The organism is Nocardioides aromaticivorans (genome assembly GCF_013408525.1).
Classification (GTDB): domain Bacteria; phylum Actinomycetota; class Actinomycetes; order Propionibacteriales; family Nocardioidaceae; genus Nocardioides; species Nocardioides aromaticivorans.
The window spans coordinates 4,810,458-4,866,978 of sequence record NZ_JACBZM010000001.1; the positions used below are offsets into that span (position 1 = coordinate 4,810,458).

A 56,521-nucleotide genomic window follows, 5' to 3' on the forward strand; every position below is an offset into this window, starting at 1 on the left:
CGAGCTCGCCGGGAAGAGCCTCTCGACCGGCTACGTCTCCCGCATCGAGAGCGGTGGCCGACGCCCCACGATGAAGGTGCTGATCGAGCTCGCCGGTCGGCTCGGCACCACCACGGACCAGCTCCTCCACGGCATCGAGAGCTCGGCCTACGACGAGATCCGCCTCGGCCTCGACTACGCCGAGATCGCCCTCGAGAGCGGCGACGCAGGCGAAGCCGAGTCACACGCCCGGCAAGCCCTCGCCGCCGCCGAGGCGAGCCACCTCGCGTCCTTCGTCGAGCGCGGCGCCTACCTCCTCGGACGCGCCCTGGAGGCCCGCGGCGCCTACGACGAGGCCATCACCCGCTTCGAGCAGGTCGTCGCCACCAGCACCGGACTGCCCCGGCTCGAGGCCGGCATCGCGCTCAGCCGCTGCCTGCGTGACTCGGGCGACCTCAGCCTCGCGATCGAGGCCGGCGAGCAGGTGGAGGCGGCGTTCTCGGACACCCCGCTGGCCACCACCGACGAGGCGGTTCAGCTGTCGGTCACCATCGCGTCCGCCTACGCCGAGCGCGGCGACCTGTCCCGTGCCACCCGCCGCTGCACCGCCGCGATCGCGACGGCGGAGGCGCTGTCGTCGCCACGGGCCCGCGCCGCGGCGTACTGGAACGCCAGCGTGGTCGAGTCCACCAAGGGTCGCACCACCGCCGCCGCTCCCCTGGCGGCCCGCGCCCTCGCCCTGCTGAGCGAGGGCCGCGACGAGCGCAACCTGGCGCGCCTGCGCCTCCAGGTCGGCCGGCTGCTGCTGCAGGCCGACCCGCCGGAGGTGACGACCGCGATCGACCACGCCACCCGCGCGCGCGAGGACCTCGTGCACACCAGCGCGAGCGCCGTCGACCTGGCGTTCTGCGACGTGACGCTCGCCCAGGCACACCTCCTGACCGGCGACCACGTGTCGGCACGCGAGCTCGCCGAGCGCTGCCTCGAGACCGCGCCGGCCGAGGCGCCACTCCCGCGCGTCGAGGCGACGATCGTGCTCGGCCAGGTCGCGGCGAGCCAAGGGGACGTCGACGCTGCGCGCTCGAGCTACCAGTCGGCCGCGCAGCTGTTGTCGGCCGTCGGCGCGGACCGCTCCGCCGCCCAGGTCTGGTACGAGCTCGCGGAGCTCCTCGAGGAGGTCCACGACTACGACGGCGCCCGGACCGCGTTCAGGAGCGCCGCAGCGGCCACCGGTCTGGCTGCTCGCCGTCAGCGCGTCACGACGGCGGTGCTCAGCCGCTGACGCAGGCGGTCAGCAGCACCAGACGTTCTTCGCTGACACGGCGCTCTGCCCACCGGCGTGGGCGGGAGCGGCTGCTCCGACGAGCCCGAGGGTGGCGACGGCGAACCCGGCGAGAACGAGCTTGAACTTCCGCATGACGACCTCCGAGGTAGCGGCGGACGGCTTGGGGCGAGCCGTCTCACTCGGCAAGATCATGTCACAGGCAGTCACATTTGCAAGGCAAACGCGTGTACGCTGCAGGCACCTCGATGGCAGCAGCTCCACGAGCCCTGGCGCGTGACCCAATCCCCCAGAGGTCATGGGTCAGGGAGGCCGCAGCCGTCGAGGCCCGGGCAACTTCCGGGGCCCGGAGCACAGATGGCCCTCCCGCAGTCGGCGCTGCTGGAGGGCCATCGGCATGTCACGGGCCGGAGAGGTCCGCTCAGGCGTCGGTGGTCCGGTACCTGCCCTTGAAGAAGAGCAACGGCTCGCTCGTCCCGCCGTCCGGGCCGCGGGTCTCGAGGTGCTCGACCCTGCCGACCACGATGAAGTGGTCCCCGCCCTCGTAGACGGCGTGGATGGTGCAGTCGAGATGGGCCAGCGTGCCGGTGATGACCGGCGAGCCGGTCGCCGTCGCCGGCGTCCAGTCGATGCCGGCGAACTTGTCGGCGCCCTTGGTCGCCATCTGGGCGGAGACGTGCTCCTGGTCGGCCGCCAGCACGTTGACGCAGAACCGGCCGGCACGCTGGATGAGCGGCCAGGCGCGCGACGTCCGCGCCGGGATGAACGTGATCAGGGGCGGGTCGAGGGACACGCTGGAGAACGACTGGCAGGTCATCCCGACCGGCTCGTCGCCGCTCATCGTCGTGATCACGGTGATGCCCGAGGCGAACGAGCCCAGGACGTCGCGGAAGCGACGGGCGGCGGCCTGCGCCTCCGGGTCGTCGTGGACCGCGACCTCCTCGCCGGGGCGCAGCTCGAAGTCGACCTCCGCGTCACCGAGCCAGGACTGGATCAGCTCCGGGTGCGGCCAGGTCTCGCGGGCGTCCGGGCTGATGCCGTCGGGTATCGCGTCCTGGTTCTCTGCCACGGTGTCCACGCTAACGGTCCCTCAGTGCCCACCGAAGACATGGCCCCAGTACGAGACCGCGGTCGACTCACGTGCGACCCAACGGCTGTCGTCGACGGTCATGCCGTCGGTGCCGAACTCGACGTCGAAGCCGCCGGGCGACTTCACGTAGAACGAGATCATCTCGTCGTTCATGTGCCGGCCGAGCGTCGCCGACAGCGGCGCGCCGTGCTTGCGGACCCGCTCGAGCGCGCGGCCGACGTGGTCGAGCTTGTCGACCTCGAGCATGACGTGGACGCACTTGCTCGGGTTCGGCATCGGCAGGAAGGCCAGCGAGTGGTGCCGCGGGTTGACGCCGAGGAAGCGCAGCCAGACCTTGCTGCCCGGCTCCTTGCCGACGAACTCGCCGGGCATGCTCATCGAGTCGCGCAGGCGGAAGCCGAGGACCTCGGTGTAGAAGCGGAGCGCCTCGACGTCGTCGAGCACCGGCACCACGATGTGCCCGAGGCCCTGGTCGCCGGTGACGAAGGTGGCGGCGTACGGCGTGACGACGGGGCGGGCCTCGTAGGTGATGCCGTGGTAGAGCTCGAAGACGTTGTCCCACGGGTCGCGGAAGCGCACGAGCTCCTGCACGCGGCGCTCGTCGAGCTCCTCCTTCGTGCCCTCCTCGAACTCGACGCCGGACTTCTGCAGGTGCTCGCGGGCGGCCTGCAGGGCCTGGTGGTCGGCGACCTCCCAGCCGGTGCAGTCCAGCTGGTCCACGTCGGAGGGGAAGACGACGACGCGGGCCGAGACCTCGTCGATGCGCCAGTACTGGTGGTCGGGGTTCGGGCCGCGGCCCTCGGCCAGGCCGAGGACCTTGCCGGCGAACTGCTTCCAGGCGTCCAGGTCGGTGCTGGCCACCCGGATGTAGCCCATGGAGCGGATGTCGATGGTCATCGTCGCGTCCTTTCGACGTGGCGGGCCAGGAAGGCCGTGCAGATCTCGGCGAACTCGTCGGCCGCCTCGATCTGGGCCCAGTGGCCGCAGTTCGGGAACACGTGCAGCTGCGCCTTCGGGATCTGCTTGAGGGCGACGAGCGCGCCGTCGAGCGGGTTGACCCGGTCCTCGCGGCCCCACGTGAGCAAAGTGTGCTTGCGCAGGCGGTGCGCCTCGCGCCAGAGCATGCCGTCCTCGGCCCACTCGGGGTTCCAGAAGGACGCACCCATCGAGCGCATCGCCTCCAGCGAGCCGGGCGCCGTGGCGTCGGCGAAGCGCTCCTCGACGAGCTCGTCGGTCACCAGGTCCTGGTTGACCACCATCGTCGAGATGAAGGCACGCAGCGCCTCGCGGCTGGGGTTCATGCTGAAGTCCATGAGCCGCTTCACGCCCTCGGTGGGGTCCGCGTGGAACAGGTTGACCGACAGGCCGCCCGGGCCCATCAGGACCAGCCGGCCGACGCGGTCGGGGTACTCGAGGGCGAACCGGGTCGCCGTACCACCGCCGAGGGAGTTGCCCAGCAGGTGGATCCGCTCGATCTGCAGCTCGTCGAGCAGCTGGACGAGGTACGACGCCGAGTGGCGGAAGTAGTTCGCCGTCACCGGCGGCTTGTCCGACTGGCCGAAGCCGGGCTGGTCGACCAGCAGGGTCCGGAAGGTCTGCGCGAACCTCGGGAGCGCCGAGCCGAAGTTGCTCCAGGCCGAGGCGCCGGGCCCGCCGCCGTGCAGCAGCACGAACGGGAGCCCGCCGCCCACCTGCGAGCCGTCCTCGGGACCGGCCTCGTAGTAGTTCAGCGTGATGTCGCCGGCCTTGGCCGACCGGCGGGTCGCCTCCTTGGAGAAGGCAGTGCTGTCAGCGGTCACGGTCAGTACATCCCCGGGTCGACCTTGTGCCCGAACTGCTGGCCGCCGTACATCTGCAGCGCGCGCTCGGGGTCGTTGGCGGCGTGGACGCGGCCCGCGTGGGAGTCGCGCCAGGCCCGCTGGAGGTAGGTGCCCTCGGCGAGCGCCCGGCCGCCCGAGGCCTCGAACAGGGCGTCGATGGCCTCGATGGAGCGCGCGGTGCCGAGCACCTGGTCGCGGCGCACGCGCAGGCGCAGCTCGAGCGGGATCGGCTCGCCCTTCGCCACGTGGGCCTGCTCCTCGCGGATGTTGTTCATCAGCAGCGCCCAGGCAGCGTCGATCTCCGACGAGGCGCGGGCGATGCGGACCGCGGCGAACGGGTCGAGGGACGCCTTCTCACCGAGGTACGCCGCACGGACGCGCTTCTGCTGCATCTCGACGTGCTCGGCGTACGCACCCTTGGCCATGCCGATGATCGGCGTGGCGATGGTGCTGGTGAAGATCGAGTGGAAGGGCAGCTTGTAGAGGTCGCTGGTGTTGACCGCCTGGCCCGGGCCCTTGCACTGGCCGGTCTCCCCCATCGAGAGCGTGAACTCCTCGGGGATGAAGGTCTCCTCCACGACGATGTCGTTGGAGCCGGTGCCGCGCAGGCCGACGACATTCCAGACGTCGACGACCTGGTACTTCTCCCGCGGGACCATGAAGGTGCGGAAGTCGACGACCTGGCCCTCCTCGTTGAACACGAGGCCGCCCAGCAGCACCCAGGAGCAGTGGTCGCTGCCGGACGAGAAGCTCCACTTGCCGGACAGCTTGAAGCCACCCTCGGTGAGGACCGCCTTGCCGGTCGGGGCATACGACGACGAGAGGCGCACGCTCTGGTCGGCGCCCCAGACGGCCTGCTGGGCCTTGTCGTCGAAGAGCGCGACCTGCCACGGGTGGACGCCGACCACGCTGGAGACCCAGCCGGTCGAGCCGTCGGCGGAGGCGATGTCGCGGACCGCGGTGTAGAACGCCACCGGGTCGGCCTCGAGGCCGCCGTACCGCTTCGGCTGCAGCAGCCGGAAGAAGCCGGTCTCCTCGAGCTCCTTGATCGACGCGTCCGGAATGACCCGGAGGCGGTCTCCCTCCTCGGCGCGCTCACGGAACGTGGGGAGCAGGTCGCGGACGCCGTCGAGAACGGCGGTGACCTCGGGAGAGAAGTCCTGGTGCATGTGCGCTCCTAGTGGATGGATCGAATGAGCCAATACTAGAACACGTTCTTGTTTTGGTCCATGCGACGCTCCCGGTGAGTGCGACGTGGGGACACATCCAGGCGGCACGGGCGGCCGTCCCTGGTCGCTAGGGTCGGACACATGGCTGTCGTCCACTCCTCCGCGACCATCCGCCCCACCAAGCAGGAGCTGCTGGAGACCGTCCTCGACGGGCCCGTCGAGGTCGTCGGCGCCTACCGCTTCGACGACCCCGACGGCGAGGTCGGCGTCGAGGGCTTCCTCGTGCGCCGCGAGGACCTGCTGCAGCACGTGCTGTTCAGCTACCGCGGCGCGATCCTCGCCGAGGACGGGGCCCGGCTCGTGAGCACGATGGAGCACTCGGAGCTGGGTCCGCGCTGGATCTACGACGGCGCGACCGACCCCGTCGCGGTCGCATGCGTGCGCCGGGCGATCCTGGGCGAGCAGGCGCAGGCGGTGCTGGAGCTGTGGGAGGACGGACGGCTCGTCGGCACGCGCGAGCCGGCGGTGCGGTTGAGCGCGGTGGCGGGCGACGCGGCCGGAAGCACGGCCGGGGGCACGGCCGGGGACGCGGGCGATCCGGCGGGCGTCGTCCACGTGCTGCGGGAGCCGGAGGAGGCCGCGTCCGGTCCCGCGCTGCTGGCGACCTGGGACGGCGGCCGGGCCGTCATCGCGCGTCTGGACTGACCCGCAGCTGCGCGCCCAGTCTCGCGGCGAGCTCCACCGACGCCTCGATCTCCTCGCGCCGGATCGAGACGCTCTCCACGTTGAGCCCGAACGGGACGTCGAGGCGGCGGCAGAACTCGACGAGCTCGGCAGCGGTCGCCGCCGACTGCTCCAGCGAGGCCCGCAGCGGGTTGGTCGCGTGACGCAGGTCGTTCTCGATCCACCGCGGGACGTCGACGCCGAGCCAGCGCAGGAACTCGAGGGTCTTCATCGACCCGCACACCGAGAACGTGAACACGATCGGCACCGGGGCCGTCCCGCGCTCCGCGCAGGCGTAGCGGTAGTCGGACACGAGGTTCTTGGCCGCGTTGACGTCGTACACGACCTGGGTGACGAAGAACCGGCAGCCCGCCTCCTGCTTGGCGATCAGCCGCAGGTGCTCGTTCTCGCGACGACGGTGCCGCTCCGGGATCGCCACTCCCCCGAGGAGCAGGTCCGGGTTGGCCTCGGCGCGCAGCGCCTGGGCGTCGGCGAGGGACAGCGGCGGTGTCGCTCCGCTGGAGGCGGCGCCGACCATGACGGTCAACGTGCTGCGGGGGTCCTGCTCGGCGATCCACGTGCGCAGGCCCTCGGGCTGGTACTTGCCCACGGCGCGGTAGACGATGACCGGCGTCCGCCACGACCCGAAGTGCTCCGCCCGGTACGTCGACGGGTCGACCGTCGGGCTGAACGGGAACGGCCGCTCCGCCGGGTTGCGGGAGCTCTCGTCGTCGATGTCGTAGAGGATCAGGCCGTCGAGGTCGAGGTGGTCGAGCCGCTCGACGGTGGCGCGCGCGATCTCCGGCAGCCGTTCGGCCGGAGTCGACTGCCGCGGCGGCGTGAGGGCGAAGAGGACGAAGCCGCCCTGGCCGGCCGCGATGCGCGTTGCGAGGTCCACGGCGCGAGGGTAGCGAGCGGGCCGCGCGCCGCCGTACCGGTCTCAGGTCGCCGCCTTCGGGTACCCAGCCATGATGACCTCCGTCCGCGTCGGGCTCGTCGCCGATCCCGCCGAGCCCACGGTGGTCGCCCGCCGGTTCCGCGACCACGAGTCGCGCCGCGACGCGGCACAGCGCCGGGACTGGCAGGTCGAGGTGGTCAGCGAACCGTTCACACTCGCCTGCGAGGACCTCGGCACCGCGCTCGGCAGGCTCACCGACCACGCTGACGCACGCGGCTGGGACCTCGTCGTCGGCATCACCGAGCTCCCGCTGCGCGACGACGAAGGCCGCTACCTCCTGGTCGAGACCGACCACGACCACCGGGCGGCACTGCTCTCCCTGCCCGCACTGGCGGGGCTGCGGGTCCACAGCCGCAGCCGGCGCGCCCTGCAGGAGCTGATCCACGGGCTCGACGGCTCCTCCACCCAACCCCAGCGGGTGCCGCTGCCGTCGCGCAGTGGCCGCTGGCGACTCCTGCTCGGCATGGTGCTCGCCAACCGGCCCTGGCTCGTCGTGCCCGGACTGAAGTCGGCGTTGATCGCCGCCCTCACGACCGGCGCCATCGCGACGATCAACTCCACCGTCTGGCTCCTCGCCGACTCGCTGTCGTGGTGGCGGTTGGTCGTGGCCACGGCCGTCTCGCTGGCGATGGTGGTCGGCTGGCTCGTCATCGACGGCGAGCTCTGGGACCACCCGGAGGACGGCTCCGCCGAAGCGCGCGAGAGGTCGCGGCTCTACAACCTCTCCACCCTGCTGACGTTGTCGGTCGGCGCCGTCATCTGCTACCTCGCGCTCTTCGTCCTGAACCTGCTGTGGGCGCTCTTCGTGCTCGATCCCGACGTCATGGGCGGCTACCTCGAACGGGGCGTCGAGCACGGCGACCTGTTGGTCCTGTCCTGGTTCGTGGCCTCGGCGGCGACCATCGGCGGTGCGCTGGGCAGCGGCCTGGAGTCCGACGAGGCGATTCGGGCGGCGACGTACTCCAAGCGTGAGGAGGACCGGCGCAACCGGTTGGCAGGAGCGCGGGACTGACGGGGGGCGTACGGCGACCGCGGTCGGTCGCGCAGAACTCCGGTGGTCGAGGAGGTCGCGCAGCGACCGGTGGTCGAGGAGGTCGCGCAGCGACCCGGTGGTCGAGGAGGTCGCGCAGCGACCGTCACGAGACCCCTTGCTCCGGTGCACCCGCTGTGCCCTGCGGTTGGTCGGCGGTCGGGTCTTCAAGCGCAGCGACGAGGACGGCGGGCGGGTAGCTGGGTCCGGCGGTCGGGTGCGGTCCGGCGGCCTCGTCGAGTCACTCCTTGCGCCACCTGTCGTCCACAAGGCCCCGTTGCAGAGCCGTTGTGCACAGGCACTTTCCGCTCCACCTGGTTGTGTCGGCACCCCGTGATCCAATACACGTATGGCCACTCGGGACCGACACCACCAGCTCGCGGACATGTCCGCCGACGCCGTGCTGTCCTTCGCCGAGCAGCGCCACGCGGCCCGACTCGACGCCGAACGCGACATCCTCGAAGCCGCCTACCAGTGGGCAGTCCTCCACTCACCCGACGCGCTCCCGGCCACGGACAAGCGCGGTCGCGAGCGGGCGAAGCCTGCTGGTGCGGTGGGTACGCCGCGGATCACCGAGCACGCCGCCGCGACCTTCGGCGCCCGGATCCAGACCAGCCCCTACGGCGCGAAGCGACTGATCGCCGACGCGGTCGACCTCGTCCACCGCCTCCCGAAGCTCTGGGCCGGCGTGAAAGCCGGTCAGGTGCGCTCCACGCATGCTCGTCATGTCGCCGACGCCACCCGCGAACTCACTGCGGACGAGGCCGCCTGGGTCGACGCCGAGGTGGTGGAGATCGCTGACGGCAGGTTGGCCTGGTCCCGGTTCGAAGCCGTCGTCGAGGGCAAGGTCGCCGCAGCCTCTCCCGAGCTCGCGAGGGCCAAAGAGGAGGCGGCCGCGAAGGACACCTTCATCCGCCGCTCCCGCGTCGACAAGCACGGCATCATGACGATGACCATCCGCGACCACGCCGCCGTGATCCTCGGCTCCGAAGCGGGCATCGACGCCACCGCCGACGGGCTGAAGGACCAGATGCCCGACGCCACCAAGACCGAACGACGCCTGGCGGCGTTCGCACTGCTGACCAACCCCGAGGCCCACGTCGACCTGACGGTCGGGCCGGTGAAGCCGAAGGTCCTCATCCGGCTCCACTGCACCCCCGACTCGGCCATCGCCCGGATGGAAGGCCACGGCCCGCTCACCACCGCCTACGTCCGCCACCTCGTCGACCACTACGCCAGCGGCGTGAAGGTCCAACCCGTCATCAACCTCAACCAAGGCGCATCCGTCGACGCCTACGAAATCCCCCACCGGCTCCGCGAGGCCGTGCACCTCATCCACCCCGGCGACACGTTCCCGTTCGCGGCGAACCTGTCCCGCAAGGTCGATCTGGACCACCAGATCCCCTACGCCGAGGGCGGCACCACCTCGACCGACAACCTCGGCCCGTTGACGAGGACCCACCACCGCATCAAGACCCACGCCGGCTGGGAAGTCCGACAACCCTTCCCCGGGATCGTCATCTGGCGAGACCCACACGGGGCCCACTACCTGGTCGACCAGACCGGAACACGCAAGGTCACCGTCGCCTGACAACAGGACGGTGCCGTCGTGGCTGCCTGGCGGGGGTTCTGGTGTGTGTCACTCCGCGGGCGGGATGTTCTGGTTGTGCCGGAACACGTTGGTCGGGTCCCAGGCCTTCTTCAGCTCACGCAGCCGCTGGTAGGTCTCGCGGCCGTACGCCGCCTCGACGCGCAGCAGGCCCTCGTCGCCGATAAAGTTGAGGTAGGCGTGCCCGGTGCTCCACGGCTTCACCGATCCCGCGAGGCGGCGCGTGAAGGCGATGTTCGTCTCGTCCTGGGCGTGGTCGGGCGGCCACATCGACAGGTAGTGCAGGTTCCACGGGGACTGGCGGTTGCCGAAGGCGGTCGCGTCGTCGTCCACGCGGGCGATCGCGCCGCCGCCCGCGACGATGATGATCTGGCTCAACGGCGAGACGGGCGGCATCGCGTGAGCGAGGTAGGTGTCGACCGCCTCGTCCGGGAAGGAGCTTAGGAAGTCGCCGCTCCAGTAGTTGTGCATCCCCTTGACGTTCGGCGGGTCGAGCAGCTGCTGGACGGCGACGTAGGGCATCGGCTGGACCAGGTTGGCAGCGGGCGGGCCGAACTCGGTGAGCGGGGCGAGGACCTCGCGTCCCTCGTCGACGTCGCCGGCGTAGAGGAGCAGCACGCCGACGGCCGGCTGTCCGCGGGCGGGCTCGGGCACGAACTCCTCGGGCGGGGCGGTGATCAGCGCGACGCCGGAGCCGACCTCGTCGGGAGCGGTCAGCATGAAGTCCCGCCAATGGGTCAGCACCTCCCTGGCCTGGAAGCCCGGGTAGAGCAGCATGCCGCCGTACACGATCGGCCCCACCTCGTGCAGGCGGAAGGTGAACTCGGTGACGACACCGAAGTTGCCTCCGCCGCCGCGGATCGCCCAGAACAGGTCCGGGTTCTCGCTCTCCGACGCGGTCACGATGTCGCCGGAGGCGGTGACGACCTCGGCCGCGAGCAGGTTGTCGCACGTGAACCCGAGCTTGCGCTCGAGCCAGCCGCTGCCGCTGCCCAGCGAGAGCCCGCCGACGCCCGTCGTGGACACGCGGCCACCCGTCACGGCGAGGCCGTGCTCCTGCGTCGCCGCGTCGACCATCCCCCAGGTGGCGCCGCCGCCGACCCGCGCCGTCCTGGCGTCGGGATCGACCACCACGTGGGCGAGCGGCCGCAGGTCAACGCAGACACCGCCGTCGATGACGGCGGCGCCGGTGACGCCGTGGCCGCCGCCGTACACGGAGATGCCGAGTCCGTCCGCGAGCGCCTGCGTGATCGCGTCGGCGACCTCCTGCGCAGAGGCGCACTTCACGATCCGGGCCGGGGACCGGTCGATCAGCCCGTTGAAGACGGTCCGGGCCTCGTCGTAGCCGGGATCACCCGGACGCAGGACGGTGCTGGATGAGATCTCGGTCAAGGGGTGCCTCCTCGGACGGCCCGAGAAAGGTCTGACGCTCCATGCTGCGCCCGCCCGCCAGCGGTGGCAATGACCCGGACGGGTGGTTGCCACGAGCGGATCAGCGCAGTTCGACCAGTCGCACGAGGTCCTCGTCCTCGAAGTCCTGGCCGCCGCCCTCGACGTGCGCCGTCGCCACACCGATGCGCCGGCAGAAGTCGAAGACCTGGTCCTCGACGAGGTGGGTGCGGAACCAGACCAGGTCGCCGTCGAGGTCGGCGGCGTGCCGGTGCTCGTACGTCGCGACCGTCCCCATGTCGGAGCGCCGGAGTAGGCGGACAGTGGAGCGCTGCCGGAGCGGCAGGATGTAGACGCCCAGCGTCACGAAGTAGAGCGCTCCGCCCGCCGCGATCCAGCCTGCCTTCCTCCCCCGCCGGATCGGCTCGTACTCCACCTCGATCGCGAACCAGCGGCCGGCGACGTCGGCCGTCGTGACCCCGGCCGCGGGCTCGGTCACGACACTCCGTACGGACGCTCGTCGGCGACGTACCAGACGGTCCAGGCGACCGGGAAGAAGACGGCCGCCACCGCGGCGACACCGCGCCCGCTCCCCCGGCGCCGTTGCCCCTGCCAGGTCAGCGCCGCCGGCACGCCCAGCACCACGACGAGTGCGGCCAGCATCAGGATCACCAGGCCAGTGTCCCTCGACCACGTCGACCTCGCCAGGAGATCCGCGGAACGCCGATGTGGCCGTTTCCCGGTGCGGTCCACGCGCGACAGCGACACTGGGGCTCCTGAACGAGGAGGAAGCGATGAGCTCGGACGACATGCACGGGGCGGCCTCGGCACCCGAGGCCGGCCGGGGGCTCGCGGCCGCGGACCGGGTCCCGCTCTACCTGTTCGGGCTCACCCTGCTCGTGATCGTCGCCTTCGTCGCCGGGGTCGCGCAGTTCGAGGCGACCGAGTGCAGCGGGCCGGAGGACGGCGAGTGCGACATGGCGGCCTTCGGCGGCATCTTCTGGGCGCTGTGTGCCTTCACCGCCGGCGTGGTCGCGATCGTCGTCGCCGAGGTCGTCCGGGCCGTTCGGAGGCGCACCGGACGCGCCCCCGCCGGCGTCAGGTGAGGTCCGGGTTGACCTGCACCTCGCACAGCACCACCCCGTCGACCTCGAACTGCTTGACGCTGTCGAACTTCGGCCACGGGTCGCGGCGCCAGTTCATCAGTGTGTAGATGCCGAAGTCGGGCTTGCCCTCGGGGAGGACCTCCAGCTGCTTCGAGCGGTACTGCTCGAGCTGGCCGTCGACGCCCCAGCGGTTCTGGACGGTGGCCTTCTTCTTCGAGGTGTAGTCGCGCCAGTGGTCGTCGAGCCACAGCATCGCGTCGCGCGTGCAGGCGGCCCAGTAGTCGGTCTCGAACTGCGTGTGCTGCTTCTCGAAGCCGCCGGTCGCGGCGTTGAAGTACATGTACTCGTACGGGTAGATCCGGGCCACGCCGACGAGCACCTGCACCTGCGCGGCGACCGCCACGAGCACGGCGACGCCGGCCGCCCACGGCCGCCAGCGCACCGATGCGCCCTCGCGCAGCAGCCAGCCGACGCCCACGACCAGCGCGTACGCCGCCAGCAGCAGCATCGGCGGGACCACGAAGAGGAAGTGGCGCAGGGCGTTGTAGAGCGTCGGGTCGAGCGCGATCAGCGCGAGCACCGGGAAGAGGAACGCACCGAGCAGGGCGATGTCGGAGGCGGTGCCGCGGCGTCGTACCAGGTCGACGAGGGCCAGCGCCGTGCCGGCGAGGGCCAGCAGCACCGAGAGCCACGGCGATCCCTGCCACAGCCAGGTCGGGACGTAGTCGCGTGGCAGCATCATCGCCTCGACCATCTCGCCCTTGTAGAGGATCGGGTCGTCCCAGGGGTACTTCGACATCGACGCGATCGCGGTGGGCAGGCCACCGACCGGGTTCAGGAAGACATAGGGCCAGACCGCCAGGATGGTGAGGTACGACGCCAGCCCGACCACACCCGCACCGGCGGCCACCCGGCGCAGACCCGCCGCGTCACGGCCGTGGAGCAGCCACCACGCCAGGGCGAGGACCCCGACGACCGGGACCCACAGCAGCGCGATCACCCGGATCGAGACGGCCATGCCGAACACGACCCCCAGGACCGCCAGGCTGCGCCACGGCAACCGGTCGGGCTCCTCCTCCCACCGTCGCGCCAGGCGGATCGTCAGCCACAGGACGGCGAGCATCGCGACCGCGAGCGTGGTGTCCTTGGAGTTGGTGAGGATCGCGCCGGTCCAGCGGGGGTAGAGCGCGAGCGCGAGGGCGGCGGTGAGGGCGAACCACCACGCGCCCTGCTCGCTGATCCGCCGCGAGCCACGGGCGATCTCGAGGGCGCACAGCGCCATGAGAGCGACGCCGAGGACGCCGGTGAGGCCGCAGACCAGCGACCGGACCGTCCACGGGTCGGCGTCGAACAGCCGCCCCGCACCCGACTGGAACGCGGCGACGACGGTCTCGAAGAAGGGTCCGTGCTGCGGGAGCTGTGTCTTCTCGGGGTAGTCGAGGAAGCTGCGGTCGCTGCCGAGGCTGAGGTACCAGTCGAGGACGCGGTGCCCGTAGTCGTTCTGCAGCGGCTCGTCGAAGGTGCGACCGTGGACGTCCGCCTGGGTCAGGACGAAGCCGACGAGCAGCAGCAGGAGCAGGCCGAGGAGGACCTGGGGAGCACGACGCAGCACCACGCGAGGATAGGCGGCCCACCGTGACCGCACCGTCAGGCGCCCCGATGGGGCGCCCGACTGGCGCGAAGGTCACACGGTGACAGGTGCCTCCTGGGCGGCGCGGAGCTGCAGCGCGATGTCGATGAGCTGGTCCTCCTGGCCACCGATCAGCTTGCGCTTGCCGGCCTCCAGCAGGATCTGCGCGCCCGAGACGCCGTAGCGCTCGGCGGCGTTGCCCGCGTGCTTGAGGAACGAGGAGTAGACGCCGGCGTACCCCATCATCAGGGTCATCCGGTCGAGCTGGCACTCCTCCGGCATGGCCGGCTTGATGACGTCCTCGGACGCGTCGACGATCTTCAGGAAGTCGACACCGGTGGTCCACCCGAGCTTGTCGCACACGCCGACGAACGCCTCGAGGGGCGTGTTGCCGGCGCCGGCGCCGAAGCGGCGGACCGAGCCGTCGATCTGGGTGGCGCCCGCGCGGGCGGCGATGACGGTGTTGGAGACACCGAGGCCGAGGTTCTCGTGGCCGTGGAAGCCGACATCGGCCTGGCCGCCGATCTCGGCGACGACGGCCGCGACCCGGTCCGCGGTCTGCTCCATGATCAGCGCGCCGGCGGAGTCGACGACGTAGACGCACTGGCAGCCGGCGTCGACCATGATCCGCGCCTGCTTCGCCAGCACCTCGGGCGACTGCGTGTGGCTCATCATCAGGAAGCCGACGGTCTCCAGGCCGAGCTCGCGCGCGAGGCCGAAGTGCTGGATCGAGACGTCGGCCTCGGTGCAGTGCGTCGCCACCCGGCAGATCTGGCCGCCGTTGTCCTGCGCGGCGCGGATGTCGTCCTTGGTGCCGAGGCCCGGCAGCATCAGGAAGGCGATCTTGGCCCGCTTGGCCGTCTCGGCCGCGATCCTGATCAGCTCCTGCTCCGGGGTGCGGGAGAAGCCGTAGTTGAACGAGGAGCCGCCCAGCCCGTCGCCGTGGGTGACCTCGATGACCGGGACGCCTGACTCGTCGAGCGCGCGCACGATGTCCTCGACCTCCTGGCCGGTGAACTGGTGCCGCTTGTGGTGCGAGCCGTCGCGCAGGCAGGTGTCGGTCAGGCGCAGGTCGAGCTTGCCGAACGGCTCGTCGCCGTGGATCCCCGACCAGGTGCGGGCGAGTGCGTTGATGTCGGTCATGGTCAGTTGGCTCCCAGGATCGAGCGGGCGATGTTCTGGCCGACCTGGGTGGCGGCGGCCGTCATGATGTCGAGGTTGCCGGCGTACGGCGGAAGGAAGTCGCCTGCACCCTCCACCTCGACGAAGATGGAGACCCGGCGCATGCCCCGCGTGAAGTCGGACGGGCCGTCGAACTGCGGCTCCTGCAGCAGCCGGTAGCCGGGGACGTACTCCTGGACGGCCTTCTCCATCCGGTGCACGGACTCCGCGATCGCGTCGGTGTCGGCGTCCGGGTCGACCGCGCAGAAGATCGTGTCGCGCATGATCATCGGCGGCTCGGCCGGGTTGAGGATGATGATCGCCTTGCCCTTCTCGGCGCCACCGATGCTCTCGACGCCGGCCGAGGTGGTCCGGGTGAACTCGTCGATGTTGGCCCGGGTGCCCGGGCCGGCCGACGCGGAGGAGACGGAGGCGACGATCTCGGCGTACGGCACCGGGGTGACCCGCGAGACCGCGTTGACCATCGGGATCGTGGCCTGGCCGCCGCAGGTGATCATGTTGACGTTGAGCGCGCCCACGTGCTCCTCGCCGTTGACCGGCGGGATGACGGCGGGGCCGACCGCGGCCGGGGTCAGGTCGATGGCGCGGATGCCGGCCTCGGCGTACCGGGGCGCGTACTCGCGGTGGACGTAGGCCGAGGTGGCCTCGAAGAGCAGGTCCGGGAGCTCGTCCTGCTTGAGCAGCCAGTCGACGCCCTCGTGGCTGGCGACGAGGCCCTTGTCGGCGGCGAGGCGGAGGCCCTCGGACGCCGGGTCGACGCCGATCATCCACCGCGGCTCGATCACGTCGCTCCGGAGCAGCTTGTAGAGCAGGTCCGTGCCGATGTTGCCGGGGCCGACGATCGCGGCCGTCAGCTTCTTTCCACTCACGTCTTACTCCTCGAACGAGACGGTCAGGGGCGCGAACCCGCTGATGGACGCCGTGACCCGGTCACCCGGGGCGAACGGCACGAAGGGGCCGAGGGCCCCGGACAGGATCAGGTGGCCCGCCCGCAGCGGGTCACCGAACCGGGCGGCCTGGACGGCCAGCCAGCGCAGGGCCTCGAGCGGGTCACCGAGGCACGCCGCACCGTTGCCGGACGAGCGCTCCTCGCCGTTGATGGTGAGGGACATGACGACGTCACGGGGCTCGATCCCGCTCAGCGGGAGTCCGTCGCGGCCGACGACGAACAGGCCGCTGGAGGCGTTGTCGGCGACGGTGTCGGTGAAGCCGATGTCCCAGCTCTCGATGCGGGAGTCGACGATCTCGAGCGCCGGCAGGGCGACGTCGACGGCCCCGCGGACCAGCTCGAGGGTGATCTCCTCCTCCGGTACGTCGATGTCGCGGGCCAGCACGAACGCGACCTCGGCCTCGACCCGCGGCTGGACGAGCGTGCGCATCGAGATCGGCGTGCCGTCCACACCGTCGCTCACGTCCATGTCGGAGAGCAGGTAGCCGAAGTCCGGCTGGTCGACGCCGAGCTGCTTCTGCACGGCCTCGGACGTGGCACCGATCTTGCGGCCCACGACCCTCACTCCCCCGGCGATCCGGGCCTGCACGAGGCCCTGCTGGACGGCATAGGCTGCCGGGAGGTCGTCGGTGCCGATCAGGTCACGCACGGCGGCGCACGGCACGCGGGTCGCCTGGGCCGTCGCAAGGCGCTCGACGGCGGCCGAGATCGCGTCTGGTGGGGTCACACGGACATACTAGAACCTGTTACAGTTTTTCGCATGAAGGAGTCCTACGACGTCGTGGTCGTCGGCGCCGGTGGCGCCGGCATGGCCGCCGCCCTCGCCGCCTCCCGCAAGGGCCTCGACACCGTGCTGGTCGAGAAGAGCAAGTACTTCGGCGGCTCCACCGCCCGCTCCGGCGGCGGCGTCTGGATCCCCAGTAACTACGCCCTCAAGGCCGCAGGACAAGACGATCCCGGTGACCGGGACAAGGCCAAGACCTATCTCGACTCGATCGTCGGAGACGTCGTCCCGAAGGTCCGCCGCGACACCTACATCGACCGCGGCCCCGAGGTCATGGACTTCATCCGCGACAACACCCCGCTCACGTTCACCTGGGTTCCCGAGTACGCCGACTACCTGCCCGAGCAGCCCGGCGGCCGCGCGCGCGGTCGCAGCGTCGAGCCGGTGCCCATGGACGCACGCTTCCTCGGCGAGGAGCTGGAGCGCCTGCACCCGCCGTACACGAAGGCCCCGGCCAACCTGATCGTGATGCAGCGCGACTACCGCAAGATCAGCCTCGGCCTGCGCACCATCAAGGGCCCGCTCACGATGATCCGCGTGATGCTCAAGCGGGTCCTTTCGCTCCTGCTCGGCAAGAAGATGTTCGCGATGGGCAACGCGATCGCGATCGGCCTGCGCCAGGGCCTGCGGGACGCCGGTGTCCCCGTCGAGTACGAGACCTCGCTGCAGGACCTGCTCGTCGAGGACGGCCGCGTGGTCGGCGTCGTCGTGGAGCGGGACGGTGAGCGTCGCGAGATCCGCGCGAGCCGCGGCGTGATCCTCGGCTCCGGCGGCTTCGAGCACAGCCAGGAGCTGCGCGAGAAGTTCCTCCCCCAGCCCACCTCGACCGAGTGGTCGACGGGCGCCGTCTCCAACACGGGCGGCGGCCTCCTGGCCGGGACGGCGGCCGGCGCGGCCACCGACCTGCTCGACGACGCCTGGTGGGGCCCCACGATCCCGCTCCCGGGACGCGCGTGGTTCTGCCTCGCCGAGCGCAACCTGCCCGGCTCGATCATGGTCAACGCCGCCGGCAAGCGGTACATGAACGAGGCGCTGCCGTACGTCGAGGCGACCCACGAGATGTACAAGGGCGAGGCCACCGGCGTGAGCCACGTGCCGTCGTACCTCGTGTTCGACCAGACCTACCGCAACCGCTACCTCTTCGCCGGCCTCGCCGGCCGCCAGCCCTTCCCGGGGCGCTGGTACAAGGAGGGCGTGGTCACGCGCGCCGACTCGCTGGCCGAGCTCGCCGACAAGCTGGGCCTGCCCGAGGGCTCCCTCGACGTGACCGTCGAGCGGTTCAACGGCTTCGCCCGCTCCGGCGTCGACGAGGACTTCCACCGCGGCGAGAGCGCCTACGACAAGTACTACTCCGACCCGACCGTCAAGCCGAACTGCTCGCTCGCACCGATCGAGAAGGGCCCGTTCTACGCGGTCAAGATCGTCGCTGGCGACCTCGGCACGAAGGGCGGCCTCGTCACCGACGAGCGCGCCCGCGTCCTGCGCGAGGACGGCACCGTCATCGAGGGCCTGTACGCCGCCGGCAACGTGTCGTCGGCCGTGATGGGCAACACCTACCCCGGCCCGGGCGGCACGATCGGCCCCGCCCTCGTCTTCGGCTACCTCGCCGCCGAGGACATCGCCAACCAGGTCAACGCCAACCAGGACGTCGCGAACACCGAAGGAACCGACTGATGCCCATCGACCCGTCCGTCGCGATCGGCGCCGACCTCGGCGCCCGCACCTTCAGCTGGACCGAGTCCGACGTCCTGCTCTACCACCTCGGCATCGGCGCGGGCGCCCGCGCGGGCGACAACCTCTCCGCGGACGCCCTGCGGTACACGCTCGACGACGCGGCCCTGCAGGTGCTGCCGTCCTTCGGCGTCGTCGCGCCGACCTTCCACGAGACCGACCCGCCGCCGCTCGACCTGCCCGGCTGCGACATCAACCTCGCCCAGGTCGTCCACGGCGCCCAGTCCATCTCCGTGTCGGGCCCGCTGCCGACGTCGGGCACCGCGACGATCCGCACCACGCTCACCGACATCTGGGACAAGGTCAAGGCCGCCGTCATCTGGCAGGAGGGCGTCGCCACGTCCGACGCCACCGGCGAGGAGCTGTGGCGGGTGCGCTCGTCGATCTTCGTCAAGGGCGAGGGCGGCTGGGGCGGCGACCGGGGCACGGCCACCTCCGTCGAGGTGCCCGAGCGCGAGCCGGACCACGTGTCGTCGTACACGGTGACGCCGCAGCAGGCGCTGCTCTACCGGCTCTGCGGCGACCGCAACCCGCTGCACGCCGACCCGGACTTCGCGAAGGCCGCCGGCTTCCCCGCCCCGATCCTGCACGGGCTGTGCTCGTGGGGCATCGTGCTGCGCGAGCTCACCGACGGCATCCTGGGCGGCGACGCCTCGAAGGTCGGTGGGTTCACCGGCCGCTTCTCCGGCGTGGTGTTCCCCGGCGAGACCATCCGGGTCTCCGGCTGGCGCACGGACGACGCGATCATCGGGTCCGCGGCCATCGAGGGCGGCGAGCGGGACGGCTCCCCCGTCCTCGCGGACTGCGTGCTGACGCCGGCCTGAGGCCGGACCCTCAGTCGAGCTGGGCGGTCAGCCCGCGCAGGAGGCTGCGCAGCTGGTCCGCCTGCTCGGCGGTGATGCCGAGCGCCTCCGCGATCCGGCAGTGGACCTCGCCGAAGCGCGCGTGCACGGCCCGGCCCTCGTCGGTCAGGGCGACGACGACGGCGCGCTCGTCGTCCGCGCTGCGGCGGCGGGTCAGGAGGCCGTCGCGCTCGAGCCGGCGCAGCAGCGGCGACAACGTCGCGTGGTCGAGCCGCAGCTCCCGGCCGACGTCCTTGATCAGCATCTCGTCGCGCGCGCCGAGGACGACGAGCACGAGGTACTGCGGATAGGTCAGGCCGAGCTCGCCGAGGATCGGCCGGTAGGCCGCGGTCACCTGGCGCGAGGCGGCGTACAGGTCGAAGCAGATCAGGTCGTCGAGGACCGGGGTGGCGAGGGCTGAATTCCTCATGGTTGGAATATACCTCGTAGACGACTATCTTGTGCACTACACAACTGATCGTCATCCCCAACCGAGAGGAACCACCCCATGCCCACTCGCACCGGACGCACTGCCTGGAACGGCGGCCTGCAGGACGGCACCGGCCAGGTCGAGCTGACCTCGTCGGGCGCCGGCACCTTCGAGGTGTCCTTCCCGAAGCGTGCCGCGGACGACGCCGACGGCACCACCAGCCCGGAGGAGCTCATCGGGGCCGCCCACTCGGCCTGCTACGCGATGTCGCTGTCCAACGAGATCGCCAAGGCCGGCGGCAACCCCATCGCGCTCGACGTCTCGGCCGACGTCACACTCGGCCCGGACCCGGCCGGCGGCTTCCAGCTGACCGCGATCAAGCTCACCGTGCGCGCCGAGGTCGAGGGCCTCGACGAGGACGGCTTCCAGGCCGCCGCCGGAGCGGCGAAGGTCGGCTGCCCGGTCAGCAAGGCGCTGACCGCGGTCCCGATCACGCTGGACGCGGCGCTGGAGAGCTGACCTCCCCCACGGCCCGCTCCACCGCGAGGTCCACCGGGTCGCCGACGCGGATCGTCCCGCCCTCGAGCACCCGGAACACGGTCCCGGCCCGGCGCCGGAGCGCTTCCTGCGCTCCGGCGCCGATCGTGTCGTCGAGCAGCTTGCACGGCGCCGCCACCCGGACCGCCTCCAGCAGCACGTCCCCCACCCGGATCCGCGCCCCCGGGTCCCGGGGTACGACGCCCGCAGCGATCGTCAGGTTGCGGCGGGTCAGCTCCGAGGGCACCGCGCGGCCGAACACCCGCGCCGCCTCGTCGAGCGTCTCCCGGCTCTGCACGGTCACGTGCCGGTGCCGGGTGCCGTGGTAGCGGTCCCCCACGATGCCCTTGCCCGCCTCGACCTCGACGACGTCCTTCGGCTGCATCGGCAGCCGGGACGCCTTGGCGACGTGGATCGCCTCGACCGTCGATGTTGCGACGGGCGTTTCGTCACGCGGATCCATGGCGCAACCCTAGGCTGCGGGCCATGGACACCTCGGGGACCGCACCGCTGGAGATCCGCCGGACGCCGGCTCCCGGCTCACGTGGGGTGATCGCGGCCGCGGCCGGCGCCGTCGCCGCCGGCGTCCTGCTCGCCGGCGCGGGAGTCGTCGCCGTCGCCACCCAGGACCTCGACACCCCGGAGCAGCTCAACGGCGCCCTCGTCATCGTCGTCGGCGCGATGGCGGTCGTCTGGGGAGCGCGCCGCCTCCGGAACCGGCGCGGGCTGCTGCGCACCGACCTCGTGCTGCGCCTCGACCAGACCGGGGTCGGCATGATGACGGGCTCGCTGACCGACGAGGGCGGCTGGGCAGCGCTCGCGTGGGCCGACGTCGCACGGGTCGAGCTCCGGGTGCACCGGCTCGGGCCGCCGTACTTCCGCGAGGAGCACGACGCCCCGGTCCTGCGCTTCGTCGCCGTCGACGACAGCGCGATCCAGCTGACCGGCGGGTCGCCGTACGAGGCCGTCAAGGCGGCGGCTCTCGGGATCAGCGCTGCCGAGGGGGCACTCGCGATGATCCTCGGGCCCACCACCATGGACCGTGCCGGGCAGGTCCGGGACTGGCTGCAGGCCCACCGCCCCGACGTACGCCTCGAGCTGGAGGCCTAGGCGCGGGCGTCCTCGGCCTTCGCCCGCAACGCGGCGACCATCGCGTCCGGGTCGTCGGCGGAGTAGACCGCCGAGCCGGCGACGAACACGTCGGCTCCCGCCTCGGCGCAGCGCTCGATGGTCTCGAGGGAGACCCCGCCGTCGACCTGGAGCCAGGTCTCGACGCCGTGCTTCTCCATCAGCGCGCGGGTACGACGGATCTTCGGCAGGCACATGTCGAGGAACTTCTGGCCGCCGAAGCCCGGCTCCACGGTCATGATCAGCACCATGTCGAGCTCGGGCAGCAGGTCCTCGTAAGGCTCGATCGGCGTGGCCGGCTTGAGCGCCATCGACGCCCGCGCGCCGGCGGCGCGGATCTCGCGAGCCAGCCGCACCGGGGCCTTCGCGGCCTCCACGTGGAAGGTCACGGAGCCGCACCCCGCCTCGACGTAGGCCGGGGCGTTGCGGTCGGCGTCCTCGATCATCAGGTGCGCGTCGAGCGGCACCGGGCTGACCCGGGCCAGCGCCTCGACCATCGTCGGCCCGAAGGTCAGGTTCGGCACGAAGTGGTTGTCCATGACGTCGACGTGCACCCAGTCGGCGCCGGGGATCCGGGCGACCTCCTCGCCGAGCCGGGCGAAGTCGGAGTTGAGGATCGACGGCGTGATCTGGATGTGGCCCACGGACGGTCAGTCTAGGGAGCGCGCCCGGGCGTCCGGAAAATCGCGTACAACCATTTCCACGGCTCACGCGTCACCGGGACATGGAGCTGATCGAGGGAGGTGCCACGGTGGTCGCGACAGACCGGGACGACGCCGCGTTCGACGCCTTCGTCGCGGCCCGCCTGCCGCACCTATTGCGGCTCGGCCGGGCGCTCACCGGGGACGAGCAGCGCGGAGCCGACCTCGTGCAGGATGCGCTGGAGCGGGCTCTCGTGCGCTGGAGGAGATTGGACGAGCCCGAGGCGTTCGTCCGACGGGCGATGGTCAACCGCAGCATCTCCGTGTGGCGCAAGGTACGACGTGAGCGTCCCCTCGAGGCGCTCGACGACACCGCCGTCCACGACCGACCCGCCGATCACGAGCTGCTCGCCGCAGTTCGGGCGCTGCCGGCACGCCAACGGGCGGTCGTCGCCCTGCGCTACTACGAGGACCTCACCGAGGTGCAGACCGCCGAGGTGCTGGGCTGCTCGGTCGGCACGGTGAAGAGCCAGGCCAACCGGGCGATGCTCGCGCTGCGACGCCAGCTCCCGACGTACGACGACCGGCAGGAGGCACGATGAGCAACGCACTCGAGGACGCCCTGCGCGGGGCGTTCGCCGCGGAGGTCGACGTCGACACCGCCCGCTTCGCGGATGGCGTCCGGGCCGGCGTCCGACGACGCCGCCAGACCCGCCTGGCCGTCGCGGGCACCGCTGCCGCGGCCCTCGCCCTGGCGGGCGCCGTCGCCGTGGGCATCGGCTCGAGCGGCGACGACGAGCGTCGGCCGACCAACCACGTGAGCGACGGCAACACCGAAGGCCTCGGCGGCGTGCCGGACGCCCCGGCGTCACTCGCCGTGGCCGGTGACCGTCTGTTCGCGCTGGTGACCGACCTCGAGTGCGACTGCTCGAGGGTCTACCGCCGCGACGAGCGCTGGATCGAGCTGGGCGAGATCCCCACCTGGGAGGTGCTCAGGCTCCAGGTCGCGTCCAACGGGACCGACGCCTGGGTGGAGGGTGCGAGCGGTGGCTCGATCTGGGCGAGCCACGACGGCGCCCGCACCTGGACGACCTTGGACCTTCCCCCGCTCCGCGGCGGCGAGCAGGAGGACCAGAGGACCCTGGCCGTCAACGACGACGGCGCGATGGTGTTCCAGGACTCCACCGACGAGGCCTGGTTCGTCTCGCCGGGGAGCGACGAGCTCACGCCCGTCGCGGTCAGCGACGACGTCGACCCGAGTGCGGTCGTCGCGGTGGGCGACGCCTTCGTGCTGGTGCCGGCACTCCACGCCGAGGTCGACAGCACCGACCTCGCGGTGACCCGCGACCTGGGCGAGACCTGGTCGACACTCCCCCAGCCGTGCAACGGCGGCGCCGTGTCCTCGACGGGTGCGCTGTTCGTCGGGTGCACCGAGGACGACGGCAAGGTCCACATCTCGCGGTGGCGCCCCGAGCAGGCCGGCTTCGAACCCTTCCGGGCCGTGGCCACCGCGGCCAACGACGGCTACGCAGCCATCGACGACGACCGACTGATGCTCCGCCTCCGCGACGACGAACGGTTGATCACGGCCGACGGCGAGCAGGCGATCACGACCTACCTTCCCCCGGACGAGGTCACGCGCGGTCTCGCCGCGATCGGCGACCACCTGTGGCTCGCGGCTTTCGGTGCCTTCCAGGAGTCCCTCGACGGCGGGAGGACCTGGCGGCCGGTCCGCTGACCCGGGCCGCGCCCGACACCGGACGGCACCGCGGCCCCCGGATCAATTCGCTCAGGACAACTCCGGACCAACCTCCGCCGGTCGATCATGGAGACAGGGAGCCGAAGGAGTTCCCCGGGGGGAGGCCGTCCCATGGCCATGATGAACAGCGAGGCGCGCAAGCGGTCCATGGCGACCGGCGACGACGCGTCCGACCCGCGCGCGGTGGCGAACCGGCTCGCCGACGCGTGGGACGTCGAGGCGGACCGCGAGGAGGCCTGCGGCAACGGCTTCGCCGCCGTGATCCTGCACAAGCAGGCCCGTGAGCTGCGCGAGGCGATGCACCCGCCGCTCAGCGCCTGACCAGCCGGATGGGCCGGGAGAGAGTCGGTGACTCTCCCCCGGCCCGGCGACGCACCCGATCAGCCCGTCAACGGATCACCTTCGCCGTGCTCGTCCGCGTGAGCGTGGTGTAGCCGGCCTTGGAGCCGGTCACGCGCACAGTGATGCGCTTGCCGCGGTCGGCCCTGACCAACCGGTACCCGGCACGGGTCGCACCACGGATCACCTTGCCGTTGCGCAACCACTGGATCCTCGTCGTCACCGGCGCCGGCCCCCAGGCACCGACCGCGACCTGGAGGGTGCGCCCGACCCTGGCGGTGCCCGTGATCCGGGGCAGGGCCGTCGTCAGGACTCCGGCCGCGACACTGCCCGTCGGTGCGCTCGGCACGGTCAGCGTGGTGAACCCGTCCTTCGTGCCGGTGACCGCCACGGACAGCGTCCTCCCCCGGTCCGCGGCGACGGCGGTGTACGTCGCCTTGGTCGCTCCCGCGATCGGAGCACCGGACCGGAGCCACTGGTAGGCGAGCGTCACCGGCTCCGGACCCCAGGTGCCCGCCACCGCCGTCAGCTTCACGCCGACGCGGGCGGTGCCCGTGATCGTCGGTGTCGCCGGCACGAGGGTCCCGGGCGGCGCGGCGACCACCGGTGCCGTGACGGCCTCCGACGTCGTCACGTTGCCGGCGGCGTCGGTGATCCGGGCCTTGAAGGTGACGTCCTCCCCCGCCATCTCGCCGGTGGGCGTGAAGGTGAAGGTGTACGGCGCGTGCTGCGACGTGGCCACCTCGACGTCGTCGGCGAGCAGGGTCACCGCCGCCACCGCGAGGTCGTCGCTCGCCCGCACGATCGGCGTGACGGGCTGACCGACGGTCAGCTCCGTTGCGCCGGTCGGCTCGACCACCCGCCCCTCGGGGGCGTCGTCGACGATCGCACCGACCGTGCTCGGCACACCGGCGGGGACCGAGGTCGCGCGTTGTGACACCACCACCGAGCCGCTCCCGGTGACGGCCTCGACGCCGGTCGCCGGGTCGCCGACGCCCGAGGTCGCCGGAGCGGCCGTCCCGAGGTAGCTGCCGGAGATGGTGAACGGCGCGTCGGTCCGCACGGCGCTGCCGTCGGCGACGACATTGGCCACCGTGATGCCGTTGCCGGTGATCGCGTTGCCGGACGCGGTCAGCTGGCCGCCCTCGACTCCTGCGTCGGTCAGCAGCAGCCCGCTGGAGCGTGCCGGGTCGGGCGCGAACCAGTTGGTGGTGATGCGGCTGTCCTTGACCAGCCCGTCGACCCCGTTGGTGAACTCGACGCCCGTCTGCGGTAACACCGAGCTCTTGCGGCCCTTGACCACCGTGCGCACCACGTAGCCGTGCTGCCGGGTGCCGGTGCGGACGGCGTTGTCGGCGGCGCCGTCCTTGCCACGGCCTCCGTCGAACAGGATGCCGCCGGACTGGTAGCCGGTCACGACCGAGTCGGTCACGGTGACCTCGTTCTCGACCGTGCCCTTGCCGGCCCCCAGGATGAGGCTCGTCTTCACGATGCCGTAGCCGTGCGGGTGCTCGGCCAGCTCGCCGGCGCTGGTCGCCGTCCGCAGGGGCCCGACGACCGAGTCGTTGACGCGACCGGCGGCCCCGAAGAAGGCGATGCCGGCTTCGGCCCAGGTGTCGCCCGAGGTGACCGTCACGCCCGAGATGTCGACGAACATCTCGTTGGTGTCGGTGGATCCGAGGGACTGGCGCGACACGGTGATCACGTTGCCGCCGCCGTCGCGGAGGTACGGGACCAGGCCCGCGAGGTCGTCGACCGACGGCTTCGGCTTGATGGTGACCTTGTCGGCTCCCGCACCCTTGATCTTCAGCGGCTTGGTGATGGTCAGGCCGTTCGTCGCCTCGAGGGCGACCGGGTTGCTCGCGTGGGCGACCGGCGTGGACGACTCCTCGTAGACGCCGGCACAGACCGCGATGGTGTCCCACGGCGCGGCGAAGTCGACGGCCTTCTGGATCGAGGAGAACTGCGCGTCGGGGCACTGCGCCTTGTCGTCGTCGACGGTCCACACGGTGTTGGCGCCCCGCTGGCCGACGGTGTCGACCAGCGCGAGGTTGCCCTTCGAGACGTCGTACGCCTCGAGGTAGGTCGCCGGGTCCGGACCCGATCCGGGGGCGCCGTGCCCGGCACCGTCCGCCTTGTCCGCGCCGTCCGAGAGGACCTGCGGAGCACCGTCCTTCTCCTGGAAGCGGACGTCGGCGAGCTGGATGGAGCCGGAGGACGGGGTGTCCGCCTCACCGAAACGGAGCTCCACCTCGGCCACCTGGGTCAGGTCGACCCCCTGGTCGGCGAACTCGGTCAGCGGCACCCGGATCTGGTCGAGCACGATGTGCGTGTTGGGCGTGTTGGTGCCCGTCGACATGTGGAGCGCGTTGCCCCACTTCGGGTCTCCCGCGTGCACCGTGCCCTCATGACCCGTCCGGTCCGTCAGCGCGATGACGAAGTCCTGGCTGGTGGACGTGGGGTCGTACGACGTGGGCAGCTCGTTCGGCCACTCCGCCCCGACCTTCGTGTTGTCCCCGCGGTTGTCCGCCCCGGGGTTGCGCAGGTCGAAGAAGTTGACGTCGGCGCCCATGGCGAGCGCCTTCAGCCCGCTGACATCGGCGTCGGCGGCCGGGATGACGGCCGTGAGCCGCGCCTTCTTGCCGGCCTCCCACGCCAGCGCGAGCTGGCGGCCGTAGGAGTGGTTGACCGGCGCGTTCTCACGGGTGCCGTTCTGGCCACCGAGCGCCGCCTTGGCCGGCAGCGGGCACGCCTTCGCCCCGGTGGGCTGGGTGGTCTTGCCGAGCTGGGCGGGAGCGAAGTCGTCGGGCTCCGGGTTGCACCAGTCGTACTCGGCGAAGCCGGTCCCGGTCAGCGGTGCGCCGAGCGCGTTCTGCCCGAGCGGGTTGGTGATCTCCGGGCGGATGATGTCGACGCGCTCGTCGGGAGCGGCGAAGTAGCTCGTCGAGACGTACTCGCCGCAGTCGATCCTGGTCGCCGACTCCGAGGTCGGGCACGCGCTGGCCGGGATCTGCCGGTGCGAGGCCGTGGCCGACAGCTCACCCGTCATGTAGGGCTCGAACGCGCCCTCACCACCGACGTAGCGGCGGAAGAACGCCGCCATGGTCGCGAGCCCGATCTTCTCCTGGTCGCCCATCCGCGCGGGGTCGCCGGAGATCTTGGTGTTGACCAGGGGGTTGAAGGTGTCGTCGTTGTCGATGACGTAGTTGTCCGTCTTGACCGTGTCGTGGCTGCCGTTGGTGGTCCCGGGACGGGTCACGATCGCCTGCGGGTTCGCCGCACCCGACAGCCGCAGGTTGTGCGGGTGGACGTTGGTGCTCGCGAACGGTGCCGAGTTGCCGCAGGCGGCGTCGTTGTTGCCCTGGCCGTCGGCGCCGCCGTCGGCGTACCAGACCGTGTTGTACCAGTTGTGGATGGCGCCGAGCTGGCTCGACTGGATGCGCGGGAACGGGTCGCCGGGGTTGATGTACTGGCTGCGCTCGTAGAAGCGGGCTCCCTGCAGGTTGGACACGTCGCCGTCGCAGAACGGCAGGATCGACATGTACGGCATGCCGTACGGCGCCTTGCGCTCGTAGTCGACCGGTGCCAGCGAGATGACGCCCCGCAGCGGGTAGCGCGGTCCGTCGGTCCGCGTCCGGTTGTAGTCGATGAAGCTCGTGACCGCGTCACCACCACGGGAGTGGCCCATCAGGCCGATGCGCGTCATGTCGAGCTTGCCCTTGAGGGTGTCGCCGATCGTCGTGTGGGCGTCGTCCGCGAGCCCGTCCGCGTTCGCCTCCGACAGGGCGTCGAGCGCAGCGGCGATGAGCAGCCGGCGCTGGTGCATGCCCTTGCCCTTGTTGTTGTCCTGGCGCATCATCAGCTGGTCCTGCGACACCGAGAAGGTCGTGTAGCCCCACGTCGCGAGGTTCTCCCCGAGATAGGCGTAGCCCGCCTCGTTGCGCTTGAAGGCCGCGCAGCTGGCGTTCGCGGCATCCTGGCCGGCGTCGCACGAGCCGTGGTTGCCGTGGACCAGGATCAGGACCGGGCTCGGCTCGGCGCGGTCCGCCGGGTAGTACAGCGCACCGCGGATCTCCAGCTGCTCGGCGGACTGGGCCTGTCCCGTGCCCGGTGCCGCGCCGCTCGAGTTGGGCTCCTGCAGGTCGACCAGCCCGAGCTTGGCCTCCTGGATGGTGCTGGGGGTGTAGCCGCCGCGGGCCGTCGGGTCGGGCAGGGCGGAGTAGTCGGGTGTGCCGTCAGCCGCCCGGGCGGGGGACGCCGTGCCGGCCACCAGGGGCACCGACAGGACGGAGAGCGTGAGCACCAGGGGCAGAAGGGCCCTGCGTGCACGGGTGATTCTCATGCGCAACCTCATCGATCTCGGGATGCCCGGTGGGGGGGTGACCCGGGCCCGATGAGGCTAGGTAGTTGAAGTATCACCTAGATGCGCGAGGCATTTCAGACTGGTAAAGCCTCTTCAATTCCGCAGGGTCTCGCCGATCGCCGCGATCCCCTGCGCCACCTCGGTGAACGAGGTCGACAGCGGCGACAGCCCGATCCGCAGGCCGTCCGGGTTGCGGAAGTCCGGCAGCACGTCGCGCTCCCACAGCGCCGCGGTCACCTCGCGCATCCGCGGGTGCTGGAGGGTGACGTGCCCGCCGCGCTCCGCTGCGTCGCGCGGCGAGACCACCTCCACCTCGGGCAGGTCGCGGTCCACCAGCTCCAGCGTGTACGACGTCAGGGCGACCGACTTCGCCCGCACCGCCTCGATGCCGACCTCCTCCAGCAGGCCCACCATGTCCTCCAGCGCGAGCATCCCGAGCACCGGCGGCGTACCGCTGATCAGGCGGCGGATCCCCGGCGCGGGCGTGTAGGCCGGGCCCATCGCGAACGGGTCGGCCGCGCCCATCCAGCCCTGCACCGGCTGGTGGAAGGCGTCCGCGTCGAGGTGGCGCTGCGCGACGTACCCGAACGCAGGCGAGCCCGGCCCGCCGTTGAGGTACTTGTAGGTGCAGCCCACGGCGAGGTCGACCTGCCAGGCGTCGAGCTCGACCGGCACGGCGCCGCTGGAGTGGCACAGGTCGACGAGGATCCAGGCTCCCGCCTCGTGGGTGAGCCGGGTCAGCTCGGCGACATCGGCCATGAAGCCCGACTTGTAGGCCACGTGGCTCACCACGACCAGCGCCGTGTCGTCGTTGAGGGCGGGCGCCAGCGCCTCGGGCGTCACTCCCCTGTCGGCCTCGACGTCGAGCCACCGGATCGTCAGGCCGCACTCCTTCGCGACGCCCTCGACGACGTACCGGTCGGTCGGGAAGTTGTCGACGTCGATGACGACCTCGCGCCGGCCGGGGCGCGCCGCGACGGCGGCGCGGACCAGCTTGTAGAGCAGCACGGTGGTCGAGTCGCCGATGGCGGTCTGGCCGGGCGCGGCGCCGAGCGTCGCTGCGGCCAGCCGGTCGCCGAGGGTCAGGGGCAGCTCGAACCACCGCTCGTCCCAGCCCCGGATGAGCCGCCCGCCCCACTCCTCGGCGACGAAGCGCGCGATCCGGTCCTCCGTCGCGCGCAGCGGGCGCCCGAGGGAGTTGCCGTCGAGGTAGACCAGCGGCGAGGCGGCGCCCACGAAGCGGTCCCGGTGGGCGACGAGCGGGTCGGCGGCGTCGAGTGCCGCGGCATCGAGGGTCACGCGCAGAACCTACTCCCCGGAGAGGTGTCCTCACTTCCGCTGGTCGAGCGATATTTGCCCATCGCCCGCGTAACGACCGCCACGGCCGTCACGTTCAGCCGTGCGACATGGACGGTTCCGGGGACCGTCCAGAGCCTTCTCGGGAGCCAGGGACGCCGAGCCCCTCATCGGCAGCTCAGAGAGAAAGGCATCGACATGCTCCGCATGACCAAGAAGAAGGCTGCCGTCATCGGGGGCGTGACCGCCGCCGTCGTCACCGGCGGTGTCGCGTTCGCGTACTGGACCAGTGACGGCACCGGCACCGGCTCGGTCACCACGGGCGACTCCGTCGCGTGGGAGGTCACGATCGACAGCACCGACCTCGGCGGCCTCACCCCCGGCGGTCCGGGCGAGACCGTCACGTTCCACGTGAAGAACAACAACACCGGCGTGCAGGCGCTGCAGGACACCGTCGCCTCCGTGGTCGACACGTCGAACAGCGGCTGCACCGACGCTGACTTCGACGTCAGCGCCACCACGATCACGTACGGCGACGTCGCCGCCGGAGGCACCGTCGACGGCACCTTCGAGATCACGATGGTCAACCGGGCCGCCAACCAGGACGCCTGCAAGAACGTCACGGTGAACCTCGAGGTCGCCGCGAGCTGACGCGGACGACGCGAGGAGCTGGGTCGACATGGCCGGGAGGATCCCGATGGGCGGGTACCGCGGACGCGTCCGTCTGCTGGTGCTGGCGCTCGCCGCCCTCCTCGCCATGTCGCTCGGCGCCAGTGCCGTGCAGCCCACCGCCACCACCGTGGGGGTCGGCCTCGGCATCAGCGTCGACCGCACGTCGGTCGGCATCACCGTCGGCTCGCAGGCCGTCGTGGCCGTGACGGTCAGCCAGCCCGGGTCCGTGCTCGGCCCCGTGCACCTCAGCGTGAGCGGGGTCCCGGCGGGCGCGAGCGCCACCATCCTGCCCAACCCGATGGTCAACGGCCTGCCTGCCGTGGTCGCGATCCAGACCAGCGCGTCGACGCCCGTCGGCAGCCACCTCGTGAGGATCACCGCGACCAGTGCCGGCCAGTCGGCATCGGTGACCTTCCAGCTCAACGTCACGCTCGCGACCGGGTTCACCATGGTCCTCTCGCCGCCGGCGGCGACGGTGGTGGACGGCCAGTCGACGTCGTACACGCTGACGGTCAACCGCGGCCTGCTCGCCGGACCGATCTCGCTCAGCGTCACCGGCGTGCCGCAGTTCGCGACCGCCACCGTCTCGCCGTCGCTCTCCTTGCTGGGCAACACGGCGACGGTCAGGATCAGCACCGCGACCAATGTCGTCCCCGGGACCTACCTGGTCACCGTCAAGGGACAGGCGCTGCTCGCGTCCGCCACCGCGTCGGCCTACCTGGTCGTGGTGCCGCAGACCTACGCCGACTTCCCGATCACCGGCACGCCCGACCGGGTCCTGGCCCCCGGGAGCGAGCCCGCCGCGATCGACCTCCGGCTGACGAACCCGTTCGGTACGCCGATGACGGTTACCGCGCTCGGCGTCGACCTCACCTCGACCGACAAGCCCGGCTGTACGACGGCGAACTACGCGGTCGCCGGCTACGCGGGCCCCTTCCCGCTGACCATCCCGGCGAACAGCACGCGCTCGCTGTCGTCGCTCGGGGTCCCACGCGCACAGTGGCCGTCCGTGCGGATGCTGAACCTCCCGACCAACCAGGACGCCTGCAAGGGCGCCGTCGTCCAACTCGCCTACACCGGCGCCGGGAACGGGGCGTGAGGACGATGAGGACCACCGCCACCACCTCACGGCTGCGCCGCCCGGGCGACGCCCGGCACCGCGGACGCGGACGGGTCAGCACGACCGCTCGCCGCACGGCTCGGCCCGGCCTCGTGGTCGCGCTCGTCCTCGCCACCGGCCTGTCGCTGGGCGGCGTGGCCGCTGCGTTCTTCACCTCCGACGGCACGGGCGCGGGCAGTGTCACGACCGGCACCCTCGAGCCGCCGACGGACGTCACCGCGACGTCCACACCGGGCACCGGTGAGGTCGAGCTCACGTGGTCGGCGGCGACCGGCGGCATCGCCCCCGACGGCTACCGCGTGCGGCGCATTCCGCTCAGCGGCCCCGCCGTCGACGCCTGCGGCACCTCTGCCTCGGCCACCACCACGGCCACGTCCTGCACCGACGAGGACGTCCCCCTCGGGAGCCACACCTACGTGGTCACGGCCGTCCAGGCCACGTGGACCGCGGCGGCGACGCCGAGTGACGCGGTCGTCGTGGCGCAGGCCTCGCAGGCGATCTCGTTCACCTCCGAGCCCAGCGCCCCGACGTACGACGGCCCGACGTACACCGTGGCCGCGGACGGCGGCGCCTCGGGCAACCCGGTCACGTTCAGCACCGGCACGCCGTCCGTGTGCACCAGCTCGGGGACGCACGGCGCGACCATCACGTTCGTCGGCGCCGGGTCCTGCACGGTCCTCGCCGACCAGGCAGGCAGCGCCTACTACAGCGCAGCCCCTCAGGCGACCCAGGCGTTCGCGGTCGAGAAGGCGGCACAGGCGATCAGCTTCACCAGCACCCCGCCGGTCGACGCGGTCGTCGGCGGCAGCGGCTACCACCCGAGCGCCACCGGGGGCGCGACGGGCAACCCGGTGGTGCTCACCGTCGACGCGACGACGTCGGCCAACTGCTCCCTCTCGGGCGGGACCGTCACCTACCTCAAGGCCGGCACCTGCACCATCGATGCGGACCAGGCCGGCGACGCGAACCACCTCCCGGCTCCGACGGTCCAGCAGTCGTTCGCGATCTCGCCGGCCGCGCAGGCGGTCACGATCACCTCGACACCGCCCACCGACGCCAAGGTCGGCGACACCTACGCGCTGACCGCCACGGGCGGGGGCTCCGGCAACCCGGTCGTCCTCGCCACCACCTCGCCGTCGGTCTGCTCCGTCTCACCGACGGGCCCCGGAGCCGCGACCGTCACCTTCACGGCGCAGGGAACCTGCGCGCTCACGGCCGACCAAGCGGGCAATGACGACTACCTCGCCGCCACGCAGGTGACCCAGTCGGTCACCGTCACCCGCAAGGCGCAGGCGATCACCGGCATCACGACGCCGTCCTCCCCGACCTACCTCGGCGGCTACACGGTCTCCGCCACCGGCGGCGGGTCCGGCAACCCCGTCACCTTCGGCACGACCACCCCTGCGGTCTGCACCAGCTCCGGGACCAACGGGGCCACCATCTCGTTCGTGGCGGCCGGCACCTGCACGATCACCGCCGGCCAGGCCGGCAACGGGACCTGGGCGCCGGCGCCGACGGCCTCGATCACCTTCGTGGTCGCCAAGGCGGCGCAGACGGTGACCTTCAACCCGGCGTCGCCGGTGACGGCCGGAGCCTCGGCCACCCTCACCGCGACGGCGTCGAGCGGCCTGACCGGCTTCACCTTCGCGACCACCAGCGCGTCGTCGGTGTGCACCGTCAGCGGGAGCACGGTCACCTATGTCGGCGCCGGCACCTGCGCCCTCACGGCCACCCAGCCGGGCAACGCCAACCATCTCTCCGCCAGCACGTCGGCGAATGTCACGGTGAACCCGTCGGCCGACACGACGAACCCCACGATCGGAGCGATCGAGCCGGGCAACGAGACCGGCGGCTGGAACAGCATCGCCTGCAGCACGGGCCTCCCGGGCAACCAGGGCAGGATCTGCGTGTCAGCGAGCGACAACGTCGGAGTCGCCAGCGTGACGATCAAGCTCACGAAGTCGAACGGTCGGTGCTGGAGCGGAACCGGCTCGACGACGTTCGACGCCGGCAACTGCGCCACGGCGATCACGCTCGGCGGCAGCGGCGGCCTGTGGACGTCGAACGCGCTCGTCTTCCAGAGCAGCAACGGCCAGCCGAACTTCACCGCCACCGGTTACACGCTCGTGGTGACCGTGAAGGATGCTGCGGGCAACACCACGACGGCGACCCGCACCTTCACCGTGAGTGGCGCCTAGCCGGCATCCCCATCGTCGTCGTCGACCGGCAGGTCGTCGCGGTCTGCCCACTCCAGCAGCGGCGCGAGGTCGAAGACGTGGTCGTCGATGTCGTGGTGCAGGTCGCCGATCTCGGCGAACCGCTTCGGCACGGTGCGGATCGTGAAGTCGCGCGGGTCGGCGTCGTCGATCTCGTCCCAGCGGACGGGGGTGGAGACCCGGGCGTCCGGCAGGCCGCGGACCGAGTACGCCGCCGCGATCGTGTGGTCCCGGGCGTTCTGGTTGTAGTCGACGAACACCGCAGCGGGGTCGCGGTCCTTCTTCCACCAGGTCGTCGTCACCAGGTCCGGGGCGCGCCGCTCGACCTCACGAGCGAAGGCGAGCGCGGCTCGTCGTACGCCCTTGTGGTCGTGCTCGGGCTTGACCCGGACGTAGACGTGCAGGCCCTTGCTGCCGCTCGTCTTCGGGTAGCCGACGGCGCCCAGCTCGTCGAGGACCTCGTGCGCGACGTGAGCCACCCTGCGGATGTCGTCGTACGACGACGCGGGCCCGGGGTCGAGGTCGATCCGCCACTCGTCGGGCATCTCGGTGGCACCGCGCCGGCTGTTCCACGGGTGGAACTCGACGGTCGACATCTGCACCGCCCAGATCACCGACGCCAGCTCGGTCACGCACAGCTCGTCCGCCGTGCGCTTCCAGCGTGGGAAGAACAGCTGCACCGTCTCGACCCAGTCGGGCGCACCGGCGGGGAGCCGCTTCTGGTGGACCTTGTCTCCCTCGAGCCCCTTCGGGAACCGGTGCAGCATGCACGGCCGCTCCCACAGGGCGTTGACGATGCCCTCGCCGACGGCGAGGTAGTACTCCACCAGGTCGAGCTTCGTGGCGCCGATCTCCGGGAAGTAGACGCGGTCGGGATTGCTCACCCGGACGACGCGGTTCTCGACCTCGATCTCGACCGACGGGGACGCCATGGCGCCGAGACTAGCGGCCGCGACCGACGGCATCGGCGAGAAAATGCTGGACGACCTGCAACACAACCGGCCGTCCGTGGCGTCTCAAGGGTTGTGAAGGCAAGCAGTTCCGTCACCCAGGCGGCGGAGTTCACCGCGTTCGTCCGCGAGACGGGCACCCAGCTGCACCACGCTGCCATGCTGCTCACCGGCGACCACCACCTCGCCGAGGACCTGACCCAGGCCACCTACGCGAAGGTGTTCGTCAGCTGGCGGCGGGTGCAGGCCGCGGACAGCCCGCTCGCCTACGCCCGCACCACGCTGCTCAACACCTTCCTGTCCCACCGCCGGCTGCGCCGCAGCGGCGAGCGTCCCGGCGACCTCACCCCGCCCGACGAGGGGCACCAGCCCGATCCCGGCACGCGGCTCGACCTCCTCGAGGCGCTGCGCACCCTCGCGCCGCTCGATCGCGCGATCGTCGTACTGCGCTACTGGGAGGACCGCAGCGTGGCGGAGACGGCCGCCGACCTGGGCCTGACCGAGACCACCGTCCGCACCCGCGCCCGCCGAGCGCTCCAGCGGCTCCGCCCGCTGGTCGACATCCCCGAGAGGACCTTCCCGTGAACGAGATGAACGACATCGACACCCTGATCGGCCCCGCACTGCGCGAGCGGATGCGCTCCGAGCAGCCGGACCTCGAGCACCTCGCCGGCTCGTCGCTGCGCGCCGGGCTGCGACTGCGACGACGGCGCCGCGTGGCCACCGTCGCGAGTGGCACGGCGGCGGTCGCGGTCGTCGGCGTCGGCGTGGCGGTCACCCAGGGCGGAGGGGGTACGACGGCCGCCGACCCCGACGTCGCCACCTCGACGTCGCCCGAGCCGAGCCCGACCGCGACGGTCACCGAGGCCGACGCCTCCGTGACCGCGCCGGCCGGCGAGCCGACGCTGCCGGTGACCCTCGTGGCTCCCGGCTGGAGCTGCGAGTCGTACCCGGTCGACGACAAGATGTGGTGCACGAAGCCGGGCACCGACGGCATCTCGGTCAACGTCCGCGACGGCGCGGAGCACGACGCCTGGGCGGGCGACCCCGACAAGGGCGGTTCCTCGATGTGGGTCAGCCCGGTCCACGGCAACTACTTCGTCAGCATCCAGGGCGGTGCCGAGCCGCTTGCGTCGGCCGAGCTGAAGGCCGTCATCGCCGGGCTGCAGTTCGCGGACTCCTGGCAGCGCCCCTGACGGCGAGCCCCGCCGCAGCGAGCGCCACCAGGGCCGCCGCCGGTACGACGACCGCACCGGCCCCTCCGACCGCGACCACGCCGGCGGCGAAGGCCGCCCCGATCGCGATGCCGCCGTTGAAGAGCACGGGGATCAGCGCGCCGGCCAGCGTCCGGTGCGTGGGTCCGGCGAGCCGGAGGATGAGGGTTTGCGCGAGCGGCGGCAGCGCGCCCGACACCACGCCCCACGCCACGACGGCGGCCAGCACGAGCCACCGCTGCTGACCGGCGGCTCCCAGCGCGAGCAGCGACGCGGCCGTCGCGGCGGTCGCGACCACCAGCGCCCGGCCGGTGTCGCCGGCGACCTTCCCCGCGAGGGCGACCCCGAGGGCCGAGGCGAGCCCGAAGACCAGCAGCACGCTGCCCATCCCGCCGGGCAGCGCCGCGTCGGCGGGCTCGCCGAGCCGGGTGATGAACGTGAAGGCGCCGTAGTGGCCGACCAGGACCAGCGCCACCAGCACGGTCACCAGCACCATCGGACGCAGGGACCCGGCGCCGCCCGGCTCCTGCTCCCCCGTGGAACCGTGCGCCGCGGGGCGGCCGGTGGGGACGACCAGCCGGACCAGCACTGCCGCGAGGCCACTGGCCACCGCGAGCACCCAGAACGCCGACCGCCAGCCGGCGAGGTCGGCGACGAACCTCCCGATCGGCGTGCCCAGCACCATGCCGAGGGTCGCGCCACCGAGCACGACGGCAGTGGCCCGGCCCAGGAGCCGGTCCGGGACGAGGTCCGCGACGTGCGCGTTGACGGTCGACCACAGCAGCCCCACCGCGGCGGCGCCGAGCGTTCGCGCGCCCACCACGACGGCGTACGACGGCGCGAGGGCCGTCAGCGCCGAGGCGACGCCGAACGCGACGAGGCTGCCCGCGATCACGGTCGTGCGGGGCAGGTGGCGGGTCAGGTGGACCAGCGGGAAGCTGGCCACCACCACGACCGCCGCCCAGATGCTGACGAGCAGGCCGGCAGCCGAGTCCGTGACGCCGAGGCCGGCGCTCATCGGGGCGAGCACGGCGGTCGGCAGCATCTCGCCGGTCACCATGACCAGGGTCGCGCCGCCGAGGACGAGCAGCGCCGGCCAGGGAAGGCCGGGCTCGGCGGGTGCATCAGGACGGGGCGGGGTCGGGAGGGGACTTGTGGTCGTCATGCCTTCGACGGTAGACATTTACACTGATGTCAATGTCAAGGTTCTCGTCCGGAGATGTGAGGCAGGAGACATGAAGATCGGCGAGGTGGCAGAGCGCACCGGGGTCGCACCGCGGCTGATCCGCTACTACGAGCAGCAGGGCCTGCTGGAGGCCGACCGCCTCCCCAACGGCTACCGCACCTACAGCGAGGCACACGTCGAGCAGGTCGAGCGGGTCGCCGGGCTGATCCAGTCCGGCATCCCCACCCGCCTCGTCAAGGCGCTCCTGGAGGCCGAGGCCGCCTGCGCCAAGGAGGCCGCGACCTGCTCCCGCGAGCTGGCCACCCTGCTGGCGGCCGAGCTCGACGGGCTGGAGAAGCGGATCACCTGCCTGACCCGGAGCCGCGACACGATCCGGCAGGTGCTGGCGCAGACCTCCCGGTAGGTCAGCGCCAGCCGAGGCCGGGCGCGACGTGGGTGAGGATCGACTCGAGCACGTGCGCGTTGTAGTCGACGCCGAGCTGGTTGGGGACGGTCAGCAGCAGCGTGTCCGCCGCGGCGATGGCCTCGTCCTCGCGCAGCTGCTCGACCAGCTGGTCCGGCTCGGCGGCGTACGAACGTCCGAAGATCGCGCGCATGTTGTCGATCTGGCCGACCTGGTCGCCGTCCGGGCGGCCGCCGAAGTACATCCGGTCCTCGTCGGAGACGAGCGGGAAGATCGACCGGCTGACCGAGACCCGCGGCTCGTGAGCGTGGCCCGCCTCGGCCCACGCCTCACGGAAGACCCGGATCTGCTCGGCCTGCTGGACGTGGAACGGCTGCCCGCCCTCGTCCTCCTTGAGCGTCGAGCTCATCAGGTTCATGCCGAGGCCGGCGGCCCAGCGGGCGGTGCCGTTGGAGGCGGCGCCCCACCAGATCCGGTCGCGCAGGCCCTCGGAGTGCGGCTCGATGCGGAGCAGGCCGGGCGGGTTGGCGAACATCGGGCGCGGGTTGGGCTGGGCGAAGCCCTCGCCCTTGAGCGCCTCGAGGAAGACCTCGGTGTGGCGGCGGGCCATGTCGGCCTCGGTCTCGCCCTCCGCCGGGGCGTAGCCGAAGTAGCGCCAGCCGTCGATCACCTGCTCCGGTGACCCGCGCGAGATGCCGAGCTGGAGCCGGCCGCCCGAGATCAGGTCGGCGGCGCTGGCGTCCTCGACCATGTACATCGGGTTCTCGTAGCGCATGTCGATCACGCCGGTGCCGATCTCGATCCGGCTCGTGCGCGCGCCGACGGCCGCGAGCAGCGGGAAGGGGCTCGCGAGCTGCCGGGCGAAGTGGTGCACCCGGAAGTAGGCGCCGTCCGCGCCGAGTTCCTCCGCCGCGACCGCGAGGTCGATCGACTGGAGCAAGGTGTCGGCGGCGCTGCGGGTCTGGGACTGCGGACTCGGCGTCCAGTGCCCGAACGAGAGGAACCCGATCTTCTTCATGATGGTTGAACCGTCAACCTTCTTGCTTCATTCCTGCTCAGGGCTGCTGAGGGCTTCTCAGGCCTTGCGCAGCAGCGCGAGGAACATCGCGTCGGTGCCGTGTCGGTGGGGCCAGAGCTGGACGGTGCCGGGCAGCGGCCCGTCCGCATCGGGTACGACGGGCAGGTGCTCGCGCACGTCCTCCAGCCGCACCTCGGGGTGGTCGGCCAGGGTCGCCGTGACGACGTCGGCCGTCTCGGCGAGCACGGGCGAGCAGGTCGCGTAGAGCAGCGCTCCCCCGGGCCGCAGCACGCGGACCGCCTCGGCCAGCAGCGCACGCTGCAGCGGGACCAGCTCGGCCACGTCCCTGGCCGAGCGCCGCCACCGGGCCTCCGGGCGACGGCGGAGCGCGCCCAGACCGCTGCACGGGGCGTCGAGCAGGATCCGGTCGACGCTGCCGTCCGCGAACGGCGCCCGGGTCCCGTCCGCCTGGACGACACCGGCCAGGCCCGGGCCCGACGCGGCGCGGGCGACGAGGCGCGCGCGGTGGTGGTGCAGCTCGATCCCGGTCAGGGCGGCGCCCCGCTCCGCGGCGAGCGCCGCGAGCAGCGCCGCCTTGCCGCCCGGACCGGCGCACAGGTCGACCCAGCGCTCGTCGCGGCCCTCGACCGGCGAGGCCGCCAGGGCGAGGGCGACCAGCTGCGAACCCTCGTCCTGCACGCCAGCACGCCCCTCGGCCACCGCGGGGACCGACGACGGGTCACCTCCGTCGAGCGCCACGCCGAAGGGTGAGTACGACGTCGGCGTACCGGGCAGCTCCTCGCGGGTGGCCCTCCCGGGCCGGGCCACGAGCGTGACCCGGGGCGCGACGTTGTCCGCCGCCAGCAGCTCGGGCAGCTCCCCCGCGGCATCCCCGAGCGCGGTCCGGAGCTCGTCGACGACCCACGCCGGGTGGCTGTGGGCGATCGCGAGGTCACGGGTGCCGGTGCCGGGCGCGAGCTGGGCCAGCCAGGCGTCGAGGTCCTGCGCGGCGACCTTGCGCAGCACCGCGTTGCAGAAGCCGGCGGCGCCCTGGTTGACCTTGGCCCGCACGAGCGTGACGGTCGTGTCGATGGCGGCGTGGGTCGGCACCCGCATCCCGAGCAGCTGGTGGGCGCCGAGGCGCAGCGCGTCGAGGACCTTGGCGTCGACCTTGCGCAACGGGCGGTCGATGCAGGCGGCGAGGACGGCGTCGTACGTGCCCTGCCGTCGGATCGTGCCCGAGGCCAGCTCGGTGGCGAAGGCGGCGTCGCGGCCGGTCAGGCCGTGGCGCGCCAGGGCCGCCGGGAGCAGGAGGTTGGCGTAGCCGTCGTCGACACGGACCGCCTTGAGCACCTCGAAGGCAGCCAGCCGCGCCGGGTCGACCCGCTTCACTCGAAGGTCGCCGTCTCCGGCAGCCGGACGCCACGCGCCCAGTCGGCCGCACCCATCTGCTTCTTGCCGAACGCCTTCACCTCGCCGAGCCGGACGGCGTCGGTGCCGGTGCCGACGAGGACATGGTTCTTGCCGACCCGGATCGCGCCGGGAGCGAGGTCGCCGACGCCCTCCTCGATCGTCACGGCGCCGAGCTTGACCCGCTCGTCGTCCAGGGTCGTCCAGGCGCCGGGTCCGGGCGTGCAGGCGCGGATCCGCCGGTCGACCGCGACCGCGGACTCGGTCCAGTCGACACGGGCGTCGTCGACGGAGATCTTCGGCGCCAGGCTGACGCCCTCCGCCGGCTGCTCGCGCGCCTCGAGCGCGCCGTCGGCGATGCCGTCGAGGGTCGCGACCAGCAGCGACGAGCCGCCCTCGGCGAGCCGGGCGAGCAGGTCGCCGGCGGTGTCGGTCGGCCGGATCCGCTCGGTCATCACGCCGAAGGTCGGGCCCGCGTCCAGCGCCTCGACGATCCGGAAGGTGGTCGCGCCGGTGAACTCGTCGCCGGCCCAGATCGAGTGCTGCACGGGCGCCGCGCCGCGCCAGGCGGGCAGGATCGAGAAGTGCAGGTTGACCCACCCGTGGCGCGGGATGTCGAGCGCGCTGCGCGGGATCAGGGCGCCGTAGGCGACGACCGGGCAGCAGTCCGGCTCCAGCGCCTTCAAAGCCTCCTGGAAGTCCGGGTCGCGCGGATGGACCGGCTTGAGGACGGGGATGCCGAGCTCCTCGGCGCGCTGCGCCACCGGGCTGGGCGTGAGCTTGCGGCCCCGGCCGGCGGGCGCGTCGGGGCGGGTGACGACCCCGACCAGCTCGTGGGGCGACGCGGCGATGGCGTCCAGGGCGGGTACGGCGACCTCGGGCGTCCCGGCGAAGACGACCCTCATCGGCCGAAGCCCCCGGTCGCGTGCGGCGAGATCCTGACCGTCGGCTTCTCGAGGCCGAACCACTCCGACTCGCGGATCTCGCGCATCGCGGCCTTGCGGGCGGCGTCGTCGAGGCGGTCGATGAACAGGATGCCGTCGAGGTGGTCGGTCTCGTGCTGGATCGCCCGCGCGAGCAGCTCGGAGCCCTCGATGGTGACGGGGTCGCCGTGCATGTTGAAGCCGCGTGCGACGACCGACAGCGCCCGCAGGCAGTCGTAGGTGAGCTCCGGCAGCGACAGGCAGCCCTCGGGGCCGTCCTGGGTCTCCGCCGACAGGTCGAGGACCGGGTTGACCAGGTGGCCGACCTCGCCGTCGACGTACCAGGTGAAGACGCGGAGCCCGACGCCGATCTGGGGCGCGGCGAGGCCGGCGCCCGGCGCGTCGAGCATCGTGTCGGTCAGGTCGGTGACGAGCTGGCGCAGCTCGGCGTCGAACTCGACGACCTCGATCGCGGGCTTGCGCAGGATCGGGTCGCCGAACAGGCGGATGGGTCGGATGGCCACCGCGTCATCCTAGTGAGGCGCGGCAGAACCTCAGATTCGTCGGCCGGCAGCGTGGCGGGAGGCGCGCGACGCCAGCTTGCTGGCCCCCGTCATCGCGCCGGAGACACGCTCGGCCAATTCAGATCTCCAGGGGATCCAGCTGCACCCGGACCGGCTCGAGCTTGCGGGCGGAGCGGAGCCGCTGCGCCTCCGCGAGCGCGTGGGCGAGGTCGGCGCCGAGGGTCCGCGGGACGCGCAGCACGAGTCGCTCCTCCCCCTCGTCGCCGCCGGGCGCGGGGACCGGGCCGAGCACGTCCGTCGCCTCGGGCAGCGCCGCCAGCGCCTGCAGGTCGTCGAGGGCGCCCGGGGTGCCCGTCAGCGTCGCGACGCGGGCGGCCGGCGGCAGGCGGGCCGCCCAGCGGTCCTCGGCCTCGCGGGTCGCGAAGCCGGCCGGGTCCCAGCGCACGAGCGCCTGCAGCGCGGCCAGCGCCGGGTCGCCGACGGCCAGCGCCCTCCCACCGGGCCTGACCAGGCCGACGGCGTTGCACCAACGCCGCAGCGCCTCCTCCTGCGCCCGCATGCTGTCGCGGCCGAGTGCCCACCACGTGTCGAGCAGTACGACGACCGCGTAGCCACCCTCCGCGACCGGCTCCGCTCCCGGCGTGGCGACCACGATCCGCGCTCGCGCGTCGACACTCGCCCGGATGCGGTCGCCGGAGGACGCGATCACCGGCACGGACGGGAAGGTGCGGCCCAGCTCGTCGGCCGTGCGGGCGTCGCCCAGGACGGGCGCCCGCAGGCCGGTGGCGCCGCACTCGGCGCAGGACCAGTCCGGCGCCTCGGTCGCGCACCAGCGGCAGCGGGGCGGCGACGTCGGGCCGGTCAGCTCCAGCGGACCCGAGCACGCCGAGCACCGAGCGGGCGTCCGGCACCGCTCGCAGGCCAGCTTGAGGGCGTACCCGACCCGCGGCGTCTGCACCAGCACCGGGCCGCGCTCGAGGCCCCACCGGATCGCGTCGAACACCTCGCGCGGCATTCGCGCGGTCGAGGCGAACGGGTCGCGGGCCAGCGCGTGGTCGCTCGCGCCGGTGATCCCGACGAGGACCCGGTCGCGCACGGCGTCACGGGGCAGCGCGATCTCGTGCGCCCAGCCCATGCGCAGCAGCTGGTCGGCCTCGACGGTCCGGGCGAACCCGCCGACCAGGGCGGCCGCGCCCTCGAGCTCGGAGCGGAGCAGCAGCACCTCCCGGGTGTGCGGGTACGGCGCCCGTGGCTCCGCGTGCAGCTCGTCGCCGTCGTCCCAGACCACCACCAGCCCCAGGTCGTGGACCGGGGCGAACGCGGCCGACCGGGTGCCGACGACGATGCGGCGGGTGCCGCGGCTGACGGCGAGGAAGTCGCGGTAGCGCGCGGCCGGGCCCGGCTCGGCCTGCAGGGTGACGTGGTGCCCGTCGCCGAGCAGCTCGGTCAGGGCGGCGTCGACGCGGGCAACGTCGCGGTGGTCGGGCAGGCAGAGGATCGTGCCGCGGCCCGCCGCGAGCGCGACGGCCGCCAGGTGGGCCAGCAACGCGGGCCAGTCCTCCCCCGGGCCGGTCCCCCACACCGCACGTGGCGCCTGCCCGTTGCGGAGGTGGGCGATGAACGCGTTCGCCGCCGGGTAGGCCGCCCAGGCCTCCTCGCACCCGCCCCCGTCGGTCGGCAGGGGCGGCTCGGGTGGCGAGGGGGCCTTCTCGGTCGTCGCGTGTCGCGGCGGCACGGCCAGCCGGCGGACGTCGGCGCTGACGCCGGCGTACCGACGGGCGACCTGCTCGCAGAGCGCCGCCACCGCCGGGCTGAGCACCGGCTCCGGGCTGACCAGCCGGCGCAACGGGGCCAGCCGGCCCTCGTGCTCGGACGCGGCCGAGCGGGCGACGACGAAGCCGTCGACGTCCTGGCCGCCGAAGCGCACCTTGACCCGGGCGCCGGGCACCGCGCCGTCGGCCATCGCGACCGGCACGGCGTAGTCGAAGGGCCGGTCCAGGTGGGCGAGCGGCAGCTCCAGCACGACCCGCGCCACCGGGTCGACCTCGGCGATCTCGGCCTCGGTCGCCTTCCGGGCACGCGTCGCCGCCGCCTTGACCCGCCCCTCGGCCGCACGGTCCCGGACGAGGCCGGGCAGGTCGAATGCCGGCTCGTCGGGGGTGGGCGTCATGGGCGCAGTTCTACCAGCGGGGCCCGATCACCGGTCGGCCCGTGCACAGGCCGGCCGGTCAGCGGGTGACCGACCGGCTCGCCGACGTACGCGCGACCGACGTGTAGCCGGTCCTGCTTCCCGTGATCCGGACCGCGATCCGGTGTCCCTTGTCGGTGCGCCGGATCACGTACGTGCTCGCCGTGGCACCGGAGATCGCCCGCCCGTCGCGCAGCCACTGGTAACGGAAGGTGATCCCGCTCGGCGACCAGGTGCCCCGCAGCGCGGTGAGGCGACGGCCGACGTACGGGGTCCCGCTGGCCACCACCTTCGACGGAGCGGTGATGACGCCGCGCTGGACGGCACTCGTGGTCCGCGTGTGGGCCAGCGACCGCAGGCCGTTGGCCGTGCCGGTGACGACCACGCTGAGCACCTTGCCCAGGTCGGCGTACACCGGCGTGTACGACGCGTTGACCGCTCCGCTGATCGGCACGCCGCCGCGACGCCACTCGTAGGTCGTCTCGGTGCCGGCCTCCGACCACGCCACGCCCGAGATGGTCAGCTTGCGCCCCACCCGCGGCGTGCCCGAGGTCAGGGCCGGGGTGCCGACGAGCTCCGGCGTGCCGGTCGGGATGTCGCACGTGTAGACCTCGATGTCATCGAGATACCAGCCCGGGGCGCCCCAGTACGGGTCGTAGTGCATCGTGAACTGCGGCTTGACCGACTCGCCCGCGAACTCGCTGAGGTCGACCCGGCTGCCCGTCCACCCCTTGCTGGTGCCGGCGAAGGCAGTGCGCCCCGACGGCAGCAGGTTGTAGGCCAGGGGCCGCTTCGGGGCGTAGGCCGCCCACGCCCGGCTCTCCAGGTTGGCCGTCGTCGCGCCGTCGCGGACGAGCTCGACGGTGCCGCCGTCGTAGTACTCCTTCTCGGGGTCAGCCCAGTACTCGAAGGCGTGCCAGTGGCGGAAGGCCAGGTACGCCGGTTGTCCGGCAGGCAGGTCGATCCAGTCGTCGGCCCGGATCGGGAGGTGGGCCACGAGACTCTCGTTGTTGGTCGCCCCGTCCTCGGCGAACCACGCCGTGTCGCCGGAGAACGCGTTCGGAACGACAGTCGCGTCAGGGGTCCGGGTCCAGCCGGCAGCCGCTGTGAAGGCCGCCTGCTCGGTCTCGGACGCGGGGGCGAGCAGGACCCGCTTGACGGTGGTGCCCGGACACGTCCGCGCCGCGTCGCGGACCGGCTCGTTCGTCGGCCGCGTCGTCATCTCGGTCGCGAGGACCGCCTGGTGCACCGCGGTGCAGTCAGCCGCGGTCAGCACGGTGCCCTGGAGGTCCGCGCAGGACTGTTCCAGCACGGTCGCCAGGTCGTCGTACTCGGCGAAGGCGGGGATGGTCTCGATGACCTGCGTCCACAGTCTCGCCGACTTCGCGAGCCCCTGGTCGCCCGCATCGATCCCGGTGATCGTCTGGCCGTTGAACGTGCCGCCCTGGGAGATCAGGTAGAACGCCTTGTTGCCGACACCCGAGTTGGTGTGGACGCCGCCCGAGTCCCCCTCGCCCGAGTACCACCGTGTGCTGGTCATGCGGTCGGGTTGGTAGTACGCCGTGGGGTCGGCGGCGCTGCGGAACGGCGGTTGGTCCGGGAGGTCCTCGCCCAGCAGGAACTCCGACGGGCTCTCCCCAGCGGCGAGCGTCTGGTGGTCGATGATCTCGCCGATGATGTCGGCCAGTGACTCGTTGATCGCCCCGGACTGGTCGAAGTAGATGAGACCCGCGATCCGCTCGATCACGCCGTGGGTCATCTCGTGGCCGACGATGTCGTCGGCTCGCGGATAGTCCTTGCCGTAGAACATCGCCTGACCGTTCCAGTAGGCGTTGTCGTAGGGGCAGGGGATCCCCGTGATGCAGACACGCACGGTCGACCTCAGCTTCTTGCCGTCCGCAGCCTCATGACCGATGAGGGCCGTCAGGTCCTGCATGTCGGGAGTGCCGAACGTGGCGTAGAAGGTGGAGACCCGACCGGCGTTGGCGAAGGCGAGGTTCACGTCGGCGACGGTTGACGCGCCGGACCCCTCCGTCCGCGCGTACGCCGCCGTACAGACCGGCGGGTCGTCGACGGGGTTGAGGTTCGCCCTGTCACACACGACGCGGTCCGCGTGCTGGATCAGGTCGACGTCCAGCAGTACGACACCGCTGCGGTCGTCGACGAGCACCATCCGTCGTACGCCGTCTCCGGCCCGCACCTCGAAGCGCCACGCGCTGCGGGCGCCGGTGATCGCAGGCACGGGGAGGGTCGCGGGGTCGAGCACCCACCGACCGAGGTCCTCCGCGGTCGCACCCTTCACGCGGCTCCGGCCGACGCTGCCGAGCGCCGTCGTGCGAGCGGCGTCCTCGGTGACCGTGGCCGAGCCGACGGAGGCGGCGTCCGAGAGGTTGGCGTCCAGCGAGGCCAGGTCGTGGTCCTTGTCGAGCGTGACGACGACGTCACCGCCCAGGACCGGCAGGCCGTCGACCTCCTGCTGGTAGCGCACGACCGAGGTGCCGGCCGCCGCGGCCGATCGTCCGTGCTCCACCAGTCGGGTCCCTGCCCGGTCGGCGCCGATCGCGGCGCCGTAGCGGGCGAGGTGGGCGCGCGCGGCGGCGGAGACGCTGGTGCCGCGACCGACGGCCGGGTTGTCGATCTCGGTGCCGGCCGGCGTACCGACGAAGGTGGCGACACCGCCTTCGCGGCGGATGCGCAGCGGGCCGTCGGCGTCGGCCCGGAGGACGGCCTCGCCGTCATCGGGACCGGCGACGGCCAGCGGCGCGGGGACGGCCCCCAGCACGGCGCTGGAGACGAAGGCGGCACAGGCCAGGGCGAGCACGCGGCGCACGGGTTTCCCTCCCCGAGAAGCAACAGGTCGAGCGCATCGTTCCACGCTCGACGCCGCCGGGTCCCGCGGACCCCGAAAACCGGCACCGCCCGCCGTCCCCGGAGGGACGACGGGCGGCGAGGAGCCGGGCGGGTCAGACGCCGGCGGCAGCCTTCAGCGCGTCGGCGCGGTCGGTCCGCTCCCAGGTGAACTCGGGGAGCTCGCGGCCGAAGTGGCCGTACGCCGCCGTCTTGGCGTAGATCGGGCGACGCAGGTCGAGGTCGCGCAGGATCGCGGCCGGGCGCAGGTCGAAGACCTCGAGCACGGCCTCCTGGATCTTCTCGTCCGGGACGACGCCCGTGCCGAAGGTCTCCACGAAGACACCGACGGGCTTGGCGACACCGATGGCGTAGGCGACCTGGACCTCGGCGCGACGGGCGAGGCCCGCGGCGACGATGTTCTTCGCGACCCAGCGCATGGCGTAGGCGGCGGAGCGGTCGACCTTCGACGGGTCCTTGCCGGAGAACGCGCCGCCACCGTGGCGGGCCATGCCGCCGTAGGTGTCGACGATGATCTTGCGGCCGGTCAGGCCGGCGTCACCCATCGGGCCACCGACGACGAACTTGCCGGTCGGGTTGATGTGCAGCTTGTAGCCGTCGAACGGGACGCTCGTCTTGAACTGCTCGAGGACCGGCTCGATCACCTTGGCGGTGATGTCGGCCGCGATCTGCTCCTGGGTGACGTCCTCGGCGTGCTGCGTGGACAGCACGACGGTGTCGACCCGGACGGCGCGGTCGTCCTCGTCGTACTCGATGGTGACCTGGGTCTTGCCGTCGGGGCGCAGGTAGGGCAGCGTCCCGTCCTTGCGCACCTCGGTGAGCTTCTCGGCGAGCGTCTGCGCGATCTTGATCGGGAGCGGGAACAGCTCCGGGGTGTCGTCGCAGGCGTAGCCGAACATCAGGCCCTGGTCGCCCGCGCCCTGCTTGTCGAGCTCGTCGGACGAGCCGCCGAGGCGGACGTCCTCGGCGGTGTCGACGCCCTGCGCGATGTCCGGCGACTGCGCACCGATCGCGACCTGGACGCCGCAGGAGTTGCCGTCGAAGCCCTTGTCGGAGGAGTCGTAGCCGATCTCGAGGATCTTCTCGCGCACGAGCTGGGCGACCGGGGCGTAGGCCTCGGTGGTCACCTCGCCGGCAACGACGACCAGCCCGGTGGTCAGCAGCGTCTCGACGGCCACACGGCTCTTCGGGTCGTGCTCGAGCAGGTAGTCGAGCACGGTGTCGCTGATCTGGTCGGCGATCTTGTCCGGGTGACCCTCGGTCACGGACTCCGACGTGAACAGACGTCCGGTCATAGTGGTGAGAACTCCTGATGGGGGGCGGGGGTGAACTGTGTTCCAACGATACGGACAGGCAAGGGTGATGCCCGAACGTCTCAGGACGTGTACTGCGGGGACGACGGGGCCAGGCGGGCGACCACCTGGTCCCAGATGAGGTGTGCGAGCGCCGACTTCGAGCCGTGCGGTACGTCGACCGCGGACCCGTCGGCGCCCAGGATCACCGCTTCGTTGTCGGTGCTCCCGAAGACCGCTCCCCCGCTGACGTCGTTGACGACCAGCAGGTCACAGCCCTTGCGGGCCAGCTTGGCCCGGGCCAGATCGAGCACGCTGCCCGTCGCGTCGCCGGTCTCGGCGGCGAATCCCACGATCACCGCGCCCGGGTGGACCCGGTGCGTGGAGATCTCCTTGAGGATGTCGGGATTCTGTTGCAGCGTGATCGAAGGTGCCGATCCGTCGTCGGCCTTCTTGATCTTGGTCTCCGACTGCGCCGTGGGCCGGAAGTCGGCCGGGGCGGCGGCCATCACGACCGCGTCGGCGGTCGCGGCCGCCGACAGCACGGCGTCGCGCAGCTCGGCGGTCGACTCGACGTGGACCACCTTGACGCCGGCCGGGTCGGTCAGCGCCACGTTGGCGGCCACCAGCGTGACCTCGGCGCCCCGAGCTGCCGCGGCACGGGCCAGGGCGTAGCCCTGGCGGCCCGAGGAGCGGTTGCCGAGGAAGCGGACGGGGTCGAGCCGCTCGCGGGTCCCGCCCGCAGAGACGACGACATGGCGCCCGGCGAGGTCCGCGGGACCGCCCGGCGTGGTCGACGTCGAGCGACCCAGCACGTCGCGGGCGACCTCGAAGATCTCCTCCGGGTCGGGCAGCCGGCCCTTGCCGGTGTCGGCGCCGGTGAGCCGGCCCTCGGCCGGCTCGATGACCAGGACACCGCGCGAGCGCAGCGTCGCGACGTTCGCCGTGGTGGCGGGGTGCTCCCACATCTCGGTGTGCATCGCCGGGGCGAGCACGACCGGGCAGCGCGCGGTGAGCAGCGTGTTGGTCAGCAGGTCGTCGGCCAGGCCGTGCGCGGCCTTCGCCAGGAGGTCGGCGGTCGCCGGGGCGACGACCACCAGGTCGGCCGTCTGGCCGAGGCGGACGTGCGGCACCTCGTGCACGCCCGTCCACACCTCGGCCGAGACCGGCTTGCCCGACAGGGCGGCCCATGTCGGGGCACCCACGAATTCCAGCGCCGCGGCCGTCGGCACGACGGTCACGTCGTGACCGGACTCCGTGAACCGACGCAGCAGCTCACAGGCCTTGTAGGCGGCGATGCCACCCGAGACGCCGAGCACCACCCGGGGCCGGGGCCCAGCCGATGACATGGAGGCCGTCAGATCACTCGGCGTCGGCGACCGGGGCCGGCGCGGTGGCAGCCGCAGCAGCCTGCTCGGCAGCGAGCTCGGCCGGGTCGATGTCCTCGCAGGTCAGCAGGTCCTCGTTGATCTCGCGCAGCGCGATCGAGAGGGGCTTCTCCTGGACGTGGGTCTCCACGAGCGGACCGACGTACTCGAGCAGGCCCTCGCCGAGCTGCGAGTAGTAGGCGTTGATCTGCCGGGCGCGCTTGGCGCTGTAGAGGACCAGCTTGTACTTGCTGTCGGTCTTGGACAGCAGGTCGTCGATCGGCGGGTTGGTGACACCCACGGCGTCGATGTTCGGGGCAGACACAGAGGTCCTCACAAGTCGGTGGACGGATCAACCATCAAGGATACCAACTCCTCGACAGCAGCATGAACTTCGCGGTTGACGATCGTCACGTCGAACTCCGCCTCGGCCGCGAGCTCCTCGCGCGCGGTGGCCAGCCGACGCTCCCGTTCCTCCTCGCCCTCGGTGCCGCGGCCGACGAGCCGGCGCACGAGCTCCTCCCAGGACGGGGGCTTCAGGAAGACGAACACCGCGTCGGGCTTCGACTCGCGGACCTGCCGCGCGCCCTGCAGATCGATCTCCAGCAGCGCGGGCCGGCCCTCGGCGAGCGCCTGCTCGACGGGGCCGCGCGGCGTGCCGTAGCGGTTGACGCCGTGGACCACGGCCCACTCCAGCATCTGCCCGTCGGCGACGAGGCGGTCGAACTCCTCGACCGACACGAAGTGGTAGTGGACGCCGTCAACCTCGCCCGGACGCGGCTCGCGGGTCGTCGCGGAGACGGACAGGTAGATCTCCGGGTGCTGCTCGCGCATGGCCGCAGCGACCGTGCCCTTGCCGACCGCGGTGGGTCCGGCGAGGACGAACAGTTGTGCCGTCATGCGTCGGTCGAGAACTCGCGCTCCAGGGCGGCGACCTGCTTGGTCCCGAGCCCCCGCACGCGTCGCGACTCGGCGATGCCGAGGCGCTCCATGACCTGGCGGGCCCGGACCTTGCCGAGGCCGGGCACGGACTGCAGCAGGTCGAGCACCTTCATCTTGCCGATGACCTCGTTGACCTGGCCCTGCTGGAGGACCTCGCTGATCGAGGCGCCCGAGTTCTTCAACCGGTTCTTCACCTCGGCCCGCTCACGTCGTGCGGCGGCCGCCTTCTCCAGGGCGGCCTGGCGCTGTTCGGGAGTCAGGGGAGGCAGGGCCACGAGGTCGGAGTCCTTCGGTGTTCGAGACGTGTGTCGGCGGCTTCGGGCTGCGCGGTGCTGCGCAGGAAAGTGCCATCGCCGGTCAATCTAGCCATTCCCGTTCTCGCGGGGCAATGCGGGCCCTCGGTCCCGGCTGCCCGGACGGCCTCAGAGGGACAGCGGGCTCTTGCAGACGTCGCGTGCCTGCTGCTCGACGCCGGCCAGCGCAGCGGCGGTGTCGGCGGAGCCCAGGCGCGTCGCAGCGGCCTCGATCGCCTTGCGGTCGTCGGCGGCCAGGTCCGCCGGCGGCTTCGCGAAGTCGTACGACGCCGCATCGACCCCAGCCGTGTCGAGGGCGGCCTGCAGCTCGCGAACCCGGTCGATGACGATCCGCCACTCGTCGCGGATGTCCTCCGGCGCCTTCGCCGCCAGGTCCTCGAACGCGGGAAGGGCACGCAGCAGTCCGGTCTCCTTGCCCGCGTCGAGCGCCGAGCCCAGCTCGGAGCGGTGCTCCTCGACCGCCGAGCAGTAGGAGTCGTACGCGTCGTCGTCATCGCCGCGGTCGAGCAGCAGGACGCCCGTGAGGGTCACCGCCGCCACCGCCACGGCGAGCAGCGGCAGGTCCCCTCGGGACAGCGGCCTCACCCGAGCAGCGCCCGGAGCTCGTCGTTGGCGCGGAGCACGGCGTCACGCATCGCCACCGGGTCGGGGCCCAGCCGCAGCACGCCCCGCGAGGAGCTCGCGGCGACGTTGCGGGCGCTGGCGCCGAAGATGCGCAGGATGTCGCTGCTCGTGCCGCCCTGCTCCCCGTAGCCCGGCGCGAGGATCGGGCCGTTGAGGTCGAAGTCGAGGCCGCTGCCGTCGATCGTGGCGCCCACGACCGCCCCGAAGGAGCCCAGCGGCGTGGCGCCGGAGTTCAGCTCGCGCAGGTGGTCGAGCATCGCCGACGCGACGGTGCGCCCGCCGAACTCCTCCGACGTGACGGCCTCCTGCACCTCCGGCCCCTCCTTGTTGGAGGTCGCGGCGAGCACGAACAGGCCGGCGTCGTACCGGCGCGCGGTGTCGACGAAGGGCAACAGCGAGCCGAAGCCGAGATAGGGGCTGATGGTGATCGCGTCGGAGGCGAGCGGCGAGGACGGGTCGAGGTAGGCGTCGGCGTAGGCCTGCGACGTCGAGCCGATGTCGCCGCGCTTCACGTCCAGCAGCACCAGCGCGCCCGCCGCGCGGGAGTCCGCGATGACCCGCTCCAGGACGGCGATGCCCTTGCTGCCGAAGCGCTCGTAGAAGGCCGACTGGGGCTTCACGACGCTGCAGTACGGCGCCACGGCCTCCACCGCACCCAGGGCGAACCTCTCGAGCCCGGCGACGTCGTCGTCGTAGCCCCAGTCGTGGAGGAGCGCGCTGTGCGGGTCGATGCCCACGCAGAACTGGCCGCGGTCGGCGAGGGCGGCGGCGAAACGGGCACCAAACGTCATCAGGGGATCCTTCGCAGTGCGTCGGGGGTGAGGTCGGCGATGGTCGGGTAGCCGTCGACGGCCATGACGAGGTCGGCCTCGGCCTGCAGGGCGCGGACCTGGTGGATCGCGCCGGGCACGCCGCCGAGGGCGAGGGCGTAGACGTAGGGGCGGCCGATGGCGACCGCGTCGGCGCCGAGCGCGAGTGCCTTGACGACGTCGGCGCCCGTGCGCACGCCCGAGTCGAAGACGACCGGTCCGCGCCCGTCGACCGCCTCGACGACACCGGGCAGCCACTCGAGGGCCGCTCCCCCGCCGTTGGCCTGGCGACCGCCGTGGTTGGAGCAGTAGATGCCGTTGACGCCCTCGTCGAGGGCGCGCCGGGCGTCGTCGGGGTGGCAGACGCCCTTCACGAGGATCGGCAGGTCGGTGAGCGAGCGCAGCCAGGGCAGGTCGTCCCAGGTCACCGGGTGGCCGAAGGTGCCGACCCAGGTCATCACGACCGTGCCGGGGTCGGGGTCCGGCCCGGTCATCTCCCGGAAGACGGGGTCGGAGGTGTAGTTGGCGAGCGCCTTGCCGCGCAGCTGTGGGAAGTTGCCCGACGCGAGGTCGCGGGGCCGCCAGCCCGGCACCCAGGTGTCGAGCGTGATGACGATGGCCTCGTAGCCGGCCTTCTCCGCGCGGCTGACGAGGCTGGCCGCGAGCTCGCGATTCCTGGGCGTGTAGAGCTGGAACCACGTGCCCGCGTCGCCGGCCGCGGCGGCGACGTCCTCGAGCGGGTCGCTCATCAGCGTCGAGCCGATGAGGGGAACGCCGGTCGCCGCCGCCACCTCCGCCGCGTGCACGTCCCCGTGCTGGTCGGGCGTGCAGAGCCCGACGACGCCGACGGGCGCCAGCAGCAGCGGGCTGGCGAGCGTGCGGCCGAACAGCTCCACCGACAGGTCCCGCTCCGGGCTCGCGCGGAACATCCGCGGCACGAGGGCGTAGCGGCCGAAGGCCTCCACGTTGGCGCGCTGCGTGGTCTCGTCTCCGGCGCCCCCGGCGACGTACGTGCGCAGCTCGGGCGGCAGCGCGGCCAGCGCGTTGCGCTCGAGCTCGGCGTAGTCGAAGGGGTGGGCCGGCAGCACGCCGCCGAGCGCGCCGAGGTAGAGCTCGATCTGGTAGTCGCCGAACGCCATGGTGCTCCTTGTCTCGTGCGGCTAGCGCAGGGCCTTGAGGACCTGCTTGGGCCAGCCCGGGCCACCGTAGATCAGGCCGCTGTAGACCTGCACCAGGTCCGCACCCGCGTCGATCCGCTCCCTCGCGTCGGCGGGCGTGCTGATGCCGCCGACCCCGATGAGCGTGAGCCGGTCGCCGACGCGTCCGCGCAGCAGCCGCACGACCTCCGTCGAGCGCTCACGCAGCGGTGCGCCGGAGAGGCCGCCGGCGCCGCACGCCTCGACCTTCGCGGGGTCGGAGCGCAGGCGGTCGCGGGAGATGGTGGTGTTGGTGGCGATGACCCCGGACAGGCCGAGGTCGAGCGCCATGTCGGCGACCGCCAGCACGTCCTCGTCGGACAGGTCCGGCGCGATCTTCACCAGCAGGGGCACCCGGCGGTCGGTGACCGACTCGTCCGTCGTACGACGCACGTGGGCGAGCAGCGGGGCGAGCTTCTCGACGGCCTGCAGGTTGCGCAGGCCGGGGGTGTTCGGGGAGCTGACGTTGACGACGAGGTAGTCGGCGTGCGGGGCGAGCAGGCGGGTCGAGGTCTCGTAGTCGGCCTCGACAGCCGCCTGGTCGTCGTCGGGGACGACCTTCGACTTGCCGATGTTGACGCCGAGGACGAGTCCGCCGGGCTTGCGCCTGCGCCCGGCCAGCCGGCGCGCGACGGTCTCGGCGCCGTCGTTGTTGAAGCCCATCCGGTTGACGACCGCCCGGTCCTCGGGGAGCCGGAACAGCCGCGGCTTCGGGTTGCCGGGCTGGGGCAGCGCGGTGACCGTGCCGATCTCGACGTGCCCGAAGCCGAAGGCGCCCATCCGGTCGTAGACCTCGGCGGTCTTGTCGAAGCCGGGCGCGAGCCCGAGCCGGTTGGGGAAGGTGAGGCCCATCGCCTCGACCGGCGCCCGGCCGGGGATCCGGGCCCGGGTGAGCACCGGTCCCCCGGCCTTGAGGGCGTCGTAGGTCAGGTGGTGCGCCTTCTCGGCGTCCATCCGGACCAGGCAGGTCTCGAAGACCTTGTCGTACAGGGTCACTGCGCGTGCCACTCCTGCAGCGACCGCACGCCGATCGAGCCGGCGCGGATCGCCGCGATGCCCTGCACCGCCGCGGCCAGGCCCTGAACGGTGGTGATGCACGGCGTGCCGGTCAGCACGGCCGACGAGCGGATCTCGTAGCCGTCGATGCGCGAGTCGCCGCCACCGGTCGAGCCGTGCGGGGTGTTGACGATCAGGTCGATCTCGCCGCCGAGGATCATGTCGACGACCGTCGGCTCCCCGTTCGGTCCCTTGCCCTCGAAGTGCTTGCGCACCACGGTGGCCTGGATGCCGTTGCGGCGCAGCACCTCGGCCGTGCCCTGGGTCGCGAGGATCTCGAAGCCGTAGTCCGCGAGGACCCGGGCCGGGAAGATCATCGTCCGCTTGTCGCGGTTCGCGATCGAGATGAAGACCTTGCCCTCGGTCGGGAGCGAGCCGTACGCCGCGGCCTGCGACTTGCTGAAGGCGGTGCCGAAGTCGGCGTCGAAGCCCATCACCTCGCCGGTCGACTTCATCTCGGGCCCGAGGACCGTGTCGACGAAGCTGCCCTCCTTGGTGCGGAACCGGTTGAACGGCAGCACCGCCTCCTTGACCGCGATCGGGGCGTCGGCCGGCAGCGTGCCGCCGTCGCCCTCGGCGGGCAGCGCGCCCGCGGCGCGGAGCTCGGCGATGGACTCGCCCAGCATCACCCGGGCCGCGGCCTTCGCGAGCTGGGTGCCGGTCGCCTTGGACACGAACGGGACCGTCCGCGACGCGCGCGGGTTGGCCTCGATCACGTAGAGGACGTCCGCCCCGAGCGCGAACTGGATGTTGATCAGGCCGCGGACCCCGACCCCCTCCGCGATGGCCGTCGTGGCCTCGCGGATCCGGGTGATCTCGGCGTCGCCGAGCGTGATCGGCGGCAGGGCGCACGACGAGTCGCCGGAGTGGATGCCGGCCTCCTCGATGTGCTCCATCACGCCGCCGAGGAAGAGGTCCGTGCCGTCGTACAGGGCGTCGACGTCGATCTCGACCGCGTCGTCGATGAAGCGGTCGACCAGGACCGGGCGGTCCGGGCTGATCTCGGTCGCGGCCTCGATGTAGGACTTCAGCGCGGCGTCGCTGTAGACGATCTGCATGCCACGCCCGCCGAGGACGTACGACGGCCGCACGAGCACCGGGTAGCCGATGGTGTGCGCGATCGCCTGCGCGTCCTCGAAGGAGACGGCGGTGCCGTGCTTCGGCGCGACGAGGCCGGCGTCGGCCAGGACCCGGCCGAACGCGCCGCGCTCCTCGGCGAGTTCGATCGCCTCGGGCGTCGTACCGGCGATCGGGACCCCGGCGTCCTCGAGGCCCTGCGCGAGACCGAGCGGCGTCTGGCCGCCGAGGGTCGCGATGACCCCGGCGATCGGGCCCGCGGCCTTCTCCGCCTCGTAGATCTCGAGGACGTCCTCGAGGGTCAGCGGCTCGAAGTAGAGCCGGTCCGAGGTGTCGTAGTCGGTCGAGACCGTCTCGGGGTTGCAGTTGACCATGATCGTCTCGTAGCCGGCCTCGGCCAGCGCGAGCGAGGCGTGCACGCACGAGTAGTCGAACTCGATGCCCTGGCCGATCCGGTTGGGACCGGAGCCGAGGATGATCACGGCCTCCTTGCCCTCGGCGCGCGGCTGGACCTCGGTCTCCTCGTCGTACGACGAGTAGTAGTACGGCGTGGCCGCCGCGAACTCGGCAGCGCAGGTGTCCACGGTCTTGTAGACCGGGCGCACGCCGAGCGTCTGCCGGGCGATCCGGACCTCGGACTCCTTCAGGCCGCGGATGCCCGCGATCTGGGCGTCGGAGAAGCCGTGCCGCTTGGCCAGGCGCAGGGCGCCGGCGTCCAGCAGTTCCGACGCGCCCACCTTCTGGGCGATCTCGTCGATCATGAAGACCTGGTCGACGAACCACGGGTCGATCTTCGTGGCGTCGTGGATCTCCTCCTGCGTGGCGCCGGCCCGGATGGCCTGCATCAGCTTCTGCAGGCGGCCGTCGTGCGGGACCTTGATCTCCTCGAGGAGTGCGTCCTTGTCGCCGGGCTCGCCGGTCCAGTGGAAGGGCGCGGACTTGTTCTCCAGCGAGCGCAGCGCCTTGTTGAGCGCCTCGGTGAAGTTGCGGCCGATGGCCATCGCCTCGCCGACCGACTTCATGTGGGTGGTCAGCGTCGGGTCGGCGGTCGGGAACTTCTCGAACGCGAACCGCGGCACCTTGACGACCACGTAGTCGAGCGTGGGCTCGAAGGAGGCCGGGGTCTCCTTCGTGATGTCGTTGGGGATCTCGTCGAGCGTGTAGCCGACGGCCACCTTGGCGGCGATCTTGGCGATCGGGAAGCCGGTCGCCTTCGACGCCAGCGCCGAGGACCGCGAGACGCGGGGGTTCATCTCGATGACGATGACCCGGCCGTCGGCGGGGTTGACGGCGTACTGGATGTTGCAGCCGCCGGTGTCGACGCCGACCTCGCGGATGATGCCGATCGCCAGGTCGCGCAGGTGCTGGTACTCGCGGTCGGTGAGC

General features: G+C 72.1%; 54 protein-coding genes (2 of these 54 only partly in view). 18 read left to right on the plus strand and 36 right to left on the minus strand.

Features of this window, described 5'->3' with window-relative positions; all coding sequences use genetic code 11:
• Positions 1-1,261, plus strand: partial view of a helix-turn-helix domain-containing protein gene (locus tag BJ993_RS23115; protein WP_179651514.1) — the 3' portion only. 104 nt of this gene lie to the left of the window's left edge; the window shows 1,261 of its 1,365 coding nt (coding positions 105-1,365); its start codon lies beyond the left edge, outside the window; the stop codon is at positions 1,259-1,261.
• Positions 1,262-1,270: 9 nt separating this feature from the next.
• Here the strand turns inward: BJ993_RS23115 and BJ993_RS26210 are convergent, their stop codons facing one another.
• The 5 genes from BJ993_RS26210 to hsaA form a co-directional block, all read right to left on the minus strand.
• Positions 1,271-1,396, minus strand: a complete 126-nt coding sequence (locus BJ993_RS26210) for a hypothetical protein (RefSeq protein WP_257026969.1) — start codon at positions 1,394-1,396, stop codon at positions 1,271-1,273.
• A gap of 286 nt (positions 1,397-1,682) precedes the next feature.
• Positions 1,683-2,330, minus strand: coding sequence for a flavin reductase family protein (locus BJ993_RS23120; protein ID WP_308645688.1), 648 nt, complete (start codon positions 2,328-2,330; stop codon positions 1,683-1,685).
• A gap of 21 nt (positions 2,331-2,351) precedes the next feature.
• Positions 2,352-3,248, minus strand: a complete 897-nt coding sequence (gene hsaC / locus BJ993_RS23125) for an iron-dependent extradiol dioxygenase HsaC (protein WP_218864779.1) — start codon at positions 3,246-3,248, stop codon at positions 2,352-2,354.
• Positions 3,245-4,150, minus strand: a complete 906-nt coding sequence (gene hsaD, locus BJ993_RS23130; protein ID WP_308645689.1) for a 4,5:9,10-diseco-3-hydroxy-5,9,17-trioxoandrosta-1(10),2-diene-4-oate hydrolase — start codon at positions 4,148-4,150, stop codon at positions 3,245-3,247. The genes hsaC and hsaD overlap by 4 nt, the downstream gene beginning before the upstream one ends.
• A gap of 2 nt (positions 4,151-4,152) precedes the next feature.
• Positions 4,153-5,340 (minus strand): 3-hydroxy-9,10-secoandrosta-1,3,5(10)-triene-9,17-dione monooxygenase oxygenase subunit, encoded by a 1,188-nt coding sequence (gene hsaA, locus BJ993_RS23135; RefSeq protein WP_179651516.1) that lies wholly within the window; start codon positions 5,338-5,340, stop codon positions 4,153-4,155.
• Positions 5,341-5,481: 141 nt separating this feature from the next.
• Between hsaA and BJ993_RS23140 the strand changes: the two genes are divergently transcribed.
• A complete protein-coding gene (locus tag BJ993_RS23140) occupies positions 5,482-6,045 on the plus strand; it encodes a maltokinase N-terminal cap-like domain-containing protein (RefSeq protein ID WP_179651518.1) in 564 nt (187 codons plus the stop codon).
• On the opposite strand, the gene BJ993_RS26695 is transcribed toward BJ993_RS23140, so the two are convergent.
• On the minus strand, positions 6,026-6,961 hold the full coding sequence (locus BJ993_RS26695; protein WP_179651520.1) for a methylenetetrahydrofolate reductase: 936 nt from the start codon (positions 6,959-6,961) through the stop codon (positions 6,026-6,028). The two genes, BJ993_RS23140 and BJ993_RS26695, sit on opposite strands and share 20 nt — an antisense overlap.
• A 73-nt stretch (positions 6,962-7,034) precedes the next feature.
• On the opposite strand from BJ993_RS26695, the gene BJ993_RS23150 reads away from it, so the two are divergent.
• Positions 7,035-8,033, plus strand: a complete 999-nt coding sequence (locus BJ993_RS23150; RefSeq protein ID WP_179651522.1) for a hypothetical protein — start codon at positions 7,035-7,037, stop codon at positions 8,031-8,033.
• 367 nt (positions 8,034-8,400) lie between these two features.
• Positions 8,401-9,642: an HNH endonuclease signature motif containing protein gene (locus BJ993_RS23155; protein ID WP_179651524.1), complete on the plus strand. Its 1,242-nt coding sequence runs from the start codon at positions 8,401-8,403 to the stop codon at positions 9,640-9,642.
• A gap of 48 nt (positions 9,643-9,690) precedes the next feature.
• Here the strand turns inward: BJ993_RS23155 and BJ993_RS23160 are convergent, their stop codons facing one another.
• The 3 genes from BJ993_RS23160 to BJ993_RS23170 all read right to left on the minus strand — a co-directional run bounded on the left by BJ993_RS23160 (position 9,691) and on the right by BJ993_RS23170 (position 11,721).
• Complete coding sequence (locus BJ993_RS23160; RefSeq protein ID WP_179651526.1) at positions 9,691-11,052, minus strand: FAD-binding oxidoreductase; 1,362 nt, start codon at positions 11,050-11,052, stop codon at positions 9,691-9,693.
• Positions 11,053-11,152: 100 nt separating this feature from the next.
• A complete protein-coding gene (locus tag BJ993_RS23165) occupies positions 11,153-11,548 on the minus strand; it encodes a hypothetical protein (protein ID WP_179651528.1) in 396 nt (131 codons plus the stop codon).
• The gene (locus BJ993_RS23170; RefSeq protein ID WP_179651530.1) at positions 11,545-11,721 is read right to left on the minus strand and encodes a hypothetical protein; all 177 of its coding nucleotides are present in this window, start codon (positions 11,719-11,721) and stop codon (positions 11,545-11,547) included. Before BJ993_RS23170 ends, BJ993_RS23165 begins: the two co-directional genes overlap by 4 nt.
• 122 nt (positions 11,722-11,843) lie before the next feature.
• On the opposite strand from BJ993_RS23170, the gene BJ993_RS23175 reads away from it, so the two are divergent.
• Positions 11,844-12,155: a hypothetical protein gene (locus BJ993_RS23175; protein WP_179651532.1), complete on the plus strand. Its 312-nt coding sequence runs from the start codon at positions 11,844-11,846 to the stop codon at positions 12,153-12,155.
• Here the strand turns inward: BJ993_RS23175 and BJ993_RS23180 are convergent.
• From BJ993_RS23180 to BJ993_RS23195, 4 genes are all read right to left on the minus strand, one after another.
• Positions 12,148-13,767: a DUF2339 domain-containing protein gene (locus tag BJ993_RS23180; protein WP_179651534.1), complete on the minus strand. Its 1,620-nt coding sequence runs from the start codon at positions 13,765-13,767 to the stop codon at positions 12,148-12,150. The two genes, BJ993_RS23175 and BJ993_RS23180, sit on opposite strands and share 8 nt — an antisense overlap.
• Before the next feature lie 72 nt (positions 13,768-13,839).
• Positions 13,840-14,928 (minus strand): 4-hydroxy-2-oxovalerate aldolase, encoded by a 1,089-nt coding sequence (gene dmpG / locus BJ993_RS23185; protein ID WP_179651536.1) that lies wholly within the window; start codon positions 14,926-14,928, stop codon positions 13,840-13,842.
• A 2-nt stretch (positions 14,929-14,930) separates the two neighbouring features.
• Complete coding sequence (locus tag BJ993_RS23190) at positions 14,931-15,836, minus strand: acetaldehyde dehydrogenase (acetylating) (RefSeq protein ID WP_036545085.1); 906 nt, start codon at positions 15,834-15,836, stop codon at positions 14,931-14,933.
• A 3-nt stretch (positions 15,837-15,839) separates the two neighbouring features.
• Complete coding sequence (locus BJ993_RS23195; protein ID WP_207005889.1) at positions 15,840-16,643, minus strand: 2-keto-4-pentenoate hydratase; 804 nt, start codon at positions 16,641-16,643, stop codon at positions 15,840-15,842.
• 33 nt (positions 16,644-16,676) lie between these two features.
• Here BJ993_RS23195 and kstD point away from each other — a divergent pair, with 33 nt between their 5' ends.
• A complete protein-coding gene (gene kstD / locus BJ993_RS23200; protein ID WP_179651538.1) occupies positions 16,677-18,374 on the plus strand; it encodes a 3-oxosteroid 1-dehydrogenase in 1,698 nt (565 codons plus the stop codon).
• The gene (gene chsH3, locus BJ993_RS23205; protein WP_179651540.1) at positions 18,374-19,255 is read left to right on the plus strand and encodes an enoyl-CoA hydratase ChsH3; all 882 of its coding nucleotides are present in this window, start codon (positions 18,374-18,376) and stop codon (positions 19,253-19,255) included. The genes kstD and chsH3 overlap by 1 nt, the downstream gene beginning before the upstream one ends.
• Before the next feature lie 10 nt (positions 19,256-19,265).
• On the opposite strand, the gene BJ993_RS23210 is transcribed toward chsH3, so the two are convergent.
• The gene (locus BJ993_RS23210) at positions 19,266-19,703 is read right to left on the minus strand and encodes a MarR family winged helix-turn-helix transcriptional regulator (RefSeq protein ID WP_179651542.1); all 438 of its coding nucleotides are present in this window, start codon (positions 19,701-19,703) and stop codon (positions 19,266-19,268) included.
• 78 nt (positions 19,704-19,781) lie between these two features.
• On the opposite strand from BJ993_RS23210, the gene BJ993_RS23215 reads away from it, so the two are divergent.
• Positions 19,782-20,222 (plus strand): OsmC family peroxiredoxin, encoded by a 441-nt coding sequence (locus BJ993_RS23215; RefSeq protein WP_179651544.1) that lies wholly within the window; start codon positions 19,782-19,784, stop codon positions 20,220-20,222.
• On the opposite strand, the gene BJ993_RS23220 is transcribed toward BJ993_RS23215, so the two are convergent.
• The gene (locus BJ993_RS23220) at positions 20,194-20,703 is read right to left on the minus strand and encodes an MOSC domain-containing protein (protein WP_179651546.1); all 510 of its coding nucleotides are present in this window, start codon (positions 20,701-20,703) and stop codon (positions 20,194-20,196) included. The genes BJ993_RS23215 and BJ993_RS23220 overlap by 29 nt on opposite strands.
• Before the next feature lie 23 nt (positions 20,704-20,726).
• On the opposite strand from BJ993_RS23220, the gene BJ993_RS23225 reads away from it, so the two are divergent.
• Entirely contained in the window at positions 20,727-21,350 is a 624-nt protein-coding gene (locus tag BJ993_RS23225) for a hypothetical protein (RefSeq protein ID WP_179651548.1), read from the plus strand.
• Here BJ993_RS23225 and rpe read toward each other — a convergent pair.
• Positions 21,347-22,012 carry a ribulose-phosphate 3-epimerase gene (gene rpe, locus BJ993_RS23230; protein WP_179651550.1) on the minus strand — a complete coding sequence of 222 codons (666 nt, stop codon included), beginning with the start codon at positions 22,010-22,012 and terminating at the stop codon, positions 21,347-21,349. The two genes, BJ993_RS23225 and rpe, sit on opposite strands and share 4 nt — an antisense overlap.
• A gap of 107 nt (positions 22,013-22,119) precedes the next feature.
• Between rpe and BJ993_RS23235 the strand changes: the two genes are divergently transcribed.
• The 3 genes from BJ993_RS23235 (at position 22,120) to BJ993_RS23245 (ending at position 24,089) form a co-directional block, all read left to right on the plus strand.
• Positions 22,120-22,611 carry a SigE family RNA polymerase sigma factor gene (locus tag BJ993_RS23235; protein ID WP_308645690.1) on the plus strand — a complete coding sequence of 164 codons (492 nt, stop codon included), beginning with the start codon at positions 22,120-22,122 and terminating at the stop codon, positions 22,609-22,611.
• Complete coding sequence (locus BJ993_RS23240) at positions 22,608-23,747, plus strand: beta propeller repeat protein (RefSeq protein WP_179651553.1); 1,140 nt, start codon at positions 22,608-22,610, stop codon at positions 23,745-23,747. The genes BJ993_RS23235 and BJ993_RS23240 overlap by 4 nt, the downstream gene beginning before the upstream one ends.
• Positions 23,748-23,879: 132 nt before the next feature.
• Positions 23,880-24,089 (plus strand): hypothetical protein, encoded by a 210-nt coding sequence (locus BJ993_RS23245; RefSeq protein ID WP_036545074.1) that lies wholly within the window; start codon positions 23,880-23,882, stop codon positions 24,087-24,089.
• A gap of 67 nt (positions 24,090-24,156) precedes the next feature.
• On the opposite strand, the gene BJ993_RS23250 is transcribed toward BJ993_RS23245, so the two are convergent.
• Positions 24,157-28,449, minus strand: a complete 4,293-nt coding sequence (locus BJ993_RS23250; protein WP_179651555.1) for an Ig-like domain-containing protein — start codon at positions 28,447-28,449, stop codon at positions 24,157-24,159.
• A gap of 114 nt (positions 28,450-28,563) precedes the next feature.
• Positions 28,564-29,769 (minus strand): kynureninase, encoded by a 1,206-nt coding sequence (locus BJ993_RS23255; RefSeq protein ID WP_308645691.1) that lies wholly within the window; start codon positions 29,767-29,769, stop codon positions 28,564-28,566.
• A 195-nt stretch (positions 29,770-29,964) separates the two neighbouring features.
• Here BJ993_RS23255 and BJ993_RS23260 point away from each other — a divergent pair, with 195 nt between their 5' ends.
• Genes BJ993_RS23260 through BJ993_RS23270 form a run of 3 tightly spaced genes read left to right on the plus strand, consistent with a single transcriptional unit; the run spans position 29,965 to position 33,756 of the window.
• Entirely contained in the window at positions 29,965-30,417 is a 453-nt protein-coding gene (locus tag BJ993_RS23260; protein ID WP_179651557.1) for a hypothetical protein, read from the plus strand.
• Positions 30,418-30,445: 28 nt separating this feature from the next.
• On the plus strand, positions 30,446-31,537 hold the full coding sequence (locus tag BJ993_RS23265) for a COG1470 family protein (protein WP_179651559.1): 1,092 nt from the start codon (positions 30,446-30,448) through the stop codon (positions 31,535-31,537).
• A gap of 5 nt (positions 31,538-31,542) precedes the next feature.
• Positions 31,543-33,756, plus strand: coding sequence for a beta strand repeat-containing protein (locus tag BJ993_RS23270; protein ID WP_179651562.1), 2,214 nt, complete (start codon positions 31,543-31,545; stop codon positions 33,754-33,756).
• Here BJ993_RS23270 and ligD read toward each other — a convergent pair.
• Positions 33,753-34,706, minus strand: a complete 954-nt coding sequence (ligD, locus tag BJ993_RS23275; protein WP_218864780.1) for a non-homologous end-joining DNA ligase — start codon at positions 34,704-34,706, stop codon at positions 33,753-33,755. The two genes, BJ993_RS23270 and ligD, sit on opposite strands and share 4 nt — an antisense overlap.
• 93 nt (positions 34,707-34,799) lie before the next feature.
• On the opposite strand from ligD, the gene BJ993_RS23280 reads away from it, so the two are divergent.
• Together BJ993_RS23280 and BJ993_RS23285 are read left to right on the plus strand one after the other, a co-directional pair.
• Positions 34,800-35,309: a SigE family RNA polymerase sigma factor gene (locus BJ993_RS23280; protein WP_179651566.1), complete on the plus strand. Its 510-nt coding sequence runs from the start codon at positions 34,800-34,802 to the stop codon at positions 35,307-35,309.
• Entirely contained in the window at positions 35,306-35,920 is a 615-nt protein-coding gene (locus BJ993_RS23285) for a hypothetical protein (RefSeq protein WP_179651568.1), read from the plus strand. Before BJ993_RS23280 ends, BJ993_RS23285 begins: the two co-directional genes overlap by 4 nt.
• Here the strand turns inward: BJ993_RS23285 and BJ993_RS23290 are convergent.
• Positions 35,877-37,103: an MFS transporter gene (locus BJ993_RS23290; RefSeq protein ID WP_218864781.1), complete on the minus strand. Its 1,227-nt coding sequence runs from the start codon at positions 37,101-37,103 to the stop codon at positions 35,877-35,879. The two genes, BJ993_RS23285 and BJ993_RS23290, sit on opposite strands and share 44 nt — an antisense overlap.
• Positions 37,104-37,173: 70 nt before the next feature.
• On the opposite strand from BJ993_RS23290, the gene BJ993_RS23295 reads away from it, so the two are divergent.
• Positions 37,174-37,527: a MerR family transcriptional regulator gene (locus BJ993_RS23295; RefSeq protein ID WP_036545059.1), complete on the plus strand. Its 354-nt coding sequence runs from the start codon at positions 37,174-37,176 to the stop codon at positions 37,525-37,527.
• A gap of 1 nt (position 37,528) precedes the next feature.
• Here the strand turns inward: BJ993_RS23295 and BJ993_RS23300 are convergent, their stop codons facing one another.
• From BJ993_RS23300 to carB, 16 genes are all read right to left on the minus strand, one after another.
• A complete protein-coding gene (locus BJ993_RS23300) occupies positions 37,529-38,545 on the minus strand; it encodes an LLM class flavin-dependent oxidoreductase (RefSeq protein ID WP_179651572.1) in 1,017 nt (338 codons plus the stop codon).
• 57 nt (positions 38,546-38,602) lie between these two features.
• The gene (locus BJ993_RS23305; RefSeq protein WP_308645692.1) at positions 38,603-39,937 is read right to left on the minus strand and encodes an RsmB/NOP family class I SAM-dependent RNA methyltransferase; all 1,335 of its coding nucleotides are present in this window, start codon (positions 39,935-39,937) and stop codon (positions 38,603-38,605) included.
• Positions 39,934-40,860: a methionyl-tRNA formyltransferase gene (fmt, locus tag BJ993_RS23310; protein WP_179651574.1), complete on the minus strand. Its 927-nt coding sequence runs from the start codon at positions 40,858-40,860 to the stop codon at positions 39,934-39,936. Before fmt ends, BJ993_RS23305 begins: the two co-directional genes overlap by 4 nt.
• Entirely contained in the window at positions 40,857-41,402 is a 546-nt protein-coding gene (gene def / locus BJ993_RS23315; RefSeq protein WP_036545053.1) for a peptide deformylase, read from the minus strand. The genes fmt and def overlap by 4 nt, the downstream gene beginning before the upstream one ends.
• A 118-nt stretch (positions 41,403-41,520) precedes the next feature.
• The gene (locus BJ993_RS23320; RefSeq protein WP_179651576.1) at positions 41,521-43,572 is read right to left on the minus strand and encodes a primosomal protein N'; all 2,052 of its coding nucleotides are present in this window, start codon (positions 43,570-43,572) and stop codon (positions 41,521-41,523) included.
• 58 nt (positions 43,573-43,630) lie between these two features.
• Positions 43,631-46,420, minus strand: a complete 2,790-nt coding sequence (locus tag BJ993_RS23325) for a M4 family metallopeptidase (protein ID WP_179651577.1) — start codon at positions 46,418-46,420, stop codon at positions 43,631-43,633.
• 133 nt (positions 46,421-46,553) lie between these two features.
• Positions 46,554-47,753 carry a methionine adenosyltransferase gene (metK, locus tag BJ993_RS23330; protein WP_036545049.1) on the minus strand — a complete coding sequence of 400 codons (1,200 nt, stop codon included), beginning with the start codon at positions 47,751-47,753 and terminating at the stop codon, positions 46,554-46,556.
• A gap of 80 nt (positions 47,754-47,833) precedes the next feature.
• The gene (gene coaBC / locus BJ993_RS23335) at positions 47,834-49,099 is read right to left on the minus strand and encodes a bifunctional phosphopantothenoylcysteine decarboxylase/phosphopantothenate--cysteine ligase CoaBC (protein WP_179651579.1); all 1,266 of its coding nucleotides are present in this window, start codon (positions 49,097-49,099) and stop codon (positions 47,834-47,836) included.
• A gap of 13 nt (positions 49,100-49,112) precedes the next feature.
• Positions 49,113-49,442, minus strand: coding sequence for a DNA-directed RNA polymerase subunit omega (gene rpoZ / locus BJ993_RS23340; RefSeq protein ID WP_036545047.1), 330 nt, complete (start codon positions 49,440-49,442; stop codon positions 49,113-49,115).
• An 8-nt stretch (positions 49,443-49,450) separates the two neighbouring features.
• A complete protein-coding gene (gene gmk / locus BJ993_RS23345) occupies positions 49,451-50,017 on the minus strand; it encodes a guanylate kinase (RefSeq protein ID WP_036545045.1) in 567 nt (188 codons plus the stop codon).
• Positions 50,014-50,334 carry an integration host factor, actinobacterial type gene (mihF, locus tag BJ993_RS23350; protein WP_036545044.1) on the minus strand — a complete coding sequence of 107 codons (321 nt, stop codon included), beginning with the start codon at positions 50,332-50,334 and terminating at the stop codon, positions 50,014-50,016. Before mihF ends, gmk begins: the two co-directional genes overlap by 4 nt.
• A gap of 147 nt (positions 50,335-50,481) precedes the next feature.
• Positions 50,482-50,958, minus strand: a complete 477-nt coding sequence (locus BJ993_RS23355; RefSeq protein WP_179651581.1) for a hypothetical protein — start codon at positions 50,956-50,958, stop codon at positions 50,482-50,484.
• Positions 50,955-51,788: an orotidine-5'-phosphate decarboxylase gene (pyrF, locus tag BJ993_RS23360; protein ID WP_179651583.1), complete on the minus strand. Its 834-nt coding sequence runs from the start codon at positions 51,786-51,788 to the stop codon at positions 50,955-50,957. The genes BJ993_RS23355 and pyrF overlap by 4 nt, the downstream gene beginning before the upstream one ends.
• Entirely contained in the window at positions 51,788-52,945 is a 1,158-nt protein-coding gene (locus BJ993_RS23365) for an alpha-hydroxy-acid oxidizing protein (protein ID WP_179651585.1), read from the minus strand. Before BJ993_RS23365 ends, pyrF begins: the two co-directional genes overlap by 1 nt.
• Before the next feature lie 21 nt (positions 52,946-52,966).
• On the minus strand, positions 52,967-53,998 hold the full coding sequence (locus tag BJ993_RS23370) for a quinone-dependent dihydroorotate dehydrogenase (RefSeq protein ID WP_308645693.1): 1,032 nt from the start codon (positions 53,996-53,998) through the stop codon (positions 52,967-52,969).
• Positions 53,995-56,521: the 3' portion of a carbamoyl-phosphate synthase large subunit gene (carB, locus tag BJ993_RS23375; RefSeq protein WP_179651587.1), read on the minus strand. 764 nt of this gene lie beyond the right edge of the window; 2,527 of the gene's 3,291 nt are visible here — the last part of the coding sequence; its start codon lies off the right edge, out of view; its stop codon occupies positions 53,995-53,997. Before carB ends, BJ993_RS23370 begins: the two co-directional genes overlap by 4 nt.

Excerpts from the sequence above, each read along its gene's own strand:
- BJ993_RS23260 (WP_179651557.1), top strand. The coding sequence starts at position 29,965 with ATGCTCCGCATGACCAAGAAGAAGGCTGCCGTCATCGGGGGCGTGACC.
- hsaA (WP_179651516.1), bottom strand. The coding sequence starts at position 5,340 with ATGCACCAGGACTTCTCTCCCGAGGTCACCGCCGTTCTCGACGGCGTC.
- ligD (WP_218864780.1), bottom strand. The coding sequence starts at position 34,706 with ATGGCGTCCCCGTCGGTCGAGATCGAGGTCGAGAACCGCGTCGTCCGG.
- BJ993_RS23245 (WP_036545074.1), top strand. The coding sequence starts at position 23,880 with ATGGCCATGATGAACAGCGAGGCGCGCAAGCGGTCCATGGCGACCGGC.
- BJ993_RS23365 (WP_179651585.1), bottom strand. The coding sequence starts at position 52,945 with ATGGCGTTCGGCGACTACCAGATCGAGCTCTACCTCGGCGCGCTCGGC.
- BJ993_RS23210 (WP_179651542.1), bottom strand. The coding sequence starts at position 19,703 with ATGAGGAATTCAGCCCTCGCCACCCCGGTCCTCGACGACCTGATCTGC.
- fmt (WP_179651574.1), bottom strand. The coding sequence starts at position 40,860 with ATGAGGGTCGTCTTCGCCGGGACGCCCGAGGTCGCCGTACCCGCCCTG.
- dmpG (WP_179651536.1), bottom strand. The coding sequence starts at position 14,928 with ATGACCGACATCAACGCACTCGCCCGCACCTGGTCGGGGATCCACGGC.
- BJ993_RS23290 (WP_218864781.1), bottom strand. The coding sequence starts at position 37,103 with ATGACGACCACAAGTCCCCTCCCGACCCCGCCCCGTCCTGATGCACCC.
- hsaC (WP_218864779.1), bottom strand. The coding sequence starts at position 3,248 with ATGACCATCGACATCCGCTCCATGGGCTACATCCGGGTGGCCAGCACC.
- BJ993_RS23215 (WP_179651544.1), top strand. The coding sequence starts at position 19,782 with ATGCCCACTCGCACCGGACGCACTGCCTGGAACGGCGGCCTGCAGGAC.
- BJ993_RS26210 (WP_257026969.1), bottom strand. The coding sequence starts at position 1,396 with ATGCGGAAGTTCAAGCTCGTTCTCGCCGGGTTCGCCGTCGCCACCCTC.
- coaBC (WP_179651579.1), bottom strand. The coding sequence starts at position 49,099 with ATGTCATCGGCTGGGCCCCGGCCCCGGGTGGTGCTCGGCGTCTCGGGT.
- BJ993_RS23265 (WP_179651559.1), top strand. The coding sequence starts at position 30,446 with ATGGCCGGGAGGATCCCGATGGGCGGGTACCGCGGACGCGTCCGTCTG.
- BJ993_RS23140 (WP_179651518.1), top strand. The coding sequence starts at position 5,482 with ATGGCTGTCGTCCACTCCTCCGCGACCATCCGCCCCACCAAGCAGGAG.
- BJ993_RS23175 (WP_179651532.1), top strand. The coding sequence starts at position 11,844 with ATGAGCTCGGACGACATGCACGGGGCGGCCTCGGCACCCGAGGCCGGC.
- BJ993_RS23225 (WP_179651548.1), top strand. The coding sequence starts at position 20,727 with ATGGACACCTCGGGGACCGCACCGCTGGAGATCCGCCGGACGCCGGCT.
- BJ993_RS23155 (WP_179651524.1), top strand. The coding sequence starts at position 8,401 with ATGGCCACTCGGGACCGACACCACCAGCTCGCGGACATGTCCGCCGAC.
- metK (WP_036545049.1), bottom strand. The coding sequence starts at position 47,753 with ATGACCGGACGTCTGTTCACGTCGGAGTCCGTGACCGAGGGTCACCCG.
- BJ993_RS23270 (WP_179651562.1), top strand. The coding sequence starts at position 31,543 with ATGAGGACCACCGCCACCACCTCACGGCTGCGCCGCCCGGGCGACGCC.
- BJ993_RS23240 (WP_179651553.1), top strand. The coding sequence starts at position 22,608 with ATGAGCAACGCACTCGAGGACGCCCTGCGCGGGGCGTTCGCCGCGGAG.
- kstD (WP_179651538.1), top strand. The coding sequence starts at position 16,677 with ATGAAGGAGTCCTACGACGTCGTGGTCGTCGGCGCCGGTGGCGCCGGC.
- BJ993_RS23250 (WP_179651555.1), bottom strand. The coding sequence starts at position 28,449 with ATGAGAATCACCCGTGCACGCAGGGCCCTTCTGCCCCTGGTGCTCACG.
- BJ993_RS23150 (WP_179651522.1), top strand. The coding sequence starts at position 7,035 with ATGACCTCCGTCCGCGTCGGGCTCGTCGCCGATCCCGCCGAGCCCACG.
- gmk (WP_036545045.1), bottom strand. The coding sequence starts at position 50,017 with ATGACGGCACAACTGTTCGTCCTCGCCGGACCCACCGCGGTCGGCAAG.
- BJ993_RS23320 (WP_179651576.1), bottom strand. The coding sequence starts at position 43,572 with ATGACGCCCACCCCCGACGAGCCGGCATTCGACCTGCCCGGCCTCGTC.
- chsH3 (WP_179651540.1), top strand. The coding sequence starts at position 18,374 with ATGCCCATCGACCCGTCCGTCGCGATCGGCGCCGACCTCGGCGCCCGC.
- pyrF (WP_179651583.1), bottom strand. The coding sequence starts at position 51,788 with ATGACGTTTGGTGCCCGTTTCGCCGCCGCCCTCGCCGACCGCGGCCAG.
- BJ993_RS23300 (WP_179651572.1), bottom strand. The coding sequence starts at position 38,545 with ATGAAGAAGATCGGGTTCCTCTCGTTCGGGCACTGGACGCCGAGTCCG.
- BJ993_RS23220 (WP_179651546.1), bottom strand. The coding sequence starts at position 20,703 with ATGGATCCGCGTGACGAAACGCCCGTCGCAACATCGACGGTCGAGGCG.
- BJ993_RS23295 (WP_036545059.1), top strand. The coding sequence starts at position 37,174 with ATGAAGATCGGCGAGGTGGCAGAGCGCACCGGGGTCGCACCGCGGCTG.